Origin of the sequence: Streptantibioticus ferralitis (assembly GCF_029223525.1) — a bacterium.
Taxonomy (GTDB): domain Bacteria; phylum Actinomycetota; class Actinomycetes; order Streptomycetales; family Streptomycetaceae; genus Streptantibioticus_A; species Streptantibioticus_A ferralitis.
The window spans coordinates 225179-282849 of record NZ_JARHTQ010000006.1 but is presented as its reverse complement, the minus strand read 5'-3'; the positions used below and the strand labels follow the sequence as shown (position 1 = coordinate 282849).

Below are 57671 nucleotides of genomic sequence, written 5' to 3'. Positions count from 1 at the left end.
GTGGACTTGGTGTCGGCGGTGCTGGCTTTCGGCGTGGTGTACTTCCTGGCGGGCGCCCGTGTTGTCCAGCAGTTCGAGCGCGGGGTGCTGTTCCGGCTCGGACATGCGCAGGAGAAGTTGCGCGGTCCTGGATTCACCATGATCGTGCCGATCATCGACCGGCTGCGCAAGGTCAATCTGCAGATCGTGACGATGCCCATCCCGGCCCAGGAGGGCATCACCCGGGACAACGTGACGGTGCGGGTCGACGCGGTGGTGTACTTCAAGGTCGTCCATCCCGCCGACGCCATCATCCAGGTCGAGGACTACCGCTTCGCGGTGCTTCAGGTGGCGCAGACCTCGCTGCGGTCGATCATCGGCAAGAGCGATCTGGACGATCTGCTCTCCAACCGGGAGAAGCTCAACGAGGGCCTGGCGCTGATGATCGACAGCCCGGCGCTCGGCTGGGGCATCCAGATCGACCGGGTGGAGATCAAGGACGTCTCGCTGCCCGAGACGATGAAGCGGTCGATGGCCCGGCAGGCCGAGGCGGCCCGGGACCGGCGGGCCCGCGTGATCAACGCGGACGCGGAACTGCAGGCGTCGAAGAAGCTCGCGCAGGCGGCCGCGGTGATGGGCGCCCAACCGGCCGCGCTCCAACTGCGGCTGCTGCAGACGGTGACGGCGGTCGCCGCCGAGAAGAACTCCACGCTGGTGCTGCCCTTCCCGGTGGAGTTGCTGCGCTTCCTTGAGCGGTCAGCGCAGAACCCGCAGCTCGATGCCGCTCCCGCGGAGACTGCCGCGGCGTCCGCCCCGGCATCGGCCGGGCCGCCCGTGATGACGCCCGAGCGGTCCGCCGCGGATGAGATCACCGGTGAACCGCCCGGTGTGGAACCGTCTGCGGAGGCGCCCCACGTCGAGCTGTCAGATGGTGAACTGCCGGAGGACGAGCTGCCCGAGGTCCGGTTCAGCGATGGCGAACCCGGTGTCGGATCCGTCGCCGAGGACGGGAAGTCGGACCCGGTAGCCGATTAGTGACCGTTAACCGGACGCGATCGGCGGTAACAGGACAGCGCTTACTCTCACATGATTCTCACAGCTTCTTCATAGGTGGCCGGTTCGCGGTAGTCGGGGTGGGGCTTTCGCGCGCCTAAATCGGGCGCCAGGGGCGAACGGTGCATCCAAGGCGGGGGATTCCAGCCGCACGCAAGACCGGAATTGGGCCTTGCGTGCGGCTAAGTGCTATCGGAATACTCGTCGGCGCCGATTGGCATGCACACGTCTCACCCCTGCTTTCCCTCCGGGCCCGACCAACGGGCGGGCCCAACCCCCACTGGAGGTACCGAGTTGAGGCACCGGCGTATCCCCACCCGACGCATCGCCCTCGCAGGCGCGGGCGCCGCCGCACTCGCGGCCAGCGCCATCCTGCTGCCCAACGCCAACGCGGCCACCACCGCCAACGCCGCCCCGGCGAGCCTGAACCAGGCCACCGCCGTCAAGCTCGCATCCACCCTCGCCTCGCACCTGGGCGACCGTGCGGCCGGCTCGTACTACGACGCACAGGCCAAGCGGCTCGTCGTCAACGTCATCGACCCGTCGGACGCGAGCAGTGTGCGCGGCGCCGGTGCCATGGCCAGGACCGTCAGGTACTCGACCGCCCAACTGCACGCCGCCACCGTCACCTTGGGCAAGCAGGCCCGCATACCCGGCACCGCGTGGTCGGTGGACCCGCGCAGCGACAAGGTGGTGGTCACCGCGGATCCCACCGTCACCGGAGCCAAACGGGACAGACTTAACAAGGCCGTCAAGTCGCTCGGCGACAAGGTGGTGTTCAAGCAGGCGAAGTCCCAGTTCAAGCCGTACATCCTGAGCGGCGACGCCATCTGGGGCAGCGGTGTGCGCTGCTCGCTCGGCTTCAACGTCACCAAGAACGGCGCCCCGTTCTTCCTGACCGCGGGCCACTGCGGCAACGCCTCCAACACCTGGTCGGACTCCCAGGGCGGCTCCGAGGTCGGCCAGACCGTCGACTCGCAGTTCCCCGGCACGGACTACGCGCTGGTCCAGTACGACGACCCGAACAGCGACCACACCAGCGCGGTCGACACCTACGACGGCAACCAGCAGGCGATCACCCATGCCGCCGACGCGACGGTCGGCGAGCAGGTACAGCGCAGCGGCAGCACCTCCGGGCTGCACGGCGGATCGGTCACCGGCCTCGACGCCACCGTCAACTACTCGGAAGGCACGGTCTCCGGCCTGATCGACACCAACGTCTGCGCCGAGCCGGGCGACAGCGGCGGTGCCCTGTTCGACGCTGACGCGGCCCTCGGTCTGACCTCCGGCGGCAGCGGTGACTGCACCTCCGGTGGCGAGACGTTCTTCCAGCCGGTGCCGGCGGCGCTGAACGCCGAGGGGGCGTCGATCCCGTAGCCCACCGGTAGGCCCGTACCACCCTTTCGTACCTTCGTGATCCCCCCACGCGTCGAAGGCCGTCCGTACGCACCCTGTGCGGGCGGTCTTCGACGTTTCGCGGACAGCGTGGACGACGGGAACCGCACGATCGCCCAGGGGAACCTTACGAATCCCTGACGACTTCCCGGCGACGGCCGTTCCCGCTGGTCACCGTGCGGGTACTGGTGGTCGAATCGGAGTATGAGGAAGGACGGCACCGGCGCCCCCGTCGGTCGGCGGGTGGTGCTCGGCATGCTCGGGCTCGGTGCGGCGGGGGTGGCCGCGGGGGGATACCTGCAGAACGGGCTCGACGGCTTCCTGGCCTCCGTCACGGCCAAGGACCCGACCGGTCTGTCCGGGCTGCTGCCCGGCGGCCAGGGCTTCCGCTTCTACTCGGTGGCTGCCTCGGTGCCGCACCGCTCGGACACCGACTACCGGCTGACGGTGGACGGCCTGGTGGACCGCCCGACCACCTACACTCTGGCGCAGCTGAAGGCCATGCGGCCCACCCGGCTGGTACGGGATGTGCAGTGCGTGACCGGCTGGCGGGTGCCGCACTACGCGTTCACCGGAGTCCGGCTCGCCGATCTGCTGGCGGTGGTCGGTGTCCGGCCAGAGGCGAAGGCGCTCAGCTTCACCTGCTTCGACGGCGTGTACAGCGAGAGCCTGACCCTGGACCAGGCCCGACGCCCGGACATGCTGATCGCCTACGAGATGGACGACAAACCGGTGACCGCCGCCCACGGCGGCCCGGTACGGCTGTACGCCGCGCCCATGTACTTCTACAAGTCCGCCAAGTGGCTCTCCGGGATCACCGTCACCGACCATGTGCAGCCCGGCTACTGGGAGCACTACGGGTACGACGTGGACGCATGGGTGGGCAGGTCGAACGGACGCGACGATGCCCCTACGTCTTGAACCGCCCGCCACCGAGACGGCGCTGCGCCGCTTCACCACCGCCGAGCGCTGGATCCACCGCACCACGGCCGTACTGATGGGCATCGCGCTGCTCACCGCCGCCTTCCTGTACCTGCCCGCGCTCGCCGAACTGGTCGGCCGCCGCAGGCTGTTGGTGACCGTGCACGAGTGGTCCGGGCTGCTGCTTCCGCTGCCGCTGCTGGCCGGTCTGGTCTCCCGGGCCTTCCGCGCCGACCTGCGCCGCCTGAACCGTTTCGGCACACACGACCGGCGCTGGCTGAGCGCCGCACTGCGCTACCGGACGGTGCCCCGCCCGGCCCCGGCGGGCAAGTTCAACGCCGGACAGAAGCTGTACGCGGCCTTCGTCGCGGGCGCGGTGCTGGTGATGCTCGGGACCGGCCTGATCATGTGGTTCACCCATCTCACCCCGCTGCTGTGGCGTACCGGGGCCACCTTCGTCCACGACTGGCTGGCGCTGGTGATCGGCGTGCTGGTCGCGGGCCATCTGTGGATGGCGTCGCGCGACCCGGAGGCGCGCCGGGGTCTGCGCACCGGCTGGGTGGCGCGCGCCTGGGCGCGCCGCGAGCATCCGCTGTGGGAGAAGGAGGAGAGCCGGGAGTCAGCCGCCGATGCCGCGGACGGCGAGCCGCATCCGTAGATAGTCCGCGCCGCCCGGGCCGGGCGTGTGATGCCCGTCCGGCCGCCAGCCGTGGCGGGCGTAGAACCCCCGGGCGCGGTCGTTGCGCTCCCAGACGCTGAGCCTGCCGTACGGCACGGACGCGTCCCGCAGCGCCGTGACATACGCCGCGTGCAACCGGCCGCCGATGCCCAACCCCCAACTGCCGGGCCGGACATGGATCTGGTACAGCTCGCCGACGGAACCGGGTTCAGCGTCCTGCTCATGCGGCGGCCCCATTGACAGCACGCCCACCACCGCGCCGTCGCGCACCGCGCACAACGTGACGAGGCCCTCGCCGCTGATCGCCCGCCGCCATCCGGCAAACCGTTCCGCCCGCTCGACCGGGTCGGTCAGTTCCGCCTCCGCTAACCCGCCCGCCCGGTAGTAGGCGGTGCGTGCCTGGGTGTGCACATCGACCATCGCGTCGAGATCGGCGGTCGTCGCGGGTCTGATGTCCGTCATCGCGTTCATGGTCATCGGGACGTGGACGGGCCGGTGGCGGTTCCGCGCGACGGTTCAGTCGGCCAACGGGAAGGCGGTCGGCTGGGCCTGCCGTGGCCACTGGTCGCCGCCCTCACCGCGGCCCAGGGAACGCGGTCACCCGGCGGTGAGTTCCAGACGCCAGTCGTTGCACCGCATGGGGCTGCCCGGCGGATACTCGAAGTCGCACTCGCCCAGCAACGAGAATCCGAGCTTGCGGCACAGCGCGTTCGACGCCGGATTGTCGATGGACGGGAACGCGTGCAGGTGCCGATGCGCCCGCTCCGCCTGAGCACTGGTCACGGCCGCCGCCACCGCGGCCGCGGCGATGCCCCTGCGCTGGAAGGGCGGCAGGACTCCCCAGCCCGTCTCGTACACGGTCTCCTCCCGCCACGCCCGTTCCCAGTACCCCACGCTCCCGACCACCTCGCCCTGCGGCAGCAGCACGATCCGGAACATCCGCCCGGTCCCCGTCCCGGCGATGTCCACGTACCGCGCGTGCCGCGCGAGCACCTGCTCCTCGGTCTCCGGTCCGCCCAGATGCTCCGTCATCTCCGGCGCGTTGAGGCGCCGCAACAGTTCGAGATCGCCATCCGCCCAGGGCTCGATCCGCACCCGTACACCGCTCGTTCGCTCCGTCACCGCAACGCGCTCCCGCCACTTCCGCCCGAACGTCTTCGCCTCGACAGATCACATCACGCGGCTGTGACATCGACGGCTGCCGTCCGGGCGTGTCACACCACCGGCGGCCGCCCCAGCCTGGTCATCCACCACACCGTGCGCCAGCGCATGGGGCGGCGCCGGCCGCAGGGGGTGCGGACGCCCTCGATGAATCCGCCGGTCCATGCCCGCAAGCCCGCCAGGGACCGGCTGCGCAGCAGCGTGAGGAGCGCACGTCCTGTTGGGCCACCGACTCCAGGAGGGCGTTCAACCCCTTCGGGCGGCTTCCCATCGTCAGGATGGCAACGCCCAGTCGAGGCTGAGGCACAGCCGAGCACTCCGCGGTCGGGGACGGGACGGTGGCGGAGATGCTAGCCGTCGGATCACCGGGGACGGCGTTTTCGCCGCGGTCATCGGCTGATGTGAATCGGACATACTGCCCCGTTTCGCGCCCCAAGAACACCGTTACATCATGTTCGAACGAATATTCGAAACCTGGTTTAAGGTGGAGCTGAGGAGGTCCGAGAGACGGATCGAAGGGGAGGGGACGCGTGGGAAGCGGGAGGTGTGTATGTCGGGCTTTACACACCTGCATGCCCTCTCCGGCTTCTCGATGCGGTACGGGGCCAGCCATCCGGAGCGGCTGGCCGAGTGTGCCGCCGAGCGGGGGATGGACGCGCTCGCGCTGACCGACCGGGACACCGTTGCCGGAGCGGTGCGTTTCGCCGGTGCGTGCCGGAAAGCGGGGGTGCGGCCGGTCTTCGGGGCGGGGCTCGCCGTACCGGAGCGGGCGTCCAGGGACGCCGCGCCGCGGCGGCCCTCGCCGGTCCGGGGCGGTGCCTTCATCGACGAGTCGGCGCCGCGCGCGATCTTCCTCGCCCGTGACAGGGCGGCCGGTTGGGCCGCGCTGTGCCGACTGGTCTCGGCAGCGCACCGCGCCACCGGTCTCCCCCGGCTGACCTGGGAGGACCTGACCGGTGTAGGGGCCGAAGGAGTCACCGTACTGCTGGGCGCCGACTCCGAGGTCGGCCGGGAACTGGCCGCCGGGCGACCCGACCGGGCCGCGCGGCTGCTCGCGCCCTGGCGCGAGATGTACGGGGACGCGCTGCGCCTGGAGGCCGCGTACTACGGGCGGCACGGCACCGGCCCCGGCTCGCTGCGGCTGGCCGCCCGCGTCCTCGGCTTCGCCGCCGAGCAGGGGGTGCGGCCGGTGCTGAGCAACGCCGTGCGGTACGCCGACCCCGGCCAGGGCGAGGTCGCGGACGTGCTGGACGCGGCGCGCCTGCTGGTACCCATCGACGCGCGCAAGCAGGAGTCGCTGGACACCGGAGAGCGCTGGCTCAAGGACACCGGCTCCATGGTCAGGATCGCCGAGCGGGTGGCCGAGGCCGCCGGATTCCGGCGCGCGGTCGCGTACCGGCTGCTGGACGAGACGGCGCGTACCGCCGCGGAATGTGTCGTCGATCCGGCCGACGACCTCGGCATGGGCCGGGTGCACCTCCCCGAACCGGGGCTGGTCGGGGCCCGTACCCGCAGCGCCGACCGGGTGCTGCGGTCCCGGTGCGCCGCCGCCATGGTGGTCAGGGGGTACGACCGCAGCCGCGAGCGCTGGAACCGGCTGGAACACGAGCTGGGCATCATCGAACGACTGGGCTACGCCGGGTACTTCCTCACCGTCGCCCGGGTCGTCGACGACACCCGGGCCCTCGGCATCCGGGTCGCGGCGCGCGGCTCGGGCGCGTCCTGCCTGGTCAACCATCTGCTGGGGATCGCGGGCGCCGACCCCGTCGAGCACGATCTGCTGATGGAGCGCTTCCTGTCGGACCGCCGGACCACGCTCCCCGACATCGACATCGACGTGGAGTCCGCCCGGCGGCTTGAGGTCTACCGGACGATCTTCGACCGCTTCGGCGCCGAACGCGTCGCGACCGTCGCCATGCCCGAGACCTACCGGGTCCGGCACGCCGTACGGGATGTGGGCGCCGCCCTCGGTGTGGACCCGGTGGAGACCGACCGGCTGGCGAAGTCCTTCCCGCACATCCGGGCACGTGACGCCCGCGCCGCGCTCGCCGAGCTGCCCGAGCTGCGGGGGATCGACGCGGACCGGTACGGACGGATGTGGGAGCTGGTCGAGGCGCTGGACGGACTGCCGCGCGGGGTCGCCATGCACCCGTGCGGGGTGCTGCTCTCCGACGCCGGACTGCTGGACCGCACCCCGGTCATGCCGACCAGCGGCGAGGGCTTCCCGATGTCGCAGTTCGACAAGGACGACGTGGAGGAACTCGGACTGCTCAAGCTCGATGTGCTGGGAGTGCGGATGCAGTCCGCGATGGCGCACGCGCTGAAGGAGGTGGAGCGCGCCTCGGGAGAGCGGATCGATCTGGACGCCGTGCCGCCGGGTGACCGTGCGACCTTTGAGCTGATCAGGTCCAGCGAGACGCTCGGCTGCTTCCAGATCGAGTCGCCGGGCCAGCGCGACCTGATCGGCCGTCTGCAACCCAGCACCTTCCACGACCTCGTGGTCGACATCTCGCTCTTCCGGCCGGGCCCGGTGGCCGCTGACATGGTGCGCCCGTTCATCGAGGCCAGGCACGGCCGCAAGCAGCCCCGCTATCCGCACCCCGACCTGGTGGAAGTGCTGAGCGAGACATACGGAGTTGTCGTCTTCCACGAGCAAGTGATCGAGATCATCCGGATCATGACCGGCTGCGCCCGGGACGAAGCCGACGAGAAGCGGCGCGCGTTGTCCGTCCCCGATCTGCAGGGGCGGGTACGGGCGTGGTTCGCGGCGCGGGCGCGCGGACGTGACTACCCGCCGGAGGTCATCAGGCACACCTGGGAGATCCTCGAAGCCTTCGGCTCCTACGGCTTCTGCAAGGCGCACGCGGTCGCCTTCGCCGTGCCGACCTATCAGTCGGCCTGGCTCAAGGCCCACCATCCGGCGGCCTTCTACGCCGGAGTGCTCACCCATGATCCCGGTATGTACCCCAAGCGGTTGCTGCTCGCCGACGCACGGCGGCACGGGGTGCCGGTGCTGCCGTTGGACGTCAACCGGTCCGGTACGGATTATCGAATCGAACTGGTGTCTGGCGAGTGGGGTTTGCGGTTGGCCCTCTCCGAGGTGCACGGCATCAGCGGGGAGGAGGCCGCCCGGCTGGTCGCCGGACAGCCGTACGCCTCGCTCTCGGACCTCTGGCAGCGGGGGCGCCCCAGCCGCCCGATCGCCGAACGGCTGGTCAGGGTCGGCGCGTTGGACGCCTTCGGCGCGAACCGGCGGGATCTGCTGCTGCAGACCGCCGAACTGCACCGTGGCCGCAAGGCGTCCGCGCACGACGGCCAACTCCCACTGCCCGTCGGGGAGTCCACGGGGGGCGGGGTCTCGGCCGGGCTGCCCGACATGGACGACGACGAGCGGCTGGGTGCCGAACTCGGTGTGCTCGGCATGGACGCCTCCCGGCACCTGATGGACGACCACCGCGCGTTCCTGGGGGAGTTGGGCGTGGTCCCGGCGAACCGGCTGAGCGGGGTACGGCACGGCGAGACCGTCCTGGTGGCCGGGGCGAAGGCGGCCACCCAGACCCCGCCGATCCGCTCCGGCCGCCGGGTCATCTTCACCACCCTCGACGACGGCACCGGCCTGGTCGACCTCGCCTTCTTCGACGACAGCCACGCCGCCTGCGCGCACACCGTCTTCCACTCCTGGCTGCTGCTGGTGCGAGGAGTGGTGCAGCGGCGCGGTCCGCGCAGCCTCAGTGTGGTCGGCGCCGCCGCGTGGAACCTCGGGGAACTGGCCGAACTGCGCCGGGAAGGCGGGCTGGACGCGGTCGCGGCGCGACTGGCGGCGCCGGACGGACCGCCGGACGACACGGACGGTTCCGGCGGCCGCCGTCTCCACCTGCCCACCGGCTACCAGCTCCACCCGTGGGCCGACCTGCAGCCGCCCGGCGAAGGCGCCGCCACCGGCCGCAAGCTGTGGCACTCCAGCCCGGGGAGCGCGGGATGACACGACGTCAGGTGAGCGATGCCGTCACCCGCTACGCCGAACCGTTCGGGGCGCCCGGCGGCGGGCGGCAGCTCACGCTCGTACCCGCACCGGAAGCGGCCCCCGCACCGCATGTGCTGTACGCGCACTTCCACTCCGACACCCTCGGGGAGGAGGCGTACGGGTGGCTGCTCGCCCTGCTCGGTGAGATCACTCCGGTGGTGGAGGCGCTGCCGCCCGATGCCGCGCTCGCCGATGTCCGGGGCAGCCTGCGGTACTTCGGGCGTACGGCCGAGGAGTTGGCCGCGCTGATCAGGGTGCGGGCGCTGGCCCGCTACGGTGTCGACTGCACCGTCGGCGTCGCCGCCAACCCGGTGCTGGCCCGGATGGTCGCGCACGACGGTCCGCCGGGCGCGGTCCGTACGCTGCCCGCCGCGCCGGACGCGATCGCCGCCTTCCTCGCCCGTAAGCCCGCCGCCGCCCTGCACGGCGTCGGCCCCGCCACCGCGCGGCTGCTCGGCGACTACGGCCTGGACACCGTCGGCCGGATAGCCGCCGTGCCGCTCGGCACCCTGCAGCGGATCCTCGGCGCGAGCGCCGGGCGGCGGATGTACGAGCGGGCCCGCGGTATCGATCCGACGCCGGTCACGCCGAACGCACCGGCCCGTTCCATCGGAGGCGAACGGCGCTTCGACCGCGATGAGTTGGACCCGGTACGGCACCGCCGCGCGCTGCTGTCGCTCACCGACGAGCTGGGCGCGCGGCTACGCGGTGCGGGCCAGGTCGCCCGCTCCCTCGCCCTCACCGTCCGTTACGCCGACCGGTCGGCCACCACCCGTACCCGTGCCCTGCCGGAGCCGACCGGGCACACCGCGGCGCTCACCGACACCGCGTACCGGATGTACGCGTCGCTCGGGCTGCAGCGTGCGCGGGTACGGGCGGTCGCGCTGCGCGCCGAAGGCCTCGCGGACGCCGAACTCGCCGCCCACCAGCTCACCTTGGACCCGGGCGACGACCGGGCCCGCCGGATCGAGGAGGTCACCGACCGAGCCCGGGCCCGCTTCGGCGCGGGCGTGGTCGGTCCGGCGGCGGTGCTCGGGGTGGCGTAAGTGGCCTATGTGGTGGTGTCACTTCCGCTAAGCCCTGGCCAATTCTTTACCTGCGTGAAACTAGCGAGTGTTGTTACTTGCCCGTAACTTGAGATTCACACAGCATCTTGTGGTCCGGATCACAAGGCAGCAACTCGGAGAGCCGCTCCCCTCAGCCCTGCCTGAATTGTGAGGAGACCACGTTGAAGCTGCCCCTGAAGCGACGGAGCCGGACTGTCGGCCTCATCTCCGCACTGGCGCTCGCCGCGGCCACGGCCGTCGCGACACCCGCGGTGGCGGACACCGCCCCGAGCAGCGGATGGAACAACTACAACTGCCAACCGTCGGCAGCCCACCCGCGGCCTGTCGTCCTCGTACACGGCACTCTCGGCAACGGAACCGACAACTGGCTCGCCCTCGCCCCCTACCTGGTGAACCGCGGGTACTGCGTCTTCTCCTTCGACTACGGACAACTACCCGGCGTGCCGATCTTCGACGGCCTGGGCCCGATCGCCGACTCGGCCCAGCAACTGTCCGGCGAGGTCGACAAGGTGCTGGCGGCCACCGGTGCGGACAAGGTGGACCTGGTCGGCCACTCCCAGGGCGGCATGATGCCGCGTTACTACCTGAAGTTCCTCGGCGGCGCCGACAAGGTGAACACCCTGGTCGGCATCGCTCCCTCCAACCACGGGACCACCCTCGACGGGCTGACCAAGCTACTGCCGTACTTCCCCGGCGCGGCCGAGGCGTTGCAGCATGCGGCACCCGGGCTGTCCGACCAGGTGGCCGGGTCGCCGTTCATCGAGAAGCTCAACGAGGGCGGGGACACCGTCCCCGGGGTCCACTACACCGTGATCGCGACCAGGTACGACGAGGTCGTCACTCCGTACACCTCGCAGTTCCTCAACGGGCCCGACGTGCACAACGTCGTGGTACAGGACCTGTGCCCGCTCGACATCTCCGAGCATGTGACCATCGGCCTGGTGGACCGGGTGGCGTACCACGAGACGGCCAACGCCCTCGACCCCGAGCACGCCACCCACACGACCTGTCTGTCATGAACCACGTGTGAACCACAGGTGCGTCAGACATCCCCGTCGCAGGCCGGCACCGCCATCAGCGGCGCCGGCCTCCGGCGCTGGCCCTGCGGCGAGCGCTGGTCATCAGGATCGCGGAGCCGACCGCGATGACGGCGGCGCCGCCGATGGCCAGCGGCACCGTACTGCCGGAACCGCCCGTCTCGGCAAGGGACTTGGCGTTCAACGGCGCCGCGGAGCCGTCCGGACCGGGCTGGTTGACGGCGGCCGGGCGCATGCCCGGCATGTCCTTCATCGAGGACCTGGCGGCGCCCGCGGCCAGCTGGCTGTCGCTGGGCGCGGAAGCCGTTGGCGCCGGGGAACCCGTCCCACCGCCCTGCCGGCCGCCGCCGAAGACCACGTCCGAGCAGGTGTAGAAGGCTTCCGGACTGTCAGAGCGCTGCCAGATGCTGTAGATGAGATGGTGCCCGGTCCGCTGCGGCACCTTGCCGGAGAAGGTGTAACTGCCGTTGGCCGGCGGCGGGTTGGTGGCCGTGGCGAACGGCTGCGACTCCAGGTCCGACCACTTCAGCGGCTTGCCGGGGTCGTATCCGTCCTTGGTGATGTACAAGGCGAAGGTGCCCTTGTGCGCGGCCGTCGCCCGGTAGGAGAACGTGAACGAGCCGCTGTTCATGGGAGTCGCGGGCCAGTCGGCGCGCGCCAGGTCCAGCCCCTTGAACTCGTCGGCGCCAGCGCTGCACAGCTTCCCGTCCGGGATGATCTGCTTGCTGCGGCCGCCCGCGTCACCGATCCGCACCCCGTTCCAGTCGTAGAGCGCCTGGGTACCGCCGACCTGCACCGCCGCCTGGCAGGCCGCTGACATCGGGTGCTCCGGGCCCTCCTGGTAGCAGGCGAGCACCCGGCTCACCGGGTTCCGCAGGGAACCGTGCGCGTTGGCCGGGGTCGCGGTCAACGCCGTGAACACCAGCGGCGACCCGACAACGATGGCGAAGGCGACCTTACGGCGTATGGGCATCGTGGCTTCTCCTGTTGGTGGGGGAGGCTGCCCTCGGGGCGGCAGCACAGGGGGAGAGATCAGCACGCTAATGCCGCCCCGACCGCCGGTTCGGCGACTTACGGGCCCGTTAAGGCGGCGCTAAGCGAGGGCACAGGATGTCCCCGGGCGCGGGCTAGGTACCGCCGCGGTTGCCCATGTGGCCGGTGAGCTGGCCCACAGCGGGCAGCCGCTCGGCGGCGGTGGAGAACGCGGTCATGGCAGGGTGATGCCATGAGCGCACTGCAGCTGTTCGAGACCGTCGTCGACCCGGGGACCTGGCACAGCTGGGACCAGCCGGTGGCGGTTCCGCTGTCGGCGGATCCCGACTACCGGGCCGACCTTGAACGGGCCCGGCAGCGCACCGGCCTCGATGAGTCGGTGGTGACCGGCGAGGGGCGGATCAAGGGCCGCAGGGTCGCCCTGGTGGCGTGTGAGTTCGGCTTTCTGGGCGGGTCGATCGGGGTCGCGGCGGGGGAGCTGCTGGTACGGGCGGTGGAACGCGCCACCCGGGAGGGGCTGCCGCTGCTCGCCTCCCCGGCCTCCGGCGGAACGCGCATGCAGGAGGGGACCATCGCTTTCCTCCAGATGGTCAAGGTGGCCGCGGCCGTCGCCGACCACAAGGCCGCGGGCCTGCCCTACCTCGTCTACCTTCGGCATCCGACGACCGGGGGAGTGCTGGCCTCCTGGGGATCGCTGGGACACGTCACCGCGGCGGAACCCGGCGCGCTCATCGGCTTCCTCGGCCCCCGGGTCCATCAGGCGCTCTACGGTGAGGAGTTCCCGAAGGGCGTCCAGGTCGCCGAGAACCTGCTCGCCCACGGCCTGCTGGACGCGGTGCTCCCACCCGATCAGCTCGCGGGAGCCGCGGCCCGCGCGCTGCACGTACTGTGCGGCGGGCAGGGTGACGCCGGGGGTGTCGGCGCTGGTCTGGGCGGTGGCGGGGGTGTTGGCGCCGGTCTCGGTGAAGCCGGGGGTGCTGGGCTGAGTGACGCCAGGGGCGTTGAGGCTGGCCTGGGTGATGGCGCTGACTCGGGTGACGCCACGGGCGCTGACGCCGGGGGTGTCGGCTTGGGTGACGCCGGAGAGGCTGGCGCCGGCCTGGTTGCCGCTGGAGGCGTTGACCCCGGCGCGGAGCGATCCGCCTTGTCAGAGTCGCGGCCTACGGTGGAATCGGGGGCGGCACCGCTCACACCACCCGAAGCGCCGCCCACCGCCGAATCGATCCGCCGCTCACGTCGGCCCGAACGCCCGGGCCTGCGCGCACTGCTGCGCACCGCCGGACGCGCGGTCACCCCGCTCAGCGGTACGGGCGCGGGGGAGCGCGACCCCGGGCTGCTGCTGGCGCTGGCCCGGTTCGGCTCGTCACCCTGTGTGGTGCTCGGCCATGACCGACAGGGCGCGGACGGGCCGCAGTTGGGGCCCGCGGGTCTGCGCGAGGCGCGGCGCGGTATGCGGATCGCCGCCGAACTCGGCCTGCCGCTGCTCACCGTCATAGACACCGCGGGCGCCGCGCTTTCCCAGGAGGCGGAGGAAGGCGGCCTCGCCGGTGAGATCGCCCGCTGCCTCGCCGACCTGGTGACGCTTCCGGCGCCCACGTTGTGCCTGCTACTGGGCCAGGGCGCGGGCGGTGGCGCGCTCGCCCTGCTACCCGCTGACCGGGTGTTGGCGGCCCGGCACGCCTGGCTCTCCCCGCTCCCGCCGGAGGGCGCCTCGGCGATCCTGTACCGGACGACGGAGCGCGCGTACGAGGTCGCCGACCGGCAGGGCGTCCGCTCCGCCGACCTGCGGTCGCACCGCATCGTCGACCGGATCGTCGAGGAGGGCCCGGACGCGGCCGATGCCCCGGAATCCTTCCTGACCAGGCTCGGCGGCATTCTCGGCGCCGAACTGGGCGCCCTGCGCGTGATGGACGAAAGCGCGCGGCTGGCTGCCCGACGGGCTCGCTACCGCGGCCTGGGGCTGGGGTGAACTCCCTGGTCAGGGCCGGTTGTCAGTGGGGGATGCGAAGATCCCGGCATGACTACGGAGCGTACTGGCAACGATGCGGCGCAGGGCGGGAACGCCGCCGAGGCCGTTGACAGCGAACCGCTGGCCTGCCCTCCCCAGGGCGAACAGCCGGCCCGCCATGCCCAGGGCGAACAGCTCGGGCGGGACGCCCAGTTGGACGGCGCACGGGTACGGGACGAGCAGCACGCCGCCGCGATCCACCCCGGGAAGCCGCGACGGCACGCCGAGATCGTGGATGTGCACCTGATACTGCGCCAGGACCGCCGAGTGCTGCTCGCCCGCCGGGCGAACACCGGCTACGCGGACGGACTGTGGAACGCGCCCAGCGGACACGTCGAGGATGGTGAGGACGTGCGCACGGCGGTGATCCGGGAGGCGTTCGAGGAAGTCGGCGTGGTCATCGCCCCGGCGGACCTGCGGGCCGCACTGGTGATGCAGCATCGGGCGCCGGATGGGAACGCGCGCATCGGATGGTTCTTCGAAGCACGCCGCTGGAGCGGAGAAGCGGTCAACCGCGAGCCCGCCAAGTGCTCGGACATCGCCTGGTTCGAACTCGACGCGCTGCCGGACGACACGGTCGCCTACTGCAGAGCGGGCGTTGACGCCTATCGGGCCGGGGATCGCTTTGTGCTGCACTGGCACCACGCGGGCGACTCGATCGGATACCACCCGCGAAGCCCGAGCCGCGCGGTGGCGTTGCCGCACAATGAACCCGACATACGACAGTCGCAGCCAGCTGGAGACCGTACGTGAGCCTCAAGATCACTGTCGATCCTGAATCGGCCGTCGCGCCATTCGAGCAGGTACGGGAACAGGTCGCCGCCCAAGCGCGCGGCGGCACGCTCCCGGTGGGTTACCGCATGCCCACCGTACGAGGTCTCGCGGAGGACCTCGGGCTGGCCGCCAACACGGTGGCGAAGGCATACCGCGTGCTGGAGGCGGACGGGGTGATCGAAACCCGCGGTCGGCACGGCACGTTCATCGCCGCCGCGGGCGACGCGGCGCAACGGCAGGCGGCGGCCTCGGCGGCGGAGTACGCACAGCGAGTCCACCGCCTCGGCCTGGACCGCTCCGCCGCGCTGGCCGCCATCGAGGACGCGTTGCGTGTCGTCTACGGGTAGCCGGTCCGGCCCGCCGCGCGAGCCGGTACGGCCCTAGGCCCAGACCGGCTGGTCCGTGCCCCAACGGCTCGGTGCGGACGACCAGTTGGCCGGACCGCCGGCGAAGGACACCGGGGGGAGGGCATGGACAAGACGGCCGAACGACGCGTCGGTCCGCGCGAGATGGCGCGCTGGATCGTAGGCGTCGTATACGTCCTCGTCCGTCCACTCCTCGGCGGTGATGCCGTTCGTCAGCCAGTTGGCTGTCGCGGCGAGGCTGAGCCGCAGCACCGCACCGCCGCCCGTGTCGTGCTGCTCGGTGAGCGCACGCAGTACGGCGGCCGCCAGCAGATGTCCCGTGCCGTGGTCGATCGCCTGGGCGGGCAGCGCACCGGGTCGGCCGTCGGACCCGGCCTCCGCCATGGCGATGCCGCACGCCGCCTGTACCAGGCTGTCGAACCCGCGGCGCTCGGCCCACGGCCCCTGGTCGCCCCACGCGCTCAACTGGGCGATGACCAGCCCCGGTCGGCGCTCCAGCAGCGCCGGTGCCGACAATCCGAGCCGGTCCAGTGCGCCCGGCCGATAGCCGGTGACCACGACATCCGCCATGCCGAGCAGTTCGTCGAAGACCGCGCGGTCCGTCCCGCGCGTCAGATCGAGACGGGCCGACCGCTTGCCGAAACCGGTATCCGCGTGGGCATCAGCCAGCTCCGGCAGCCGCGGCGAGTCGATCCGCAGCACATCCGCGCCGAGCAGCGCCAGTGTCCGTCCGGCGACCGGGCCCGCGATCACCCGGGTCAGATCAAGCACCCGGACACCCGCGGCGGGCAGCAGCACTCCGGCGGGCAGCGGCCGCACCGGCCGCCGAGGCGCGCCGGGCAACCGCTCCACGTGCACCAGCGGCTGGGCCGCCGCCGCGCGGCCCGCGGGGTGCTCGGCCCACTGGTGTACGGTGCGCACGGCGACCGCCAGGCCGCCCGCCGCGTACACCCGCTCCTGTACGTCCTCCGCCGCCAACTCGCCGAGCACGGGGGCGAGTTCATCGGCGAGTGCCGTGTCCTCGCCCTCGTCGCGGATGTCGAGGGAGGCGAGCAACCGGGCGCGGTGGTGCGGATAGTTGGCGTGGGTGCGCACCCAGCCGTCGGCGGTTCGCCAGAACCCGGACAGTGGAGCGAAGGCGATGGGCGCTCGGCCGTCGATGCGCAGATGCCGTTCGCTGGTGAAGGCGGTGGCGACGGCGTCGTCGTCCACCCGTACCGCGGGCGCCGGGCGTCCGGTGCGCCGAGCCGCCAACTCCGCGGCGGCCAGCGAGCAGGCGGCGACGGTTGCCCGGGCCAGCGCCCGCACCGGCAGCCGCGCGGGCAATCCGGTGCCGGGCCCGCCGTACGACACCCGCTTCAGCAGCTCCGGCGCCCCGCCGAGGACCGCCCAGACCTGCCCGGCGGCCTCCTCAGATTCATGTGTCATGCACCCATAATGCTACGGCCGGCGACAGCCTCGGCCCTAGAGGTACAGGCCGTCCGTGGCCTCGGCCTGGGTGGGCAGCAGGGGCGCCGTGCCCCGGCGCAGCGCGTACAGCTCCGCGAGCGTCGAGCCGTCGCGCCCGACGCCCTCCGCCGTACCGAGCCAGGCGACCGCCTCCTCGCGGGTCAGCGGCCCCACCTCGATCCGGCTCAGGCAGCGGCCCGGCCGTACCACCGCGGGGTGCAGCCGCTCCAACTCCTCGTTGGTGGTGATGCCGACCAGGACGTTGCGGCCCTGCCCCAGCAGGCCGTCGGTCAGATTGAGCAGCCGGGACAGCGCCTGGCCCGCGGTGTGCTTGGCCTGGCCGCGGATCAGCTCGTCGCAGTCCTCAAGCAGCAGCAGCCGCCAACGGGGCGCGGGCTCGCCGCCGAACTCGCTGTCCTCCTCGCCGATGGCGAGGTCCATCAGATAGCCGGGATCGTTGAACAGCCGCTCGGGGTCCAGTACGCAGTCCACCTGGCACCAGTCCCGCCAGGAGCGCGCCAGGGTACGCAGGCACGAGGTCTTTCCGGTGCCCGGCGGCCCGTGCAGGAGCAGCAGCCGACCGGTGATGCCCTCGGGCGTCAGCTTCATCAGGGTGTCCATCGCGTCGGCGACCGGCGCGGTGTAGTTGCCCCGCACCTCCTCCCAGGTCGACGCGGTGATGGCGCGCGCGTTGCGGACCGGGCCCCGGCGGTGCGAGAAGTGCCAGAAGCCCATCTGCACCAACTCCGGCTGCGGTTCCGGCTCGTCCTCCGCACCGTCCAGCACCTGGTCGAGGATCCGCCGCGCCAGCTCGTCCTCGACCGCGGTGACGGTGACATCCGCCCCGCGCTTCCACCGGGACACCAGGATCGTCCAGCCGTCACCCTCGGCGAGCACCGCGCGGCGGTCCTTCTCGGCCGCCGACCGCAACACCCGAGCGCCGCCCGGCAGCAGTGTGACCCCCGATCTGACGCGCTGCACCGAGTGGCCGCGCGCGTACGGCTGGGCGCCGGAGGCGAACCGGCCGAGCAGCATGGCGTCCACGATGTCGGACGGTGAGTCGTTGCCCGCGGTGTTCAGCCGGATCGGCAGCGCTGCGTCGGGCAGGTGGTCATCGGGCGGGCTCATCGCGGGCATGACGCCATGATCCGGCAGAACTGCCGGGGTCGCGCGGCTTTTTCCGGGTTGATCGACAAGGAAAACCCTCACAGGGTTTACCAAAACGGTCGTTACGCGTGCTTCTCCGCCTTACAGTGCCAAGGTGAGCGCTCGTCATGCGGCCGGGAGATTCGGCCTCTTACGCGCCGGTCGGCAACGCGTCGTCGTGCTGATCGCCGTCGCGACGGTGGGGCTTGGCCTCCTGCTGACCATGTTCGACACCACAGGGCACGGTGTCGCCGAACGGTCCACCGGCACCGCGGCGCCCGGCGTCTACGGAACCCCCGGCTCCGGCCAGTCGCCCAGTGCCCGGCTCGGCTGGGGCTTCACCCACACCGAGTACAGCGCCGACCGCGGTACCGCGGCGGCCGAGGACAGTGCGGGCAGACTGCTGGCCGCCCAGCCGCTGCCGCAGAACCAGGCCATCATGGGCTGGGGCGCCGACAACCCCGAGCCCTCGCCCGGCCAGTACGACTTCAACGGCCTGGACAGCCGTATCGCCCTGATCCGCAAGACCGGCGGCACACCCGTGATCACCCTGTGCTGTGCGCCCGACTGGATGAAGGGCGGCGCCCGGGGCGCCACCGACTGGTCGCGCATCGAGGCCGCGCCCACCCCGGACCACTACGCCGACTTCGCCCAACTGGCCGCCAAGGTCGCCCAACGCTACCCGGACGTCCACGACTTCATCGTGTGGAACGAGTTCAAGGGCTTCTGGAACGACAGTGCGCAGCGCTGGGACTACGAGGACTACACCCGCCTGTACAACCTCGCCTACCGGGCGGTCAAGGGCGTCAACCCGCGGAACATGGTGGGCGGTCCTTACCTGAACATGGACAGCATGCCACCCGGCTCCAAGGACAACTCCTCCTCCGTCAGCGGCCCCTGGGGCAGCCTCGACCAGCGGGTCGTCGATGCCCTCGACTACTGGAAGCGCAACAAGGCGGGCGCCGACTTCCTGGTCGTCGACGGATCGAGTACCACCCACGACGGCGCCCTGGTCCCCGATGACTTCACCGCCACCGAGAAGTTCAACGACCTGAGCCGCTGGCTGCGCCAGGACACCGGACTGCCCCTGTGGTGGGCCGAGTGGTACGTCAAGCCGGACCACACCGTCTGGCCGGAGAACCGGCTCATGGCGGTCCAGGCCACCGCCATGACGCAGCTCGCCGAGGGCGGCACGGACACCGCCTTCTACTGGAATCCGGAGTCCGAGAGCGGCGACTGCTCGGGCTGCCTGTGGACCGGCACCGGGGCCGACCAACAAGGCGGCACACCGCTGCCCATGATGAACCTGCTACGGCGCTTCGCCGCCGCCTTTCCGCCGGGCACGGCCTTCCGGTCGGTGACGGTCGACAACACGAAGGTGCGGGTACTCGCGAGCGACCGGACGCTCCTCGCCGTGAACACCACCGACCAGCAGATCACCGCCCACATCGACGGCAAGGCCGTCAACCTGGGCCCGTACGCGGTCAGTTGGACCAACCGCTGAGCTCAGCTCAACGTCGTGAAGCGGTCCACCAGGGAGGCGAGGAACACCGCGAGCAGTGGCAGCGCCAGGTAGAACGACACCTTCATACCGCGCCGCCGCCTGCCCTCCGGAACCAGGACACGTACCACCTCGCGGGCGCCGAGCAGCACCATCAGCAACGCCGCCGCGATCGAACCCACCACCGTCCACGGCGTCCACGTCACCACCGGGCCGACCTTGCCGACGACCGGACGCGGTACGGTCCCCGCGGGCGGGTCCGCCAGCTGGTAGACGGCGGCATCCGGGTTGGACATCACCTTCCGCAGGTCCTTGCGGGCGTCGAGTCCGGCCACCACGCGGATACGCCAGTCGGCCGGGTAGCCCGCGTCCAGCTGCAGATAGGTGGCGGTACCGGAGGTGATCAACAGATACGACTGCGGGCCCGCCGCCTTCAGGTCCGCGACCATCGCGCCGACCTGTGACGGATCGCGCGGCGCCGGCACCCCGCGGTAGTTGACCCGCTCCATGTCCCGGGCCATCCACGGCAGGTTGGGCGTCGGATCGTTGGCCGGGTCCTTGCTCGGCCACAGCAGCCGGGCGGACGGCGCGTCATGGTCGTACACGTAGTCCATGGCCGCGACCTCTCCGGTGCGGACCCGCTCGAACGTCTCGTTGCCCCAACGGGCCATCAGGAAGCCTCCCATGAGCACAAGGCCCGCCAGCAGCGCGGCGACCAGCCCCGGCCAGGAGCGGTCCGACCCGGCGCGCGGGAAGAGTGCCAGCGCCGCCAGCACGCTCGCGCCCGGCAGCGCGAAGAGGAAGACCCGCAGCGCCATCTCGCCGCCGTACGACTGCATGCCGAACCCCAGAAACGGGATCAGCAGCAGGATCAGCAGCGCCCGATCGCTGATCCCCGCCCGCCGTCTGCGCAGCCAGCCGAAGGCGGCGAGCGTCATCACGCTCGCCGCCAGCAGCACCCGCGAGTACAGCACCAGTTTGTGGACGGGGGAGCCGCCCTGGATGCGACCGGAGACGCTGGAGGAGAGATTGCCGCCCAGCGAACCCATACCGCCGAACAGTTCGTTGAAGTGCCCGGACCAGTACGGCTCGGCCAGGAAGCCCACCCAGGCGATCACCATGACCCCGCACAGCAGCGGCAGCCCGTACAGCGTGGAGCGCTTCCAGATCACCAGCGCCGCCGCCACCCCGAGCATGACGAACGGGGTGAGCTGATGGCTGACCACGGACGCCGCGAAGAGCGCCACCAGGACACCGAGCAGAATCGCCCGGTCGGCCCGGCCTGCCGGGCGCGCCTCCGCCTCGCCCGGCAGCCGCTTGCCGCCCTCGCTCCGTGTTGAGCGGAACCAGACCAGCAGCACGGCCACGAACATGATGTAGAAGAAGTAGTTGATCGACTGCGGTGAGAAGTAGTCCTGGCCGACCCAACCGCACAGCACGAACAGCCAGGCCGCACACCACTTGGCACGCCAGCTCGCCCGTATCGCGTGCAGCAGCAGCATCAGCGGTGCCAGATAGAGCAGTTCGACCGCCAGCGGCCACCAGCGCAGCACCTCTGTGAGGTCGGTGATCCCGCAGGCCCTGGTGACCAGTGCGACGCCCGCGAAGAAGCCCGGCCAGGAGAAGCGCGCGTCAAGGTAGGGGACCGCGTTGCCGGTTCTGGTGATGTACTCGATGAACCCCGCGTGCTGCCAGGCGGTCGGGAAGCGCGGCTGTGACTCCAGCACGGCGGGAACCGCGTGCAGCGACACCACGGTCGTCAGCAGAACGGCGAGCAGCAGCCAGGGCCGGCAGCCGCGCAGCGCCAGCGCCCAGCAGAACGCCACCACCAGCAACGCCGTACCCACCAGAGTGAGATGCGGCAGTACCGAGATCAGCCCGAGACCGTTCATCCCGTCCAGCGAGGCGTCGTTCATCCCGCGCAGCGGCAGCCAGTACAGCGCCAGCGCCACGGCCAGCGTCAGCCAGCCGCCAAGCGCCGCCCAGGACCAGCGCGCCACCCGCTCGCGCACCGGAATCCGCGGCTCCGGAGCTGTCTGTGCGGGCGGTGGCGCCGAGACCGGATGCGGTGTGACCCCTTCGGACCGCGACTCCTGGTTGGTCTGCGGATGCGGGGGGACATACGGCCGCCGCTCCAGATGGTCGAAGTCCAGCCGGACCCCGAGCGGAAGGGTGTCCTGGTCGACCGCGGCGCGCAGCGCCCAACGGGTGCCGAAGACCAGCGTGTCGGTGTCGAGTGGGACCGGCGCGGGCGGTTCCACGACCGGTGCCGGGGCGGGCGCCGGGGCCCGCAGTATCCGCGCCAGACCGAAGCAGGCGATCACCGCGATCACCGTCTGACTGGCCAGCTCCGCCACGCCCGCGCCCACGATGCCCAGCGACGGCAGCAGTAGCAGCGTCGACCCCAGCACCAGCGCGCACAGCAGGCCCTGGAGCACGGCGATCCGAGAGGTGCGGCTCTGGGCGCGCAGCACCCCGAAGTACGCCTCGAACAGCACCCGGGTGAGCGAGGCGATCGCCATGAACCGCAGCAACGGGCCGCCCTCGGCCGCGTACCCCGCGCCGAAGACATGGAGTATCTGCGGGGCGAAGACCACCAGGAACATGCAGATCGGAACCATGATCCGGGCCATCCGGCGCAGCGCGGCCCGGCAGTTCTCGGCGATCCGCGACGGGTCGTGCGCACCTTCGACGGTCAGCGAGGAGCCCATGTTGATCGCCAGCAGATCGACCGTGCCGCCGATCGTCGAGGTGATGTAGAAGTACGCGTTGTCCTCCGCGCTGATCCGCGCCGCGACGATGACCGGCACCAGATAGACCACCGCGAGTGCGAACAGCGACCCCGTGTAGTCCCCGGCGAGGAACCGCCCGATCTCCCGGCCTGTCGGCGGATCGGTCTTGCCCTCCGTCGCCCTGACATGACGGGGGATCAGCCGTCGGAAGACCAGCCAGCCGAGCGGCAGCACAGACAGCGCGATGGCCGCGACCCATGAGACGAAGACCCCGGTCGCCGGGATCACGGTGGCCAGCACCACCAGCAGGGCGAGTTTGGCGGCGGAGAACACCGTGTTGCCGAACGGCACCCACACCGCGCTGCGCAACCCGGTCAACACCCCGTCCTGCAGGGTGAGCACCGACCAGGCGACCACCGCGCCGACGAAGGCCAGCCCCGGCACCACACCGCTCAGGAAGTGGTACGAGGGCCCCCACAACCCCAGCGTGAGCAGGAAGACCCCGGCGGCAGCCGCCACTATCAGCGAACTCAGCACATAGGTGGCGGAGACGAGCCTGCCGGTGCGCTTGCCCGCCACCGGGATGAACCTGGCCAGCGCACCGGTGAGGGTGACCGCCGTGATCCCGGCGAGGAACTTCATCGCCGCGATCGCGGCCGAGCCCCTGCCCACCGCGTTGTCGCTGTAGTAGCGGGCGGCGACCAGCCAGTAGCCGAGCCCGAGCACCGCGGAGACCCCGGTGTTGAGCATCAACGCATAGGCGTTGCGGAACAGCGGATCGCCCCCGCCGCGTCGTCCGGGCAGCCGCAGCCGACCGGGTCTGGGCGGACGTTCGGTGGCGACGTCGGAGCCCGCCGTTCCGTGACCGGGTGCCCGCTGGCCGGATGTGCTCGTACCGGATGTCTGCTGGGTGGTCGTCTCAGACACGGGCTCCGCGTACCTTCCCCAGTGCTCGGCGGGTTCTGCGCACCATGGCATAACTCTTTGTCAACGCCCGGTCCTTGGCGAAGCTCCGGGCAACGGCGCGGCCCTCGACGAGTCGTTCGAACTCCGCTATCGAGGTGGACCGGCGCACCGTGACCCGCCGCAGTGCGTACGGCCCCTGGGCGCGGGCGGCCAGCCGGTTGCCCACCGCCAGCGAGATGCCGAACCCCGCGGTGCGCACGGTGCGCCGCACCCGCTGGCTGGAGTAGCCGTACGGGTACGCGAAGGAGATCGGTGGCGAGTCGAGCTCCTCGGCGAGGATCTCCTTGCAGCGCAGCACCTCGAACCACAGTCGCTCGTCGGAGAGTTGGTCCAGTTGCGGATGGCTGTGGCTGTGCCCGCCGATCTCCACGCCCGACGCCGCCAGCTCACGCACCTGGTCCCAGTCGAGCGTGGTGTCCGGCGCGCCGGGCGCATGGTCCTCCGCGCCGCGCCCGCGCATCCAGCCCGTCGAGGTGAACAGCGTGGCCGGGAAGCCGTGCCGCAGCAGTTCCGGCAGGGCGTGCCGGTGCACGCCCTCGTATCCGTCGTCGAACGTGATGAGCACCGGCCGGGCGGGCAGCGCACGCCGCCCGTCCCGCCAGACCGCGGCCAACTGCCGGGTGGTCAGCGGTGTGAAGCCGCGATCCGCCAGCAGTTCCATCTGCTCGGCGAACGCCGCCGGTGCCACCGAGAGCCCACGCGCCGCCTTCGCCGGAGCGGCAGCGACCGCGTGGTACATCAATATCGGCACCCCAGCAGTGGTCATACCGCTGCTCCTCTCGTCCGTCCGTCCGGCCCGGCGGGCTCTGCGGCGGCGATCACGAAACGGCCGCCGCCGCGATGGGAACGCACGGTTCCGACGGCGTAGCCGGCCGCGGCCGTCGCCACGCCGGCCACGATCGCGCCGGCCCGGGCCAGGCCGTCAGGCCGGCCCCGCAACGCGTCCCGCACGCCGCGCAGTACGCCCGACGGCAACACCCTTGTGGTGTAACGGCGTTCGGTCTCAAGCCCCGCCTCGGCGCCGACGCTGCGGGTCACCAGCGCCTTGGACAGCCCCTCGGCGTAGCAGCGGGTACGGAAGTACCCGAACCGCTCCCGTGCGGGCGGCACCCGGTGGTGGATGACCGCACGGTCGTCGATCAGCAGCAGCGCGTCCGGGCGGGCACGCTGCAGCCGGATGCACAGCTCGGTCTCCTCGCAGCCGAGCGGGCGCTTGTCGCCGTCCCGGCCGATCCCGGTCGCGAAACCGCCCGCGGCCTCGAACGCGGCGCGCCGGAACGAGGCGTTGCCGCCCAGCACATTGCGCACCCGGACCCGGCCGGGCGGCAGGCCCCGATAGGTGCAGCCCACCACCCACTCGAACTCGGGCGGAAACCAGGCGGGGCGGCGGCCGGAGGCCCAGGCGGGCATGGTCCTGCCGCCCACCGCCATCACCCGGTGGTCCTGGTAGGCCGCCACGAAGTGCCGCAGCCAGTCCGGCTCGGCGACCGCGTCGTCGTCGAGGAACGCGATGACCGAGCCGGTGGACCGGTCGATCCCGGTGTTGCGGCCCGCGGACAGGCCGCGGGGCCCGGCGTTGGGCAGGACGGTGACGGTGCCGTCGGCCTCGTACCGTTCGCGCAGCCGGGCGAGCAGCGTGGGGTTGTGGTCCACCACGAGCAGTGTTTCGTGTGCCGGGAAGCTCTGCGCCTGCACCGAGGCCACCGCGGCGAGGATGTCGCCCCAGCGGTCCTCGGTGTACACGCAGATCACCACGGAGACGGTCTCCGTGCTCAAGAACCCTCCCCCAGACTGGCGCTGGCCGGCAGCACCGCGGGACGCGAGCGCAGCCGACGTGATCTGCGCTCGCGCACGATGACCTTGAGGACGCGCAAGCCGTCCCGGACCGCCCGCAGGTTGCTCGCGCCGTGGATGCGCAGATGCTCGTGGCTGGGAATCTCCTGGACCTTCAGGCCGGCCTTGACCACTCGGATGTTCATCAGGGTCTCCACCTCGAAACCGGCGCAGTCCAGCCCGATGTGGTCCAGGCAGTGTCTCCAGAAGGCGTTGTAGCCGTAGCACAGGTCGGTGTAGCGGGCGCCGAACTTGGCGTTGACCAGTGCGCACAGCGCCCAGTTGCCGAGCTTGCGGATGGGTGTCATGTCGTCGGTGCCGCCGCCGTTGGCGAAGCGCGAGCCCTTGGCGAAGTCGGCCCCGGAGACCAGGGCTGACACATAACTGACGATCTCGTTGCCGTCGGCCGAGCCGTCGGCGTCCACCATCACGATGATCTCGCCGGTGCACGCCGCGAATCCGCTGATCAGCGCGTCCCCCTTGCCGCGACCGCGCTGTTCGACGACGGTGACCGACGGCCACAGCTCACGCGCGACTTTCACGGTGTCATCGGTGGAGTGGCCATCTACCAGGATTACTTCATGGATCCAGGGCGGAAGTGTGGCGAACACATGCGGAAGATTCTCCGCCTCGTTCATCGCCGGGATCACGACGCTGACCGGCGGTGCGATCGCCAAGTGCGAGGAAACCGGCCGGAAGTGCACCGGAGTGCTGGTGGGATTCGTGGGTGGATTCGAACTTATGGTTGATCCGGGCATGGCTGGTTGAACAAACGAGCTCATGAGTCCGTTTCCCTCTCGTCCGGTCGACCGCCCGCACCGGGCGGCCCGTGTCGTGGGTCCGGTTCGAAAGGGGGGTCACACCCGGCCTACGCCGTCTTCGCCCAAGGCGGGATTGCCCATGGCTGAATCCGGCTCCTTGCAGGCCCGGTGAGTTGGCGTACGTGACCGGCCGCGCGGCGCGCGGCTCGGCACATGCGCAGTGTCCGAGCACGGCACCCCCCTACCGCGCCCCGTATCGGTTCCATCGCGGCCTATCGAGCCCCCTCCCCTGGGGTCCCCTAGGGCCGCCCTTCCCTGATGGCCGATCCGGGTGGATGTCCGACGGTATTGATGATTAGGACTGTAAGGCAAGACCCGGCGCGGTGATTCACAATTGAAAGAATTGCTGTCCAGAAGTTTCTTTGATCTTGCCGAGCTGATCGATCTTGAGAGGAAGCGAGCTATTCCTTTCGAGTCGCAGGACAAATGCGCTGCGTGCGGGGTTGTGCGGCTGGCCTACCCGATACGGCGCGAAGAAGCGCGGGGTGCGCACGATGGGCCGGGAGCGCGTCAGTCGCCCGCGCGCAGCCGCCCCAGCTGCTTGAGCAACTGGTCGGCGCGGCCCCGGAGTTGGGGGCGCGCCAGCACCGCGTTGCGGGCCCCCCGCACTGGCGCACGCCGGGCCAGATGACCGATCGCGACCGGGTGGCGCCGTGTCACCCAACCTTCCGTCACGGAAAGTTCACGAGTTTTGAGCGACTCTTTGTATTCCTTTTCGCCCCGGCCGAGATCAAGATAGCCGATCCCGTCAGCCGCAGCCGCCTCGGCCATTCTCAGATGCAACGCGAGACCCGGTGAGTATTTACCGAACGCGGTGTCGTACGCCGGGAACCAACAGGCGATCACCCGGTCGGAACGCAACCCGAAGTGCGCTGCCACCGGGCGCCCACCCGCGTAGAGCACGGAGAGCAGCCCGGCGAAGGCCTCACCGCGGGTGTGGAAGAGGTGCTCCACGAGCTGCACGATCCACGGCCGGGCGAACCGGTCGCTGCGACCGGTCCTGCGGTACTGCGCCGACTTCCAGCCCATCAGTGTGCGCAGCACCGCGGGATCGCGCTCATCGTGTACGTACCGGACCTCGCCCGCCTCCCGCGCCAGCTTGCGCTCCTTGGCGAGCGTGGTGCGGACGAACTTCGCGGCGTGGCCGCGCAGATAGCCCAGATACGCCTCGTATCCCTGCTCGACGTCGATCACCGGAGAGGGGTACGAGCCGGTGGCGCCCATCTCGAAGGGCTTCTGGCCCTCGACGAGATGGTCGAACTCCCATATCGCCAATCGGCAGGCACGCAGCAGCTCGCGCGCGTCCCACTGGAAGCCCGGCCGGTGCACCAGCCCCTGGCAGTCGGACAGACCGAGGCCGACCGCCCTGCCGACGCCCAAGGCGGACCGCTGGAAGGGGAAGAAGGCGGCGGGCTCACCGTCCTCGTGGACCACCGCTACCCGCACCCCGCGCCGGAAGCGGCCCACCGCCGTGGTGAACTCCGGTGACAGGAAGGGATTGGCGAGCGAAGGACTGCCGGACACCCAGGCCCGCGACTGGAGGCCGGTCCAGGCCGCACGGTCGGCATCGGTCAGCTCGGCCGGGCGCAGGACACGGATCTCCGGTCTCAAGGATCGCGCCTTCTCGCCGTGACTCCGTAGCCACGCCGGGCCAGCGGCAGCAGGAACATCGCGGCGCTCAGCGCGGCGATCACCACCACACCACCACGTATCGACCACTGATGCAGCATCAGCATCACCTGGCCGACCAGCAGGTCCAGCACGATCGAGCCGACCGCGGCGACCACCACCCGGCTGAGCGGGTCAAGGCTGCGCAGCGTGCTGGCCAGCGCGGCTCCGGGCGCGACGATCAGGAAGAAGAAGGTGAACGGCGCGCGCAGCGGCGAACTGATGTTGGCCAGTACAAGCGCGGCACCGGCCACTCCCGTGCCGACAGCAGCACCAGCGAGAAGTGGCAGAGATTCCTTGGCAATTGGATGCATTGGCGACTTGCCCCCCGGGCTTCAATGTCGCGCAGTCCCGGCAGCCCGTCAAGGATTCCGGGAATCTCGCCGCAGACCGTCACCGATCGGGGGAATCCTTGGCCTGGACGCCGCCCAGCCGCCCTGGTCACTGCTACGACAGAGCCGGAGAACACCACTCAAGGGGGCTTCCATGAGATTCACCCGGCTTGTCGCCGCCGCTTGCGCGCTGCCGCTCGCCGCCGCTGCCACCCTGCTCGGCACGAGTGCGGCGGACGCGACGGGTTCGGCCTACGCGGCGCTCGGCGACTCGTACTCCGCCGGCGTCGGAGCGGGCGACTACGCGGGGTCCAGCGGCGGTTGCAGGCGCAGCACCAAGGCCTACCCGCAGTTGTGGGCCGCCGCCCACGCCCCGTCGTCCTTCGCCTTCACCGCGTGCGACGGCGCCACGACAACGGACGTCATCAACAACCAGTTGGGGCCGCTCAGTCAGTCGACCAGCCTGGTCAGCATCACCGCCGGCGCTGACGACGCGGGCTTCGCCAGTGTGATGACCACCTGCGTGCTGTCGTCCGACACCGTTTGTCTGAACCGGATCGCACAAGCCGAGGACTACTTTCGCGGCACGCTGCAGAGCCGCCTCGACCATGTCTACTCGGTGATCCGCGCCAAGGCTCCGGCGGCGCGCGTCGTGGTGCTGGGCTATCCGCGCTTCTACCAGTTGAACGGCTCATGCCGCGCCGGGATGAGCGAGGCCAAGCGCTCGGCCGTCAACCGGGCGGCCGACGAGGTCGACTCCGTCATCGCCCGGCGCGCGGCCGATCACGGTTTCACCTTTCGCGACGTGCGACGCGCCTTCGCGCCCCATGAAATCTGCGGCGGCCACCCATGGCTGCACAGCGTCACCGTTCCACTCGGTGATTCGTACCACCCGACGGCGGAGGGGCAGTCAAGCGGGTACCTTCCGGAGTTCACCGCGGCTGCCAGGTGATATTCGATGGGGCATCCGGTCAACTACCGTGCGAGCGCGCGGCGTCGGGCGTCAACACGCCTGTTCGGCAGGTGAATCCGAGCCTGTGGATGCGCGGGTGACGCGGCGGGGCGATAGGGTTACGCTGCCCGGGCCGGGTGCCTCGTACGGGTGGGGAGTAGTAATGGAGCAAATAGTGCGCAGCAGGCCACGTGTGCCTGCGATCAACTGCGGGAGCAGCGCGTCCAGTGCGCGTCTTGACCGCCATCTGGCGGTGCTCGGGGGCCCTGCGGTGCCGCAGCGCGAGACCGCGGACGCGACGCTGCTGATGCGCGAGCTGACGGCGCGGGACACCTGCCAGACCAGAGAGAACCGCGGCGCGCGCGTCTCGCTGTTCGCGCCGCTGCGACGGCTGCGCCGTTCGTTGTTCGGCAGCCGCGGCTGACCTGCCGCCGACCGGACCGACGGGACTCCCGTGCCCCTCGGTCCGACCGGCGCACCCCTCCCTGGGGCATCCGGCGCCCCACCCCGGCATGGGGAGCCGGATGCCCGCGGCGTCAGCCGCCCATATCACGGTCCCGGCCAGGCCGAGCATCACCGGCGTGATCCTCGTTTGTGCCCGTCAGTGACCGCCGCGCGTACCGCCGAACCGTCAGCGGTGCGAACACCACCACCAGCAGCACCAGCGACCAGATCAGCGCGCCCGCCACCGGGTGCGCCACCGGCCGGGCCGCGCCGGGCCGCGCCAGCACGTTGCCCGTCAGGTCCCGGCAGGCGGCCACCACCGCGCTGATCGGGTTCCACTCGGCGACCGCCCGCAGCCAGCCGGGCATGCTGCCGGTCGGCACATAGGTGTTGGAGATCAGCGTCACCGCGAAGACCACGCTGCTGAGTTGGCCCGCGGCCTCCTCGGAGCCGACCAGCAGCCCCAGGTACTGCCCGATCCACCCCGCGACCAGTCGGAAGAGCAGTAGCAGCCCCAGTGCGCCCAGCGCACTCGCGGCGCCGCCCCTGATTCGCCAGCCCACCGCCAAGCCCACCAGTACCAGCGGCACCAGCGCGATCGCGGCGATGAACGCCTACGACAACGCCTGCCCCAGAGGTACCGCGCTCCGGCTCATCGGCAGGCCACGGAACCGGAGTGTCAGCACGATCAGGCTGGGCGCGTTGCGCAGCCGTTGCAGATGGCGGAGCACCATCGCCCAGCCGTCGTACACCCATTGGCCGGGGCCCATCGGAGTGGGCGGGCTGCGAAGTGCTCCGCACCGCTCCTTCCGCCACGGACCCCGACTCCACCTTCGAGCGCGTGATCAACCGGCTGATGGCCGGTTACGAAGCCGAGGCCCGCCGGTCCTAGAGCAGCGCGAACTGGCCGCCCGGACCCTCCTCGGGATGGTCGAGCACGGAAGCGGGCCGCCGCGCCGCCTCCGGCACCGGGAGCACTCCCGCGGCGCGCAGCTCATCGGTGCCGGTGCACGGGCCGGACTCCAGTGCGGCGGTCAACGTCCGTCGCAGCGGCCGCAGTTCGGCGAGCAGTGCCAGCACCGTGATCAGCTCCAGCAGCTCAGAGGTCCACTCCTGCGGCCATGCGGCGGGCCCGATCGCCGCCAGCGTGCCCGGCTCGGCCACCCTGGTCCGGCTGTCGAACCAGGCGTCGAGGACCCGTACGCCGCCCGCCTGGAACTCCCATGCGCCGCGCGGAACCGGCGAGATGCGTCCGTCGCCGACGAACAGCGCTTCCTCCTGCGGGTCGTACCGCAGCGCGTCGGGGCGCGCGGGCAGCGGAGCGCGAACGTACGGTCGGCGGCCACCGGGCAGCCGCGGCCGCCCGCCGGAGCGGGCGCCGCGGGTCTGGACGTCCAGCGCGGTCCGGCCCAACTCGACGCCCGCGTCCCACAGTTCGCCGCCGGCAGGAAGCGGTACCACGCAGCCCGCCGGAGAGTGCCGGGCGAACAGCGTGATCCAGGCCAGCAGATCCTCCGCGGTCACCGAGCGATCGCATCGCTTGCCGAGGTGGTCCAGCAGCCCGGGTGCGTAGTTGGGCTCGGCGCCGCCGGGACGGCGGTACAGCGGACGGATGCGGCCCGGCCGCCCCGCGGGAGAGCGGCCGTCGGGCAGCAGCGCGGTGCACACCACCGCGGGGCCGGGAGCCTGCGGCAGGTAGCCCTGCTCAACGGCGAACAACTGCCGGTCGTCCGCGACCCGCCACAACTCGGCGCGGGCGGCGTCGAGCAACCGGTGGTCGGGGATCAGCCACTGCTGGTCGTACGGCCCGTGCAGCATGCGCACCGGCTCGGGGCACGGCCCGCTCTCGTCGGCCAGCCTGGTCGTCGGTGCGCGGTGACCCGGAAGTTGCGCCACCGTACTGTGCACGGTACGCGACCTGGTCGGGCAGAACAGTGCCTCGCGCTCCGCCGTAGTGCCCCGCAACAGGGCGTCCCAGCGGGCACGTAGCGACTTGGCGTCCGGGGCCAGCACCCAGCTTCGGCCGAGCCTCAGCGGCGCGGCGGACCAGGGCATCAGGTCGTCGAGCAGGGGCGCGTCGTCGCTCACCGCACGCATGGTACTGGGACCGGGCTGCGCCTTCCCGGGGCATGACCCCCGGACCCCCCGCCGGCACCCCTCGCCCGGGCCGACGCCGCAAGGCGCATCAGTACCGCGCCTCCATGGTGACCGAGAACGAGAACCGGTCGCCGCGGTAGTGGATGCGCACCACGTCGACCGCCCGGCCGCTCTCGTCGTAGGTGACCCCCGTGTAGTGCAGGATCGGGCTGCACAGCGGCACCTCCAGCAGCCGTGCGGTCTCCGGATCGGCCAGCCTGGCCTCCACCGTGTCGGTGATCCGGTTGATCCGCACGCCAAGGCGGTCCCGCAGCACCTTGGTCATCGGCCAGTGTTCGAGATCGGCGAGGTCGATGCGGGCGGCCAGTTCCGGAAGGACGTGGTTCTCCGCCCAGTTGGTCGGCTCTCCGCTCTCGTCGCGCCGCAGTCTGCGGTAGGAGACGACCTCCTCCGCCGTGGGGAAGTGCTCGCTGAGGTCGGCGGGGACCGGTACCGCGCCGTGTCCGAGGATCGTGGCCCGCATTCCGGACTGCTGGGCCACGATCGCGTCGACCGAACCCAGCAGCCGCACCGGAGCGGTGCGCCGCGCCCCCGGTTCGATGAAGGTGCCCCGCCGCCGGTGCCGGCTGATCAGCCCCTCTTCCTCAAGGGACTTCAGCGCCTGCCGCATGGTGAGCACGCTGACGCCGTAGTGCGCGGCGAGGTCGTCCTCGGTCGGCAGCCGGAGCGGCGCGTCCGCACCGCGGCCGAGTATCGAGGCGCGCAGCGACTGCGACACCTGGTACCACAACGGGAGCTTGCGGTTCAGGGTGATCGAATCGGGGGCGAAAAAGGTCAAGTTCGCTCCGGCGTGCGTGTGATCGAGGACGGCTAGGCCCTGAAGTGTCGCTCCAGACCCTGCCATACGGCGTCGTAGCCCTGCTGTCGGTGGTCCGCGTGCAGCGCCTGCGTGGTCGGCACCACCGGCCAGCGGGTCTCGAACATGAACGCCAGGCCGTCGTCGACCTTCTGCGGCTTGAGTTCGGCGGCGCTGGCCTTGTCGAACGTCTCCCGATCAGGGCCGTGCGCGGACATCATGTTGTGCAGCGACGAGCCGCCGGGCACGAAACCCTCCGCCTTCGCGTCGTAGGCGCCCTCCACCAGGCCCATGAACTCGCTCATCACGTTGCGGTGGAAGTACGGCGGCCGGAAGGTGTCCTCGCCCACCAGCCAGCGCGGTGCGAACACCACGAAGTCCACGCCCGCCAGGCCCGGGGTGTCGGTCGGCGAGGTGAGCACCGTGAAGATGGACGGATCCGGGTGGTCGTAGGAGATCGAGCCGATCACGTTGAACCGGTGCAGATCGTAGACATAGGGCACATAGTTGCCATGCCAGGCGACGACGTCCAGCGGTGAGTGGTCGTAGGTGGCGGTCCACAGGCCGCCGCCGAACTTGCTCACCACCTCGACCGGCTCCTGGCGGTCCTCGTACGCGGCCACCGGCGCCAGGAAGTCCCGTGCGTTCGCCAGGCCGTTGGCGCCGATCGGGCCGAGGTCGGGAAGGCGGAACGGCTGGCCGTAGTTCTCGCACACATAGCCGCGCGCCTCGGCGTCCAGCAACTCGACACGGAACCGCACCCCGCGCGGGATCAGCGCGATGTGCCCAGGTTCGGCGCGCAGCAGCCCCAACTCGGTGCGCAGCAGCAGCCCGCCGCGCTCCGGGACGATCAGCAGCTCGCCGTCGGCGTCGGAGAAGACCCGGTCGGTCATGGAGCGGTTGGCCGCGTACCAGTGGATGCCGACGCCGGTGCGCTGCAGCACATCCCCGTTGCCGCCGACGGTCACCAGGCCGTCCAGGAAGTCGGTCGGTTCCTGCGGTACGGGCAGCGGGTTCCAGCGCAACCGGTTGGGGTCCGGCACGGCCTCGGTGAAGGGTGCGCTGCGCAGGTGCTTGTTGTCGATCCGGTAGAACGGCGGATGCGCCGCCGACGGCCGGATCCGGTAGAGCCAGCTGCGCCGGTTGTGGTGGCGCGGCTCGGTGAACGCGGTGCCGGACAGCTGCTCCGCGTACAGCCCGAGCGGTGCGCGTTGCGGCGAGTTGCGGCCGACCGGCAGCGCGCCCGGCACGGCCTCGCTGACGTGCTCGTTTCCGAAGCCGGAGGAGTATGTGAGCGCCTCGGCGGCCTTGCGGGCCGCCTCGACGCCGTTGCCTACCCCGTCCTGTGTGCTGCCCATGGCGTGCTCCCGCGCTGCGAGTCCTGAATCCTATAGATGACCGTAGGATTCCAACGGCGTGCCGTCAATCACCCCGGGCCTGCTGGTGCCCCGGCAACTAGCGCCGCTAGTTTGAGTGGTCGGGGCATCCGCCCACCCGTCGCCCGACCACCGCCCCCCAAGGACGGCCTGTCGGCCGACGGCGTTCAATCCGTCGCCCGACCACCGCCCCTCAAGGACGGCCCGTCGGCCGGCGGCGTTGAACCCGTCGCCCGGCCACCGCCCCCCAGGACGGCCTGTCGGCCGACGGCGTTGAATCCGGGAGGACAACGACGTGCAGACTCACTACGGGATGTACATCGACGGCGAGTGGCGGCAGGCCGCGGGCCCGGACCGGGTCGAGGTGGTGAACCCGGTGGACGAGCGGGTGATCGCCTCGGTACCGGCCGGAACGGCCGAGGACGTGGACCGCGCGGTACGCGCCGCGCGTGCCGCCTTCCGCGACTGGGCCGAGACGCCGCCCGCCGAGCGCGCCGCCCGGATCGCCGCGCTCAGTGAACAGCTCAGCGGCCGTCGCGAGGAGATCGCGCGGACCGTGACCGCCGAACTCGGCGCTCCGCTCGCCTTCAGCGGCAAGGTCCACACCGACATGCCCACCGCGGTCGCCGCCTCCTACGCCAAGCTGCTGGAGACGTACGAGTTCACCGAGAAGGTCGGGAACTCCGTCGTCCACCACGAACCCATGGGCGTCGTCGGGGCGATCACACCCTGGAACTACCCGCTGCACCAGATCGTCGCCAAGGTGGTGCCCGCGCTGGCCGCGGGGTGCACGGTCGTCCTCAAGCCCGCCGAGGACACCCCGATGGTCGCGCGGATCTTCGCCGAGGCGGTGCACGATGCGGGCTTCCCCGCGGGCGTGTTCAACCTGGTCACCGGCCTTGGACCGGTGGCCGGGCAGGCTCTCGCCGAGCACGACGGCGTGGACCTGGTCTCGTTCACCGGATCGACGGCCGTCGGCAAGCTGATCGCGGCCACCGCCGCGCGCTCGGTGAAGAGGGTGGCGCTGGAACTCGGCGGCAAGTCCGCCAACGTCATCCTGCCGAGCGCCGATCTGGGCCGTGCGGTCAACATCGGCATCGCGAACGTCATGGCCAACTCCGGCCAGACCTGCAGCGCCTGGACCCGGATGCTGGTGGACGCCGATCGCTACGAGGAGGCGGTCGAGCTCGCCAGGGCCACGGCGGCCAAGTACGTCCCCGGCGACCCCACCGACCCGGACACCCGCCTCGGCCCACTGGTCAACGCCAAGCAGCGGGACCGGGTGCGCGGCTACATCGCCACGGGCGTCCAGCAGGGCGCCCGGTTGGTCGCGGGCGGTCCCGAGGCGCCGGAGGGCCGCGAGCGCGGATACTTCGTCCGCCCGACGGTCTTCGCCGATGTGACACCGCACATGACCATCGCCCAGGAGGAGATCTTCGGGCCGGTGGTGTCGATCATGCGGTACGAGAACGAGGAGCAGGCCCTGGAGATCGCCAACGGCACGGTCTACGGACTGGCCGGGGCCGTCTGGGCCGCCGACGAGGCGGAGGCGGTCGAGTTCGCCCGCCGCATGGAGACCGGTCAGGTGGACATCAACGGCGGCCGGTTCAACCCGCTTGCCCCCTTCGGCGGATACAAGCAGTCCGGCATCGGGCGCGAGCTCGGCTCGCACGGCCTGGCCGAGTTCCTGCAGACCAAGTCCCTGCAGTTCTGATCACCCGTCGTTTGCCCCCTTCGTCGAGGAGAGACCATGGTCCGCGCCGCCGTACTGCCCGCTGTGGGTGCCCCGTTGGAGCTCGCCGAGATCAATCTGCCGGACCCAGGTCCGGGCCAGGTGCGGGTCCGGCTCGCCGCGGCCGGGGTGTGCCACTCCGATCTGTCGCTGGCCAACGGCACGCTGCGGCAACCCGTCCCCGCGGTGCTCGGGCATGAGGGCGCGGGCACGGTCGTCGCGGTGGGCGAGGACGTCACCGCCGTCGCGCCCGGGGACCGGGTGGTCCTCAACTGGGCACCGTCCTGCCGTGGTTGCCACTTCTGCGGACTGGGCGAGCCATGGCTGTGCGCCAACGCCGCGGCGGGGGCGGCGGACCCGTACGCCAAGCGTCCGTCGGACGGCGCCGAGCTGTACCCGGGGCTGGGCACCGCCGTGTTCGCCGAGGAGACCGTGGTGGCCGCGGGCGCGGTGCTGCCGTTGCCGGACGGGGTGCCGCTGACCGAGGCCGCGCTGCTGGGGTGCGCGGTGCTCACCGGGTACGGCGCGGTGCACCACGCCACCCGGTTGCGCCAGGATGAGTCGGTCGCCGTCTTCGGTGTCGGCGGTGTCGGACTCTCGGTGATCCAGTCGGCTCGGATCGCGGGAGCGGCAGCCGTCATCGCCGTCGATGTCTCCCCGGAGAAGGAGGAGTTGGCGCGCGCCGCCGGAGCCACCGACTTCGTGCTGGCCTCCGATGAGACCGCCAAGCGGATCCGCAAGCTCACCGGCGGCCATGGGGCGGATGCCGCGATCGAGTGCGTCGGCCGCGCCGACACCATCCGCACTGCCTGGTCCTCGACCCGGCGCGGCGGCCGTACCACGGTCGTGGGCATCGGCGGCAAGGAGCAGCAGGTCACCTTCAGCGCGTTGGAGCTCTTCCACTTCGCCCGCACCCTGACCGGCTGTGTGTACGGCAACAGCGACCCGGCGAAGGACCTGCCGGTGCTCGCCGGGCATGTGCGCGCCGGACGGCTGGACCTCGGCGCGATGGTGACCGAGCGGATCGGACTCGACGGGATCCCGGCCGCGTTCGACGCGATGCTCGCGGGACGCGGCGGCCGCGCGCTGGTGGTCTTCTAGACCCTTGCGCCGCAGGGGTGTCGGGGGTTGAGCCTGGTTTCCTGACCGCCGGTCCAGCTCGTCGTGTGACGGTGAGCAACCCCCACGGCTGGGACCGGCGGTGTCGAGCCGACCGCGACCCAACGAAGACCGGCCCGAGCTGGCCAGCGCTAGCGCAACTGCTCGAACTGGACGGCCAGGCCGTCGACAAGCGCGCGCAGCCCCGTCTCGAACGCGCCCTCGTCCACCCGCTGCTGGTGCTCGGCGAGCAAATGGGCCTGGCCGAGATGCGGATAGTCGGCCGGGTCGTAGGCGCTCGGGTCGCCCACGAAGCCTCGGGCGAAGGAGCCGAGCGCCGACCCGGCGACGAAGTACCGCATCATCGCGCCGATCCGGGTGGCGTACGCGGGCGGCCAGCCCGCGTCCACCATGCCGCCGAAGACGGCGTCCGCGAGCCGCAGCCCCGCCGGACGGCGGCCTGGCCCCTGGGCCAGGAAGGGCACGATGTTCGGATGGGCGGCCAGCGCGGCGCGATAGGAACGGGCCCAGCCCACGAGCGCCTCCGGCCAGTGCGTGCCGTCCTCGAACATCGACAGGTCGACCTGGGCGACGACGGTGTCCGCGACCGCGTCCAGGATCTCGTCCTTCGTACGGAAGTGGTTGTACAACGACGGCCCGCTGACGCCCAGTTCGGCGGCGAGGCGGCGGGTCGAGACCGCCTGCAGGCCCTCCGCGTCCACCACCGCCAGGGCTGCCGCGACGATGCGGTCCCGGCTGAGCAGGGGCTTGCGGGGGCGTGCCATGCGGCACATAGTAGGGGCTGCCCATCGAAAACTAGCACTGCTAATTTACAGGGGATGCGCCGTGGACCTGGAGCTGACCGAGGAACAGGCCGCCGTCCGGCAACTCGCCAGGGACTTCGTGGACCGCGAGGTCACCCCACACGCGGCGGCTTGGGACCGTGCGGAGAGCGTCGATCGCGGCATCGTGAAGAAACTGGGAGATCTGGGTTTCCTGGGCTTGACGATCCCCGAGGAGTACGGCGGCTGTGGCGGCGACCACCTCGCGTACTGCCTGGTCACCGAGGAGTTGGGGCGCGGGGACTCGTCGGTGCGCGGGATCGTCTCGGTTTCGCTGGGCCTGGTGGCCAAGTCCATCGCGGCGTGGGGCAGCGAGGCGCAGAAGCGGGAGTGGCTGCCCCGGCTCTGCTCCGGCGAGGCAGTCGGCTGCTTCGGCCTCACGGAACCGGGCACCGGATCCGATGCGGCCAACCTCACCACCCGGGCGGTGCGGGACGGTGATGACTACGTCATCACCGGCTCCAAGATGTTCATCACCAACGGGACCTGGGCGGATGTCGTCCTGCTCTTCGCCCGTACCGGCGCCGAGCCCGGTCACAAGGGCATCAGCGCGTTCCTGGTCCCCACCGACACCCCGGGTCTGGAGCGCCGCGAGATCCACGGAAAGCTGGGGCTGCGCGGCCAGGCAACCGCCGAGATCGTGCTCGACGGGGCCCGGGTGCCCGCCACCGCGATGATCGCCCCCGAAGGCAAGGGCTTCTCGGTCGCCATGTCCGCGCTCGCCAAGGGCCGGATGTCGGTGGCGGCGGGGTGCGTGGGGATCGCGCAGGCATGCCTGGACGCGGCGGTGGACTACGCGGGGGAGCGTGAGCAGTTCGGTACGCCGATCGCGCAGCATCAACTCGTACAGGAGCTGATCGCCGACATCGCCGTGGACGTGGCCGCGGCCCGCCTGCTGACCTGGCAGGTGGCGGACCACATCGACCGCGGCCTGCCGTTCGCCACCGAGTCCTCCACGGCCAAGCTGTACGCCAGCGAGGCGGCGGTACGCTGCGCGAACAACGCCCTCCAGGTCTTCGGCGGTTACGGCTACATCGACGAGTACCCGGTAGGCAAGCTGCTCCGCGACGCCCGGGTGATGACCCTCTACGAGGGCACCACCCAGATCCACAAACTCCTGATAGGCCGCGCCTTGACCGGAACCTCCGCCTTCTGAACGCGGACCCCGGCGATGCCTCCGGCACACGGGGGGCCGGGGGAATCCCGCGGACAAACAGCCGCGCCCGCGGCAGGCCCCGGGGGAACCGACGGCAGAGCAGTCCCCGTCCGCTGCGGGAACGCGCGGAAATCCTGCGGAGGAGCAGCCCGTCCCCGGCGGAGGGGTCCGGGCCGAATCCTGCGGCAGAGCGACCCGTCCCCCACGAAGGGGGCTGGGGCAACTCCCGGCAGGGCAGTCCGTCCCCCGCGAAGGGTGTCCGGGGCGAGTCCTGCGCAGCAGCAGCGCGTCCCCCTAACGAAGGGGGCTGGGGCAAGTCCACGGCAGCCCGTCGCCGACAGAGGGGCTGGGCGGTCCTTCGCAGGAGCGGCCCGTCCCGACGGAGGGGGCCGGGGGAATCCCCCGGCAGAACGGCCCACCCCGCGACGGGGGCCCGGGGGTACCCTCCGGAATGCCATCCATCCCCCGCGGAAGGCGGCTAAGCGCTTGCTCACCCCCGTTGTAAGGTGTCCGCCATGGATGTGGAGGCGACGGAACCGAACACCGAGGCGTGGAGCGACATCACTCCGGACGCGGCCAGGCGGTTGGTGATCGCTGCCGTCGAGGCCTTCGCCGAGCGTGGCTATCACGCGACGACAACCCGCGACATCGCGGGGCGCGCAGGTATGAGCCCGGCCGCGCTCTACATCCACTACAAAACCAAGGAACAACTGCTCTACCAGATCAGCAGCGTGGGCCACCAGCGCTCCCTCGCCCTGCTGCGGCAGGCCGCCGAGAGCGGCGGCACCCCGGCCGACCGGCTGGGCACCGCGGTCCGCTCCTTCGTCCGCTGGCACGCCGAGTACCACACCACCGGCCGGGTGGTCCAGTACGAGTTGGGCGCGCTCGGCCCCGAGCACCACACGGAGATCGTCGAGCTGCGGCGGCGCAGCGAGGCGGTGATGCGGTCGATCATCGAGGACGGCGTGCGCTCCGGTGACTTCGACGTCCTCGATGTCTCCGGCACGACGCTGGCCGTACTCTCCCTGTGCATCGACGTGGCGCGCTGGTTCAACCCGGCCGGCCGCCGTACCCCCGACGAGATCGGCGAGCTCTACGCCGACCTGGTGCTGCGGATGGTGCGGCCGGTCTAGCGCGGTCCGTTCCCAGTAACGCACCGCCAGTTCCCGGCAGCGCACCGCCCGTTCCCGGCAGCGGAGTTCAAGGAGGCACAGCGCCCGGAGCCACCCGGCTCACAGGTAGAAGCGGGCGACCGTCTCCGCCACGCACACCGGCTTGTCCCCGCCCGCCCGCTCGATGGTGATCCGGGTGACCAGCTGCACGCCCTCCGGCATCTCGCTCACCTCGGCGATCTGCGCGGACGCCCGCAGCTGTGAGCCGACCGGCACCGGGGCCGGGAAGCGCACCTTGTTCACCCCGTAGTTGACGCCCATCCGCACGCCCTCGACCCGCATCAGCTCCGGCATCAGCGAGGGGATGAGGGAGAGCGTCAGATACCCGTGCGCGATGGTGGTGCCGAACGGGCCCTGCGCGGCCTTCTCCGGGTCGACGTGGATCCACTGGTGGTCGCCGGTCGCCTCGGCGAACAGGTCGATCCGCTTCTGGTCGATCTCCACCCACGGCGTGGGGCCCAACTCCTCCCCGACGGCAGCGCGTAGCTCGTCCACCGAAGCGAAGACCCTGGCCTGCGACATCTGATGCCTCCCACATGCGTAACGTCGAGCGAGCGATCGCGTACTGTCTAAGCGCTTGCTCAGCATGGTTCGCCGGGGACCGCGTGTCAACGTCGTCGTTCGCCGTCGCGGCGGGGTTCGACCGCCGCAACGGCGAGTACCTCTACGGCGGCGGCCGTCGGTGCCGAACCGGCCGCCGCCCCCGGAAGGTCCGCGGGACGGGCCGAGAGGCCCTACCGCACCGCGTACCGGCTCTCCCACGCGGCCGTCCGGGCCGCTTCCAGGGCTTCGGGGGACAGCACCGGCACCGGAACCACGATGCCGCACTCCGTGCAGACCGGCCCCGACGCCGGATCATGGCGCAGGCCCTCCCGCCATGCGATGCGGGTCGCGCCGCACACCGGGCAGGAGTCGCCGGGCTCCGAGTCCAGGGCGGTGATCAGCCGGCGCAGTACGTCGGCGAGCCGTCCCGTCGGATGCACGGCAGGGTCGTCGCACCAGGCGACGCCGTACCCTCCCCAGGTGCGCCGGTGCCAGTCGTCGAGGCCGGTCGGACGGCGGATGCCGTCATGCTTCTCACGCTTGCGGCGGGCGGCGAACTCCGCCTCGTAGCCGAGCCATACCGCTCTCGCCTCCTCCAACTCCTCCAGTGCCGCCATCAGTTGCACCTGGCGTGGATGTCGGTCATCGGGCGCGAATCCGGCGCGTACGCAAAGGTGGTGCCAGGTCGCCCGGTGGCCGTACGGGGCGAAGCGCTCAAGGCATCGGCGTAGTGAGGTGCGTTGCTCGGCGTCTATCAGCCGCGGATCGCGTACCCGTCTCGCGAGACTCCGGAACCCGGCCATCTCGTCCCACCTCCGTCACAGTGGAGCACAGTGGACTACATCACTCGTGGCGCTATGGAATGGACGTACCGGGCCCGCAATTGGCTCCCCTCGTGAAGGAGTTGTGGAGAGGAGTGCTGTACATCCAGCCGAGATCGGAAACGTGACGTGTGTTCACCTTCCCGCATGGCCCTACCGCCGGTAACGTCCGTCGCATTCCCCTCAGGGAGGAGCAGGAATGCGACGACGCACCCCCACTCTCAGATCTGCGGCGGCAACCACGCTGCTCGCGCTCGGCGTCACCCTGATCGCGCCGGTACCCCACGCGGCCGTCGCCGCCGACCCCGGCAAGGACTACTGCCAGGGCCAGTGCGACGACGTCCTGCCGCCCGGCGAGAACGGAAACGCCACCCTCGCCGACATCCTCGGCAACAAGTTGTTCGGCACCCACCCGGCGCACAGCACCGACCAACTCGGCACCTACGGCGCCCTACCCGGCGGCTACGGCTCACTGACCGACGCCACCATCGGCGACTTCTACAACAGCTCCTCGTTCGGCGTCCCGCCGGACCAGGTGGAATCCGTGCAGAGCCCGCGCTCCGACGTCACCATCACCCGCGACAAGGCCACCGGCATCCCGCACATCAAGGGCACCACCCGCACCGGCACCGAGTTCGGCGCCGGATACGCCGCGGCGCAGGACCGGCTCTGGCTGATGGATCTCTTCCGGCATGTCGGCCGCGGTGAGTTGACCTCCTTCGCGGGCGGCGCCGCCGCCAACCAGGGCCTTGAGCAGCAGTTCTACAGCGCCGCCCCCTACACCGAGGCCGACCTGCAGGCCCAGGCGGACCGGCTTGTCAAGTCCAACGGGGCACGCGGGAGACAGGCGCTCGCCGACGCGCAGTCCTATGTGGCCGGTATCAACACCTACATCAGCCAGGCCAAACCCGGCCGGTACTTCCCCGGCGAGTACGACCTCACCGGCCATATCGACCCCATCACCAACGTCGGAGAGATCGAACCGTTCAAGCTGACCGACCTGATCGCGCTGGGCTCGGTGGTCGGCGCGCTCTTCGGCTCGGGCGGCGGTGGCCAGGTGCAGTCCGCACTCGCCCTGCAGGCCGCACAGCACAAGTACGGGCTCGCCGAGGGCACCAAGGTCTGGGAGTCCTTCCGCGAGCGCAACGACCCCGAAGCGGTCCTGACCTTGCACGACGGGCAGAGCTTCCCCTACGCGGACCAGCCCGCCCACGCCCAGGGCGAGGCCCTGCCCGACCCGGGCTCGGTCACCCCGGAGCCCCTCGTCTACGACCGCACCGGCTCCGCCGCCGCCAGGAACGGGGCGCCCGCCCGGACCCCGGTACGCGCCCCGGCGAAACTGCGGCCGCTGCAGGGCATGTTCGACAACGGCGTACTTCCCGGCAACCTGTTCTCCTCGCCCAAGAAGGGCATGTCCAACGCGCTGCTGGTCTCCGGCAGGTACACCGCGAGCGGCCACCCCGTCGCCGTGTTCGGCCCGCAGACCGGCTACTTCGCACCCCAACTGCTGATACGTGAGGAACTGCAGGGCCCGGGCATCAGCGCCCGAGGTGCGGCCTTCGCCGGACTGAGCATGTACGTCGAACTCGGCCGCGGCCAGGACTACGCGTGGAGCGCCACCTCCGCGGGCCAGGACATCACCGACACCTACGCCGTCGAACTGTGCGACCCGAGCGGTAACAAGCCCACCACCCAGTCCAACTCCTACCTGTGGCACGGAAGCTGCGTGCCGTTCGAGAAGCTGGAGCGCACCGACGCCTGGTCGCCGACGCTCGCCGACTCCACGGCCGCGGGCTCGTACCGGATGCAGGTCTACCGCACCAGGTACGGTCTGGTGACCGCCCGTGCCACGGTCGGCGGCAACCCCGTCGCGTACACCTCGCTGCGCAGCTCGTACCAGCACGAGGCCGACTCGATCATCGGCTTCCAGATGCTCAACGACCCCGGCTGCGTGCATGACGCCCGGAGCTTCCAGAAGGCGGCGCAGCACATCAACTACACCTTCAACTGGTTCTACGCGGACTCCCGGGACATCGCCTACTACAACTCGGGCACCAACCCGGCACGGGCCGCGGGCGTCGACCCGGCGCTGCCGGTGCTCGCGGAGCAGCGCTACGAGTGGCGGGGCTTCAACCCGGCCGACAACACCTCCGCGGCCACCCCGCCGTCCCAGCATCCGCAGTCCATCGACCAGAACTACTACGTCTCCTGGAACAACAAGCAGGCCAGGGACTACAGCACATCCGGGTTCGGCGACGGGTCCCTGCACCGCGCCAACCTGCTCGACGACCGGGTCAAGCGGCTCGTCAAGCAGGGCGGCGTCACCCGTGCAGCGCTCACCCAGGCGATGGCCGACGCCGCCGTCACCGACCTGCGCGGTGAGGACGTGCTTCCCGAGCTGCTCGCCGTGCTGCGCAGCAAGCCCATCACCGATCCGCAGCTCGCCAACACCGTGCAGGAGCTGGCGAACTGGAGCAGCGACGACGCCAAGCGCCAGGAGACCTCGCCCGGCTCGCACACCTACGCCGACTCCGACGCGGTCCGCGTCATGGACGCCTGGTGGCCGCTGCTCGTCAAGGGCGAGTTCGAGCCCGGTCTGGGCAGCGATCTGTACAACGCGCTGACCGCCAACCTGGGGGTCGACGAATCGCCCTCGGCCGGGCACGGACCGACCGGCTCGCACGCCGGAAGCTCGTTCCAGTTCGGCTGGTGGTCCTACGTGGACAAGGACCTGCGGGCGCTGCTCGGCAAGCCGGTCAAGGGCGGCTTCGCCCAGAAGTACTGTGGCAACGGCGATGTCGCAGCCTGCCAGTCGATGCTGCTGACCACCCTCAAGCAGGCCGTGGCCACCCCGGCGAACCAGGTCTACCCGGGCGACGGCGGCGGCTGCGCGGCGGGCGACCAGTGGTGCGCGGACAGCATCGTCCAGCGTCCGCTCGGCGGCGTCGGCGACGACCGGATCTCCTGGCAGAACCGTCCGACATACCAGCAGGTCGTCGAATTCCCCGCACACCGCTAGGAGTTCACCACCACGCGTGCGTTCCCGGCCTTCCGGGAGCGCACGTGCGGTATTCGTCGTGAAGGGAACCACCACGAGATGCGGACCGGCGGCCGGACGACACCTGCGAACCCTCACGGAACTCGGCGGACCGGCTAATGCGGAATCCGCCCCGCCAGCAGCACCACCCGCGCCAGGTCCGCATGGCAGATGTCCATATGCGCACCCATCGGCGGATAGCCGCGCCGGACCACGCTGGAGGCGTCCACGCTCACCAGGCCGGACTCCGGAAAGCGCCGCCCGGCCCTCGGCGAGGTGTCGGCCAGTGTGAGGCGGACCGCGTCGTCCGCCGAAGGGATCCCTTCGTAGCCCACGGCGGCCGGGCCTCCGGTGCTGCCGGACGCTCGCCAGGCCAGCGGATACAGCGTGCCGAGGCCGTCGTCGTACCGCGAATGGCACACCACCAGCGGCCCGTTGACCCGCCGCGGCGCGCCGCGCAGCGTGCCCGGCGGAAAGGTGCCCTGCAGCAGGGTCACCGAGGCGGCGGACGAGGTGGCGGCACGCAGCCCGGCCAGCACCAGCCGTGCGCCCAAGCCGTGGCCGAGCAGATGGATCCGTACGTCCGAGGCCACGTCGGCGAGTTGGTCAAGCAGCGCGGCAAGCCCCGACTCGCCCATGACGTCCGCCTGCTGGCACATCCGGTAGTAGGCGAGCTGGCGCAGCACTTCGCGGGCGCCGCTCCACCGGCGGAACGAGGGGGCGTCCGCTGATCCCTCGCGCGCCAACGGGACCGTTTCCGCGCCGGTGCTCTCCAGCGCCGCGGCGAACTCCTCGCAGATCCGCTCGGCGTCACCGGTCAGCATCGCCAGCCGGGCTTCGGGCGCGAACCGCCGCGCCAGCTCAAAGAAATCCGCCAGGCGGTCCGGGGACGCCGGTCGCTCGCGCAGCAGCGCCGCCATGCGCCGTACCTCCTGGGCCCGCGCGGGAAAGAGCTTGACGAGACCGTCCAGAGTGTCCTTGTCGACTCCGCGTTGGATCGCCAGGTTCGCGGCCTGTTCGGCGAGCACCGAGGGCCGGTAGTCCACCAGCGGCTCCTCGAGGAACCGCAGCGAGGGCCAGAACACGCCCGCGTATCCCACCGTGGCGGCCGGACGGCGGCGTTCCAGCAGGGCGGGGAACGGGGTGAAGAAGCGGCGGTAGACGCGGACGGCGGTGGTCAGGTCGTTGTTCCAGCCGTGCGCGAAGACGATCAGGTCGGTGATCCCGGCCCCTGCCGCGCCCAGTATCAGCCGGTCGCGCTGTTCGGCGTCGGCGCTGCCCTCCGTGTCGAAGGTCACCGTCCAGTACGGATCGACACCCATGGCCCCCATTGGCCTGCCGCCCCCTGCCGTTCCTACCCGCGCCGAGCTGGCCCCTGACCAGTGTGAGCTGCACTCATCGCCACCGGAAGACGCTGTTCCGGCCAGCTGCCTGTGAAGTTGACCCTTCCCGATGCCATACCGACTGGTTAGTATGCGTGCTGTCGCAGACGGGGGCGATCCGACGAACCGAAGGGACTCCGGCGTGGGCGCGCACCAGGACACACGGATTGTCGTCACCGGGGCAGGACGCGGCATCGGTGCCGCCCTGGCCCGTAGATTCGCTGCCGAAGGGGCCCGCGTCGTGGTCAACGACCTGGACGCCGACGCCGCGAAGTCCGTCGCCGAGGAGATCGGCGGGGCCGCCGTCCCCGGTGACGCCGCCGGCGAGCGCGGCGTCGCCGAACTGATCCGGCAGGCCCGCACCGCGCTCGACGGGCCGATCGACATCTACTGCGCCAACGCGGGCGTGCCGACCGGCGGCGGCCCCGAGGCGTCGGAGGAGGACTGGGCACAGGCCTGGGACGTCAATGTGATGTCCCATGTGCGCGCCGCGCGGGCACTGCTGCCCGAGTGGCTGGACCGGGGCAAGGGCCGGTTCGTCGCCACGGTCTCCGCCGCCGGGTTGCTGACCATGATCGGCGCGGCCCCGTACTCGGTGACCAAGCACGGTGCGCTCGCCTTCGCCGAGTGGCTGTCGCTGACCTACCGGCACCGCGGCGTCGGCGTGCATGCGGTCTGCCCGCAGGGAGTCCGCACGAACATGCTGGACAGCACCGGCGCCGAAGGGGAGTTGGTGCTGACTCCCACGGCGATCGAGCCCGAGCAGGTCGCCGACGCGGTGCTCGCCGGAATCGCCGACGAGCGCTTCCTGATCCTGCCGCACCCCGAGGTCGCCGAGTACTACGCGAACCGCGCCACCAACCCGGACCGCTGGCTGGGGGGAATGAACAAGCTGCAGCGCCGGCTTGACGGCGGCCAGGCATGAAGTACGCGGACAAGCCGTGGCTCCAGCACCTCAGCGCCGAGCAGCTCGCCCCGCCCGATCCGCCGCCCAGCATGCTGCACGCGTTCCGTGCATCGGCGCGGCGGGTGCCGGACCGCACCGCGCTCGCCTACTTCGACGGACGTCTGACGTACGCCCAGGCCGACGAACTGTCCGACGGCATCGCCAACCACCTGCTGTCCCACGGGTTCCGGCGCGGCGACCGCGCCGCGATCGTCCTGCAGAACATCCCGCAGTTCGTTCTCGCGCTGCTCGGCGCCTGGAAGGCGGGTGGCGTCGCGGTGCCGGTCAGCCCGATGTACAAGAACCGGGAGCTCGGCCACGTGCTGCGGGACGCGCAGGTGACCGCGCTGGTCTGCCATGAGCGCGCATGGCGGTCGTACATCCGTGAGACCGCCGCCGACTCGCCGGTCGGGATCGCCCTGACCACCAGCGAGTTGGATCTGCAGAGCCGCAACGACCACCGGGTGCTGCCCACCGACGAGCGGATCCGCCCCGACGACACCCCCGACCTGCTGGCCGCCGCCCGCGACGCGGCGGGAGCACCGCCGCCGGATCCCGCCCTCGCGTCCGACGACGCCGCGCTGCTCACCTACACCTCGGGCACCACCGGCACCCCCAAGGGCGCCATGAACACCCACGGCAACATGGCGTACAACGCCCAACGCCAGTGCCGCGTCCTCGCACTGCCCGACGGCGCCACGATCTTCGCGCTCGCGCCGCTGTTCCACATCAGCGGGATGGTCTCCCAACTCGCGGCCGCCCTCGCGGGCGCGTCGACGCTCGCACTGGCCTACCGGTTCGAGACGGGCGTCGTACTGGACGCCATCCGCGAGCACCGGCCCGCCTACATGGTCGGCCCGTCCACCGCCTACATCGCGCTGATGTCCAGGCCCGACACCACCGCCGACGACTTCGCCTCCTTCCGGTCGGTCAGCTCCGGCGGCGCCCCGCTGCCGCCGGCGATCGTCGAGGAGTTCCGGCAGCGCTACGGCCACTACGTGCGCAACGGCTACGGGCTCACCGAGTGCACCGGTGCCTGCGCCAACGTTCCGCCCGGCAAAAAGGCCCCGGTGGACCCGGTCACCGGCACGCTGGCGGTGGGCGTCCCCGGTCCCGACACGGTGATCCGGATCATCGGCGAGACGGGACACGACGTGCCGTTCGGCGAGCACGGCGAGATCGCGGTGCGCGGCCCCATGGTGGTACCCGGCTACTGGCAGCGACCCGAGGAGTCGGCCGCCGCGCTGCCGGACGGTGAACTGCGCACCGGCGACATCGGGTTCATGGACGAGACGGGTTGGCTGTACGTGGTCGACCGCAAGAAGGACATGATCAGTGCCTCCGGTTTCAAGGTCTGGCCGCGCGAGGTAGAGGACGTCCTCTACACCCACCCGGCCGTCCGCGAAGCGGCGGTCGTCGGCGTTCCCGATCCGTACCGGGGCGAGACCGTCAAGGCGTACGTGAGCCTCAAACCGGGTACTTCCGCCGATCCCGACGAACTGGTCGCGCACTGCAAGGACCGGCTGGCGGCCTACAAGTACCCGCGCGAGGTGGAACTGCTCACCGAACTGCCGAAGAACGCCAGCGGCAAGATCCTGCGCCGTGAGCTGCGCGGGGTACCGGGTCAACGGCAGGGCTAGATGCGTACCGGTCGGTACGCTGGCAGTCGATCCGGCACCGCGGGGTACGCGGCTGTACGTAGAGGAAGGGAACGGCCATGGCACACGGGGGCAACACCAAGGCGGCCGCGGTACCGCAACGGCTGCTGGCCGAGGCCACCCGCCTCTTCGCCGACCGGGGCTTCGACCGCACCTCCGTCCAGGAGATCGTCGAGGCCGCCGGGGTGACCAAGGGCGCGCTGTACCACTACTTCGGCAGCAAGGACGACCTGCTGCACGAGGTGTACGCCCGGGTGCTGCGACTGCAGACCGAACGGCTGGAGGAGATCGCCTCGGGAACCGGGACGGTGGCGGAACGGCTGCACCGCGCCGCCGCCGACGTCGTGGTGACCAGCATCGAGAACCTCGACGACACCAAGATTTTCTTCCGGTCGATGCACCAGCTCAGCCCGGAGAAGCAGAAGGCGGTACGAGCCGAACGCCGCCGCTACCACGAGCGGTTCCGCGCGCTGGTCGAGGAGGGCCGGCGGCAGGGGACCTTCCGCGCCGAGCTGCGCCCCGATCTCGTCGTGGACTTCTTCTTCGGCTCGGTTCACCACCTGGGCACCTGGTACCGCGAGGGCGGGCCGCTGTCCGCCGCCCAGGTGGCCGAGGAGTTCGCAGATCTGCTGCTGTACTCGGTACGGCAGCCCTGAGGTTACGGAGACCCCTGTGAAGGCATGGCGCGTACACGAGACCGGTGAGCCGCGGGAGGCGATGCGCCTCGAAGAGGTCCCCGATCCGGTACCGGGACCTGGCGAAGTGCTGGTGCGGGTGCGCGCCGCCAACGTGAACTTCCCCGACGCGCTGCTGTGCCGCGGCCAGTACCAGATCCGCCCCGAGCCACCGTTCACCCCCGGCGTCGAACTGTGCGGGGAGATAAGGGCGTTGGGCGCAGGCGTCACCGGACTTGAGCCGGGCGCCCGGGTGATCGCCCCGGCCGCGCTGCCGGGCGGTGCGTTCGCCGAGCTGGCGGTCGTCAAGGCGTCCACCGTGCTGCCCGCGCCCGACGCCCTGGACGACGCCGAGGCCGCCGCGCTGCACATCGGCTACCAGACCGGATGGTTCGGGCTGCACCGCAGGGCCGCGCTGCGCGGCGGTGAGACGCTGCTGGTGCACGCGGCGGCGGGCGGCGTCGGGAGTGCCGCCGTACAGCTGGGCAAGGCCGCGGGTGCCACGGTGATCGCAGTGGTGGGCGGCGCGGAAAAGGCCGCCGCGGCGGCCAAGTTGGGCTGTGACATCGTGGTGGACCGGCGTACGGAGGACTTCGTCGCCGTCGTCAAGGAGGCGACCGGCGGACGCGGCGCCGATGTGGTCTATGACCCGGTGGGCGGCGAGGCCTACACCCGGTCCACCAAGTGCGTCGCCTTCGAGGGCCGGATCGTGGTGGTCGGCTTCACCAGCGGCACCATTCCCACCCCCGGCCTCAACCACGCCCTGGTCAAGAACTACTCGATCCTGGGCCTGCACTGGGGCCTGTACAACGCCCACGACCCGGCGGCGATCCGCCACTGCCACGACGAACTGACCCGCCTCGCGGCGGAGGGCACGGTGAAGCCCCTGGTGAGCGAGCGGCTTCCGCTGGCCGCCGCGGCGGACGCCGTACAACGGGTCGCCGACGGCACAACCACCGGCCGCCTGGTGGTCGTCCCCGACTGACGGAAGCCTGAATCGCCGGACGGGCCTTTTCTTTTGAGCCCGCCCGGCGATCTGCTTTTGAGCCCGCCCGGGATTTGCTTTTGAGCCCGTCCGGCGATTTGCCTTTGAGCCCGTCCGGCGATTGACGACAAATGGGCGGGCGGGACGGAACTACACGTACCGCCGCAACTCCCGCCGCGCCAGTGACCTCTTGTGCACCTCATCCGGCCCATCAGCAAGCCGCAGCGTCCGCGCCGCCGCCCAAAGCTCCGCGAGCGGGAAGTCCTGGCTGACCCCACCCGCACCGTGCACCTGGATCGCCCGGTCGATGATCCCCTGCACCGCCGCCGGTGTGGCGATCTTGATGGCCTGGATCTCGGTGTGCGCACCGCGGTTGCCGACGGTGTCCATCAGCCACGCGGTCTTCAGCACCAGCAGCCGCAACTGCTCGATCTCCACCCGCGCTTCGGCGATCCACTCCTGGACCACGCCCTGCGCGGCGATCGGCTTGCCGAAGGCGGTCCGGGAAGCGGCGCGACGGCACATCAACTCGACCGCACGCTCGGCCATGCCGATCAGCCGCATGCAGTGGTGGATCCGGCCGGGACCGAGCCGGGCCTGGGCGATGGCGAAGCCGCCGCCCTCCTCACCGATGAGGTTCGCCGCGGGGACCCGCACATCGTGGAAGAGCACCTCGGCATGGCCGCCGTGGTCTCCGTCGTCGTAGCCGAACACCCGCATGCCGCGCCGCACTTCGAGGCCGGGGGTGTCCCGTGGCACCAGGACCATGCTCTGCTGGTGGTGACGGTCCGCTGACGGGTCCGTCTTGCCCATGACGATGAAGATCCGGCAGTTGGGGTTCATCGCCCCGGAGATGTACCACTTGCGGCCGTTGATGACGTACTCGTCGCCAACACGCTCGATACGGGTTTCGATGTTCGTCGCATCAGAAGAGGCGACATCCGGCTCGGTCATCGCGAAGGCCGAACGGATCTCGCCCGCGAGCAGCGGCTCCAGCCAAGCCTTGCGCTGCTCCTCGGTGCCGAACTCGTTGAGCACCTCCATGTTCCCGGTGTCGGGAGCGGCGCAGTTGAGGGCCGGGGGCGCCAAGTTCGGACTGCGGCCGGTGATCTCGGCGAGCGGCGCGTACTGGAGATTGGTCAGACCGGCGCCGTTCTCGCCCGGCAGGAACAGGTTCCACAGCCCGCGCTTGCGGGCCTCGGCCTTCAACTCCGCCACGACCGGCGGCGGAGACCAGGGATCGTCGGCTTCCGCGCGCTGCTGGGCGAAGACCGGTTCGGCCGGGTGGACGAACTCGTCCATGAAGGCGAGCAGCCGCTCGCGCAGCTCCTCGGTGCGTGCGTCGTATCCGAAGTCCATGCCGTTCAGTCCTCTTCTCTTCTGGTCGGTCTTCCTGCTCGCTTACTCCGCGGACAACCTCGCTGCGCTCGGTCGGCCACTTCGCGCACTCGGGCGTCAGCCCTCCTTGAGGATGGTCAGTCCGCGGTCGATGAAGACCGGGACCAGCGTGCCGATACGGTCGAATCCCGCGCCCACGGTCTGGCCCAGGGTGAAGCGGTAGTGGATGCCCTCCAAGATCACCGCGAGCTTGAAGTAGGCGAACGCCGTGTACCAGGCGACCGCGGAGGTGTCCCGCCCGGAGCGCTGCGCGTAGCGGGAGATCAGCTCCGCGGGGTCGGGATGGCCGGGCGCCCCGCTGCTGGTGGGGACCGGTGAGTTCTCCACCGGCAGCCGCTCGCTGTACATCACCAGCAGGCCGAGGTCGGTGAGCGGGTCGCCCAGTGTGGACATCTCCCAGTCGAGTACCGCGCGGATGCGGTCGTCCGGACCGACCAGCACGTTGTCGAGCCGGTAGTCGCCGTGCACTACGGTGGGCGCGCCGGAGGCGGGCAGTCGTGCGCCGAGCCGGGTGCTCAGCTCGTCGATACCGGGCAGTTCACGGTTGCGGGAGGCGGCGAGTTGCTTGTTCCAGCGGCGCAACTGCCGTTCCAGGAAACCCTCCGGGCGCCCGAAGTCGGCGAGCCCGGCCGCGGCCGGATCCACCGCGTGCAGGTCCACCAGTGTGTCGACCAGGCTGAGCACCACACCGCGGGTGCGCTCCGGGCCCAGCGCGGCAAGCTGTTCCACGGTGCGGTACGGCGTGCCGTCCACGTGCTCCATCAGGTAGAACGGCGCACCGATCACCGTGTCGTCCTGGCCGAGCAGCAGCGGTTCCGGTACCGGTACCGGCGTGGGGTGCAGCCCGGCCAGCACGGTGAACTCGCGACCCATGTCATGCGCGGTGGCCAGCACGTGCCCGAGCGGCGGCCTGCGCACCACCCAACGGGAGGCGCCGTCGGTCACGGCGTACGTGAGGTTCGAGCGGCCGCCTTCTATCAGCCGTCCGGTCAGCGGCCCGGCGGTGAGTCCGGGCCGCTCGCGGTCCACGTGTGCGCGCAACCGCTCCAGATCCAGGCCGGGGGGATTGTCAGTCGTGGTCATCCGGCCATCATGCCGACCAGTCGGTATGGCGTCCAGAGGGGATCGCCGCAGGAGCGATTACGGGAACGTGTTCTAAGTCTCGGTGGTATCCGCTACCTTCGTGCCGCGATCAAGATCGAGCCAATCAGGGTGCGCCGGATACCGGCCACGGGGAGGGAACGCGGTGAATCGTTTCGAGGGGCGGAAAGTGCTGGTCACCGGTGCCGGGTCGGGCATCGGGCAGGCGGCCGCGCTGCGGCTGCTGGCCGAGGGCGCGGCGCTGGTGGCCGCCGACATCAGCGAGGACGGCCTGGAGCGGACGGCCTCCCTTGCTGACGCCGGGGGCCTGGCGGCGCGGCTGACCACCACCGCCTTGGACATCGCCGACGAGGCGGCCGTCGAGCGGGTGGTCGGCGACGTTGTGTCCAGCCTCGGCGGCCTCGACGTGCTGGTCAACGCGGCCGGAATCCTGTGCAGTTCGCACACCCACCAGATGTCGCTGGAGTTCTGGAACCGGATCATCGGGGTCAACCTCACCGGCACCTTCCTGGTGGCCCGCGCCGCACTGCCCGCCCTGCTGGAGACCGGTCGGGGTGTGGTGATCAACTTCAGCTCCACCTCGGCCTCGTTCGCGCACCCGTACATGGCCGCCTATGCGGCCAGCAAGGGCGGCATACAGTCCTTCACCCATGCCCTCGCGCTGGAGTACAGCAAGCAGGGCCTGCGTGCGGTGTGTGTCGCGCCCGGCAGCATCCAGTCCGGGATGACCACCGACCCCGGGCTGCCCGAGGACACCGACTGGAGCCTGCTGTCGAAGCTGCTCCCCGCCATCGGTGAGGGCTTCGCGCCGCCGGAGACGGTGGCCTCGGTCATCGCGATGCTGGCGTCCGATGACGGCGCGTTCATCACGGGCACCGAGATCAGGGTGGACGGCGGAACCCATATGTAAGGGGCCGTATCCGCATGTGAGGGACCGTATCTGCGGGGGCGTTGACGCTTGCTGCGGCATGCGCCTAGCCTCTGGTTCTATGGGTGAACGGCATTCACATACGAAAACAGCGGCTGCTGCTGGTGCCTCGGCGCTGACCATCGCCGAGGTACGGCTGACCCCGGTCCTGATCTCCGATCCGCCACTGCTGAACACCCAGGGCGTCCACCAGCCGTACACCCCACGCCTGATCGTCGAGGTGGTCACGGCGGACGGCGGCAGCGGAGTCGGCGAGACGTACGGCGACACCCGGTACCTCGATCTGGCCCGTCCGCTGGCCGCCGCACTGCCCGGAACCTCGGTCATGGATCTGAACGGGCTGTTCGCGCTGGCCGAGACGGTGTGCGGCGAGCCGGACGGGGTGTCCGACTCCGTCGACGTCGGCGGACTGCGTGGTGTGCAGACCGCCGACAAGTTGCGGCTGTCCGTCGTGTCCGGCTTCGAGGCCGCCTGCCTCGACGCGCTCGGCAAGGCGCTGGGCGTGCCCGTCCACACACTGCTCGGCGGGAAGGTGCGGGACCGCGTCGAGTACAGCGCGTACCTGTTCTACCGGTGGGCCGAACATCCGGCGGGCGAGACGCCCAAGGACGACTGGGGCGCGGCGCTCGACCCGGAGGGGATCGTGGCCCAGGCCCGGCGCTTCGCACGGGACTTCGGCTTCACCTCCTTCAAGCTCAAGGGCGGAGTGTTCCCGCCCGACGAGGAGATCGCCGCCGTCCGCGCACTGGCCGAGGCGTTTCCCGGACGGCCGCTGCGCCTCGATCCCAACGGCGCCTGGTCGGTGGAGACCTCGCGGTCCGTCGCCGCCCAACTCACGGGAGTGCTGGAGTACCTGGAGGATCCGGCGAGCGGTACCGCTCGTATGGCACGGGTGGCGGCGGACGGCGGGATGCCGTTGGCCACCAACATGTGCGTGACGACCTTCGCGGAGATCCCCGAGGCGTTCCGCACCGGCGCGGTCCAGGTGGTGCTCTGCGACCACCACTACTGGGGCGGACTGCGCAGAACCCGCGAACTGGCCGCCGTCTGCCGTACGTTCGGGGTCAGCCTGTCCATGCACTCCAACACGCATCTGGGCATCAGCCTCGCCGCGATGACCCAGGTGGCGGCCACCGTCCCCGATCTCGCCTACGCGTGCGACTCGCACTATCCATGGCAGACGGAGGACGTCATCACGTCGCGGCACGCTTTCCAGGACGGTCATCTCACCGTCTCCGACGCGCCCGGCCTCGGCGTGGAACTCGACCGCACCGCCCTCCAGTCGCTCCACCAGCGGTGGCTGGACGACGACGGCGCCATGCGCGACCGCGACGACACCGCCGCGATGCGCGTGGCCGACCCGAACTGGGCCACCCCGACCGTCCCCCGCTGGTAGCCGCGGCCAACGCGAGGGGCCACCCCCTGCGCTCAGGGGGCGGCCCGTCGTACCGGTCCCGTGCGGGGCGCTGCCGCGCTACAACACCACGGACAGCGCCAGCACGAAGCCGAGGGCGACCACGGAGATAACCGTCTCCATCGTGGACCAGGACTTCAGGGTCTGCGGGACGTCCATCCCGAAGTACTCCTTGACCAGCCAGAACCCGGCGTCGTTGACGTGTGAGAAGAACAGCGAACCGGCGCCCACGGCAAGGACCAGCAGCGCCGTGTGGGTGCCGGACATGCCCGCGGCCAGCGGTGCGACCAGTCCGGCCGCCGAAATGGTGGCGACCGTCGCCGAGCCCGTGGCGACCCGGATCAGGACCGCGATCAGCCAGGCCAGCAGCAGCGGTGAAATATGCCACCCGTGCGACCAGTTGAGGATCATCTGGCCGATGCCGGAATCGACCAGCACCTGCTTGAAACCGCCGCCCGCGCCGACGATCAGGATGATGCCCGCGATCGGGCCGAGCGACCGCTCCACCGTCGCCGAGATCCGCTCCTTGCTGAACCCGGCCGGGCGCGCCAGCGTGAACATCCCCAGCATCACCGCGGCCAGCAGCGCGACCAAGGGCGTGCCGATCACGTCGAAGACCCGGTAGACCAGGCTGCTCTGGTTCTTCACCAGGACGTCGACGAGCGCCTTGGCGAGCATCAGCACCACCGGCAGCAGCATGGTGCACACGGTCGGCACGAAGCCCGGCCGCCGCTCCAGGTCGTCGGAGGCCCGGGCGGGCGTGAGGTTCTCCGGCGGAACGGCCTTCACCCAGCGGTCCGCGACCCGCCCGAAGAGCGGACCGGCGATGATCACCGTCGGCACGGCCACCAGAACGCCGAGCGCCAGCGTCGTGCCGAGGTTCGCGTGGATCGCGGCGACGGCGGCCAGCGGCCCGGGGTGCGGTGGCACCAGACCGTGCATGACCGACAGACCGGCCAGCGCCGGAATGCCCACCCGCATCAGCGACTGGTTGCCCCGTCGGGCGACCAGCAGCACCACGGGGATCAGCAGCACGATCCCGACCTCGAAGAACAACGGCAGTCCGATGAGCGCCGCGATCAGGGTCATCGCCCATGGCAGGCGCCGCTCGCTGGTCCTGGCCAGGATCGTGTCGACGATCTGGTCGGCGCCGCCGGAGTCGGCCAGCAGCTTGCCCAGTATCGCGCCCAGCGCGATCAGTACACCGGTGCTCGCGACCGTCGCACCGAGACCGGTGGTGAAGCTGGTGATCACCTTCGCCAGCGGCGCTCCCGCGACCGCGCCGAGCACGCCTGAACCAATGGTCAGGGCGAGGAAGGCATGCATCTTCCAGCGGGTGATCAGCAGCACGATGGCCGCGATGCCGACCAGCGCGGCGATACCGAGCTGGGTGTCACCGGCGCTGGTGATCGGCGGTGGGGCCGGGGTCGCGGCCAGCAGCTCGACGCTGAGTGCGGGCATGAGAACTCCGTAGAACGGGGGGACGGGGGAGGGGCGGTGCTAATCGGGCAGGGCTGCGAACGCCCGGTCGGTGATCTGGGCCGGGCCGCCTTCGATCGGGATCACGGCACCGGCCTCGTCCGGCTCCAGCGGTTCGAGTGCATCGAGCTGTGAGCGCAGCAGCCCGGCGGGCATGAAGTGCTCCATGCGCGCCGCGAGACGCGAGGCGATCAACTCGGGCGGGCCATCGAGATGGAGGAAGAAGAGGTCGGGAGCGGCGTCCCGGAGCCGGTCGCGGTAGCGCCGCCTGAGCGCCGAGCAACTGACGACGCCACCCTGTCCGGCCCGCTCCTCGATCCAGGCGGCGATGGCGTCCAGCCAGGGCTCCCGGTCGGCATCGTCCAACGGTTGCCCGGCCGACATCTTGGCGATGTTGGCGGGCGGGTGGAAGTCATCCGCCTCGGCGTAGGGGACACCGAGCCGTTCGGCGAGCAGTCCGCCCACTGTGGACTTGCCCGAACCGGACACGCCCATGACGACGACCATGTGTGACATCCGCGTGAGACCTCTTCCTCTGAATGACGCCGTTCAATAAACGCCATAGGTACTACTTATTCAAGAGCCTGTGACATAAAAGTCATACGAGAGTGATGACGGCATAGGCTGTCCCTCATGCCTCAGCAGGAAGCCCGCCAGGGCGAGGGCGGTCTGCACGCCCGTGTACTGGCCGAACTCGGCCCGGCCATCGCCTCGGGTGAGCACCCGCCCGGCACCGTGCTGCGCATCGACGAGTTGGAGCAGCACTACGGCGTCTCACGGACCGTCATCCGTGAGGCCGTCCGGGTCCTGGAGGCGATGCACCTGGTCGAGACCCGGCGCCGGGTCGGCATCACCGTGCGCCGCACCGAGGAGTGGAACGTCTTCGACCCGGCCGTCATCCGCTGGCGGCTGGCGGGCCCCGACCGCCCCCGCCAACTGCGCTCGCTGACCATGCTCCGTACCGCCGTCGAGCCGGTCGCCGCCGGGCTGGCCGCAGCGGCCGCCACCCCCGGCCAGTGCGGAAGCCTCACCGCCCTGGCCGCCGAGATGGCGGCCGCCGGCCGGGCCGGGGACCTGCAGGAGTATCTGGTCCATGACGTGGCGTTCCACCGGGTGGTGCTGGAAGCTTCGGGCAACGAGATGTTCGCCCGCCTCGGTGATGTGGTGGCCGAGGTGCTCGCCGGCCGTACCGAGCACCATGTGATGTTCAACGCCCCTGATCCGGCGGCGGTCACGCTGCACGTCCGGGTCGCCGAGGCGGTAAGGGCCCGGGACGCCGAGGGCGCGGAGCGGTTGATGCGGGAGATCTGCGTCGGCGCACTGCGTGAACTGGAGATCCTCGCGCCCTGACAGTGCTCCGGCGCGCCCCCGTGCCGCCTGTGACTTGTTATTGCGGGTAATGTGCAGCAGCGATTCAATGTCCACGGCGTCCTGATGGCAGCTGAGCTGCGCAGGAACCGCGCTCGCACACCGTCCGCACCGACGTCCAGGGGGACCCGACCATGGCGACAACCGGCCTTCAGCCTGCCCCGGCCCTGAGCCGAATACGTCAGTCCCTGACGCGCGCCGAGTGGGCGCGGCTCGGCGGCATGGCGGGGTTCATCCTGCTGCTGCACATCGTCGGCTTCGGCATCCTCGCCCTCGTGGTCCCCGAGCACTACAAGCTCGGCACCGGC

General features: G+C 70.8%; 50 protein-coding genes and 1 pseudogene (2 of these 51 running past the window's edge). 26 read left to right on the top strand and 25 right to left on the bottom strand.

What is annotated here, in order from left to right:
- The 4 genes from P2L57_RS12270 to P2L57_RS12255 all read left to right on the top strand — a co-directional run.
- Window positions 1–1014: the 3' portion of a slipin family protein gene (locus tag P2L57_RS12270; RefSeq protein ID WP_275812680.1), read on the top strand. 6 nt of this gene lie to the left of the window's left edge; 1014 of the gene's 1020 nt are visible here — the last part of the coding sequence; the start codon falls outside the window, past its left edge; it ends in the stop codon at window positions 1012–1014.
- A gap of 312 nt (window positions 1015–1326) precedes the next feature.
- On the top strand, window positions 1327–2409 hold the full coding sequence (locus tag P2L57_RS12265; protein ID WP_275812677.1) for a S1 family peptidase: 1083 nt from the start codon (window positions 1327–1329) through the stop codon (window positions 2407–2409).
- Between the two features lie 222 nt (window positions 2410–2631).
- A complete protein-coding gene (locus P2L57_RS12260) occupies window positions 2632–3348 on the top strand; it encodes a molybdopterin-dependent oxidoreductase (RefSeq protein ID WP_275812674.1) in 717 nt (238 codons plus the stop codon).
- Window positions 3332–4006, top strand: a complete 675-nt coding sequence (locus P2L57_RS12255) for a cytochrome b/b6 domain-containing protein (RefSeq protein WP_275812671.1) — start codon at window positions 3332–3334, stop codon at window positions 4004–4006. The genes P2L57_RS12260 and P2L57_RS12255 overlap by 17 nt, the downstream gene beginning before the upstream one ends.
- Here the strand turns inward: P2L57_RS12255 and P2L57_RS12250 are convergent.
- The 3 genes and pseudogenes from P2L57_RS12250 to P2L57_RS12240 all read right to left on the bottom strand — a co-directional run.
- Entirely contained in the window at window positions 3968–4489 is a 522-nt protein-coding gene (locus P2L57_RS12250) for a GNAT family N-acetyltransferase (RefSeq protein WP_275812668.1), read from the bottom strand. The two genes, P2L57_RS12255 and P2L57_RS12250, sit on opposite strands and share 39 nt — an antisense overlap.
- 135 nt (window positions 4490–4624) lie before the next feature.
- On the bottom strand, window positions 4625–5149 hold the full coding sequence (locus tag P2L57_RS12245) for a GNAT family N-acetyltransferase (RefSeq protein WP_275812666.1): 525 nt from the start codon (window positions 5147–5149) through the stop codon (window positions 4625–4627).
- 92 nt (window positions 5150–5241) lie between these two features.
- A pseudogene (locus P2L57_RS12240) lies at window positions 5242–5397 on the bottom strand (glycosyltransferase family 2 protein); the annotation flags it as partial.
- A 341-nt stretch (window positions 5398–5738) separates the two neighbouring features.
- Between P2L57_RS12240 and P2L57_RS12235 the strand changes: the two are divergent.
- The 3 genes from P2L57_RS12235 (at window position 5739) to P2L57_RS12225 (ending at window position 11298) form a co-directional block, all read left to right on the top strand.
- Window positions 5739–9170 carry a DNA polymerase III subunit alpha gene (locus P2L57_RS12235; RefSeq protein ID WP_275812663.1) on the top strand — a complete coding sequence of 1144 codons (3432 nt, stop codon included), beginning with the start codon at window positions 5739–5741 and terminating at the stop codon, window positions 9168–9170.
- Window positions 9167–10258: a DNA polymerase Y family protein gene (locus P2L57_RS12230; protein WP_275812660.1), complete on the top strand. Its 1092-nt coding sequence runs from the start codon at window positions 9167–9169 to the stop codon at window positions 10256–10258. Before P2L57_RS12235 ends, P2L57_RS12230 begins: the two co-directional genes overlap by 4 nt.
- A gap of 182 nt (window positions 10259–10440) precedes the next feature.
- Entirely contained in the window at window positions 10441–11298 is an 858-nt protein-coding gene (locus P2L57_RS12225; protein WP_275812657.1) for an esterase/lipase family protein, read from the top strand.
- Window positions 11299–11353: 55 nt separating this feature from the next.
- On the opposite strand, the gene P2L57_RS12220 is transcribed toward P2L57_RS12225, so the two are convergent.
- Entirely contained in the window at window positions 11354–12289 is a 936-nt protein-coding gene (locus P2L57_RS12220) for a lytic polysaccharide monooxygenase auxiliary activity family 9 protein (RefSeq protein WP_275812654.1), read from the bottom strand.
- Between the two features lie 252 nt (window positions 12290–12541).
- Between P2L57_RS12220 and P2L57_RS12215 the strand changes: the two genes are divergently transcribed.
- From P2L57_RS12215 to P2L57_RS12205, 3 genes are read left to right on the top strand one after another with little or no spacing between them, the layout of a single operon-like run.
- Entirely contained in the window at window positions 12542–14278 is a 1737-nt protein-coding gene (locus tag P2L57_RS12215; protein WP_275812651.1) for a carboxyl transferase domain-containing protein, read from the top strand.
- A 48-nt stretch (window positions 14279–14326) separates the two neighbouring features.
- The gene (locus tag P2L57_RS12210) at window positions 14327–15070 is read left to right on the top strand and encodes an NUDIX hydrolase (protein WP_372515686.1); all 744 of its coding nucleotides are present in this window, start codon (window positions 14327–14329) and stop codon (window positions 15068–15070) included.
- A complete protein-coding gene (locus tag P2L57_RS12205; RefSeq protein ID WP_275812647.1) occupies window positions 15067–15438 on the top strand; it encodes a GntR family transcriptional regulator in 372 nt (123 codons plus the stop codon). The genes P2L57_RS12210 and P2L57_RS12205 overlap by 4 nt, the downstream gene beginning before the upstream one ends.
- A gap of 33 nt (window positions 15439–15471) precedes the next feature.
- Here P2L57_RS12205 and P2L57_RS12200 read toward each other — a convergent pair whose 3' ends face one another.
- Entirely contained in the window at window positions 15472–16884 is a 1413-nt protein-coding gene (locus tag P2L57_RS12200; RefSeq protein ID WP_275812644.1) for a CoA transferase, read from the bottom strand.
- Between the two features lie 36 nt (window positions 16885–16920).
- Window positions 16921–18033, bottom strand: a complete 1113-nt coding sequence (locus tag P2L57_RS12195) for a DUF5925 domain-containing protein (RefSeq protein WP_308292461.1) — start codon at window positions 18031–18033, stop codon at window positions 16921–16923.
- A 133-nt stretch (window positions 18034–18166) separates the two neighbouring features.
- Between P2L57_RS12195 and P2L57_RS12190 the strand changes: the two genes are divergently transcribed.
- A complete protein-coding gene (locus P2L57_RS12190; protein WP_275812638.1) occupies window positions 18167–19555 on the top strand; it encodes a xylan 1,4-beta-xylosidase in 1389 nt (462 codons plus the stop codon).
- Window positions 19556–19557: 2 nt separating this feature from the next.
- Here P2L57_RS12190 and P2L57_RS12185 read toward each other — a convergent pair whose 3' ends face one another.
- From P2L57_RS12185 to P2L57_RS12160, 6 genes are all read right to left on the bottom strand, one after another.
- Window positions 19558–23211 carry a lipopolysaccharide biosynthesis protein gene (locus P2L57_RS12185; RefSeq protein ID WP_275812635.1) on the bottom strand — a complete coding sequence of 1218 codons (3654 nt, stop codon included), beginning with the start codon at window positions 23209–23211 and terminating at the stop codon, window positions 19558–19560.
- On the bottom strand, window positions 23204–24016 hold the full coding sequence (locus P2L57_RS12180) for a polysaccharide deacetylase family protein (protein WP_275812632.1): 813 nt from the start codon (window positions 24014–24016) through the stop codon (window positions 23204–23206). The genes P2L57_RS12185 and P2L57_RS12180 overlap by 8 nt, the downstream gene beginning before the upstream one ends.
- A complete protein-coding gene (locus P2L57_RS12175) occupies window positions 24013–25026 on the bottom strand; it encodes a glycosyltransferase family 2 protein (RefSeq protein WP_275812629.1) in 1014 nt (337 codons plus the stop codon). The genes P2L57_RS12180 and P2L57_RS12175 overlap by 4 nt, the downstream gene beginning before the upstream one ends.
- A complete protein-coding gene (locus tag P2L57_RS12170; RefSeq protein ID WP_372515685.1) occupies window positions 25023–25865 on the bottom strand; it encodes a glycosyltransferase family 2 protein in 843 nt (280 codons plus the stop codon). The genes P2L57_RS12175 and P2L57_RS12170 overlap by 4 nt, the downstream gene beginning before the upstream one ends.
- A gap of 549 nt (window positions 25866–26414) precedes the next feature.
- Window positions 26415–27515: a GNAT family N-acetyltransferase gene (locus P2L57_RS12165; protein ID WP_275812627.1), complete on the bottom strand. Its 1101-nt coding sequence runs from the start codon at window positions 27513–27515 to the stop codon at window positions 26415–26417.
- Window positions 27512–27826 (bottom strand): hypothetical protein, encoded by a 315-nt coding sequence (locus tag P2L57_RS12160; protein WP_275812624.1) that lies wholly within the window; start codon window positions 27824–27826, stop codon window positions 27512–27514. Before P2L57_RS12160 ends, P2L57_RS12165 begins: the two co-directional genes overlap by 4 nt.
- 232 nt (window positions 27827–28058) lie before the next feature.
- On the opposite strand from P2L57_RS12160, the gene P2L57_RS12155 reads away from it, so the two are divergent.
- Together P2L57_RS12155 and P2L57_RS12150 are read left to right on the top strand one after the other, a co-directional pair.
- Window positions 28059–28856: an SGNH/GDSL hydrolase family protein gene (locus P2L57_RS12155; protein WP_275812621.1), complete on the top strand. Its 798-nt coding sequence runs from the start codon at window positions 28059–28061 to the stop codon at window positions 28854–28856.
- Between the two features lie 163 nt (window positions 28857–29019).
- Complete coding sequence (locus P2L57_RS12150) at window positions 29020–29280, top strand: hypothetical protein (protein ID WP_275812618.1); 261 nt, start codon at window positions 29020–29022, stop codon at window positions 29278–29280.
- Between the two features lie 112 nt (window positions 29281–29392).
- On the opposite strand, the gene P2L57_RS12145 is transcribed toward P2L57_RS12150, so the two are convergent.
- The 5 genes from P2L57_RS12145 to hmgA form a co-directional block, all read right to left on the bottom strand.
- Window positions 29393–29890 carry an ABC transporter permease gene (locus P2L57_RS12145; protein WP_308292455.1) on the bottom strand — a complete coding sequence of 166 codons (498 nt, stop codon included), beginning with the start codon at window positions 29888–29890 and terminating at the stop codon, window positions 29393–29395.
- A gap of 24 nt (window positions 29891–29914) precedes the next feature.
- Window positions 29915–30070, bottom strand: coding sequence for a hypothetical protein (locus tag P2L57_RS40170; protein ID WP_308292454.1), 156 nt, complete (start codon window positions 30068–30070; stop codon window positions 29915–29917).
- Window positions 30071–30188: 118 nt separating this feature from the next.
- Window positions 30189–31397 (bottom strand): type ISP restriction/modification enzyme, encoded by a 1209-nt coding sequence (locus tag P2L57_RS12140; protein WP_275812615.1) that lies wholly within the window; start codon window positions 31395–31397, stop codon window positions 30189–30191.
- A gap of 88 nt (window positions 31398–31485) precedes the next feature.
- Entirely contained in the window at window positions 31486–32235 is a 750-nt protein-coding gene (locus P2L57_RS12135; RefSeq protein WP_275812610.1) for a GntR family transcriptional regulator, read from the bottom strand.
- Between the two features lie 32 nt (window positions 32236–32267).
- Complete coding sequence (gene hmgA / locus P2L57_RS12130) at window positions 32268–33611, bottom strand: homogentisate 1,2-dioxygenase (protein ID WP_275812607.1); 1344 nt, start codon at window positions 33609–33611, stop codon at window positions 32268–32270.
- Between the two features lie 313 nt (window positions 33612–33924).
- Here hmgA and P2L57_RS12125 point away from each other — a divergent pair, with 313 nt between their 5' ends.
- Both P2L57_RS12125 and P2L57_RS12120 read left to right on the top strand, forming a co-directional pair.
- A complete protein-coding gene (locus tag P2L57_RS12125) occupies window positions 33925–35343 on the top strand; it encodes an aldehyde dehydrogenase family protein (protein ID WP_275812604.1) in 1419 nt (472 codons plus the stop codon).
- A gap of 36 nt (window positions 35344–35379) precedes the next feature.
- Window positions 35380–36462 (top strand): zinc-binding dehydrogenase, encoded by a 1083-nt coding sequence (locus tag P2L57_RS12120; protein WP_275812601.1) that lies wholly within the window; start codon window positions 35380–35382, stop codon window positions 36460–36462.
- Window positions 36463–36611: 149 nt separating this feature from the next.
- Here the strand turns inward: P2L57_RS12120 and P2L57_RS12115 are convergent, their stop codons facing one another.
- Entirely contained in the window at window positions 36612–37244 is a 633-nt protein-coding gene (locus P2L57_RS12115) for a TetR/AcrR family transcriptional regulator (RefSeq protein ID WP_275812598.1), read from the bottom strand.
- A gap of 61 nt (window positions 37245–37305) precedes the next feature.
- Between P2L57_RS12115 and P2L57_RS12110 the strand changes: the two genes are divergently transcribed.
- Together P2L57_RS12110 and P2L57_RS12105 are read left to right on the top strand one after the other, a co-directional pair.
- Window positions 37306–38457, top strand: coding sequence for an acyl-CoA dehydrogenase family protein (locus P2L57_RS12110; protein WP_275812595.1), 1152 nt, complete (start codon window positions 37306–37308; stop codon window positions 38455–38457).
- Window positions 38458–38972: 515 nt separating this feature from the next.
- On the top strand, window positions 38973–39590 hold the full coding sequence (locus P2L57_RS12105; RefSeq protein WP_275812592.1) for a TetR/AcrR family transcriptional regulator: 618 nt from the start codon (window positions 38973–38975) through the stop codon (window positions 39588–39590).
- Between the two features lie 99 nt (window positions 39591–39689).
- On the opposite strand, the gene P2L57_RS12100 is transcribed toward P2L57_RS12105, so the two are convergent.
- Together P2L57_RS12100 and P2L57_RS12095 are read right to left on the bottom strand one after the other, a co-directional pair.
- The gene (locus tag P2L57_RS12100) at window positions 39690–40151 is read right to left on the bottom strand and encodes a MaoC family dehydratase (RefSeq protein WP_275812588.1); all 462 of its coding nucleotides are present in this window, start codon (window positions 40149–40151) and stop codon (window positions 39690–39692) included.
- Between the two features lie 212 nt (window positions 40152–40363).
- Window positions 40364–40975, bottom strand: a complete 612-nt coding sequence (locus P2L57_RS12095; RefSeq protein WP_275812585.1) for a hypothetical protein — start codon at window positions 40973–40975, stop codon at window positions 40364–40366.
- A gap of 217 nt (window positions 40976–41192) precedes the next feature.
- On the opposite strand from P2L57_RS12095, the gene P2L57_RS12090 reads away from it, so the two are divergent.
- Window positions 41193–44012, top strand: a complete 2820-nt coding sequence (locus P2L57_RS12090; RefSeq protein ID WP_275812582.1) for a penicillin acylase family protein — start codon at window positions 41193–41195, stop codon at window positions 44010–44012.
- 134 nt (window positions 44013–44146) lie between these two features.
- Here the strand turns inward: P2L57_RS12090 and P2L57_RS12085 are convergent, their stop codons facing one another.
- Window positions 44147–45352: a hypothetical protein gene (locus tag P2L57_RS12085; protein WP_275812580.1), complete on the bottom strand. Its 1206-nt coding sequence runs from the start codon at window positions 45350–45352 to the stop codon at window positions 44147–44149.
- Between the two features lie 202 nt (window positions 45353–45554).
- On the opposite strand from P2L57_RS12085, the gene P2L57_RS12080 reads away from it, so the two are divergent.
- From P2L57_RS12080 to P2L57_RS12065, 4 genes are all read left to right on the top strand, one after another.
- Window positions 45555–46337, top strand: a complete 783-nt coding sequence (locus tag P2L57_RS12080) for an SDR family oxidoreductase (RefSeq protein ID WP_275812577.1) — start codon at window positions 45555–45557, stop codon at window positions 46335–46337.
- On the top strand, window positions 46334–47998 hold the full coding sequence (locus tag P2L57_RS12075; protein ID WP_275812573.1) for an AMP-binding protein: 1665 nt from the start codon (window positions 46334–46336) through the stop codon (window positions 47996–47998). The genes P2L57_RS12080 and P2L57_RS12075 overlap by 4 nt, the downstream gene beginning before the upstream one ends.
- 77 nt (window positions 47999–48075) lie before the next feature.
- Window positions 48076–48672 carry a TetR/AcrR family transcriptional regulator gene (locus P2L57_RS12070; protein ID WP_275812570.1) on the top strand — a complete coding sequence of 199 codons (597 nt, stop codon included), beginning with the start codon at window positions 48076–48078 and terminating at the stop codon, window positions 48670–48672.
- A gap of 16 nt (window positions 48673–48688) precedes the next feature.
- On the top strand, window positions 48689–49675 hold the full coding sequence (locus P2L57_RS12065) for an NADPH:quinone oxidoreductase family protein (RefSeq protein WP_275812567.1): 987 nt from the start codon (window positions 48689–48691) through the stop codon (window positions 49673–49675).
- Between the two features lie 150 nt (window positions 49676–49825).
- Here the strand turns inward: P2L57_RS12065 and P2L57_RS12060 are convergent, their stop codons facing one another.
- Both P2L57_RS12060 and P2L57_RS12055 read right to left on the bottom strand, forming a co-directional pair.
- Complete coding sequence (locus P2L57_RS12060) at window positions 49826–51034, bottom strand: acyl-CoA dehydrogenase family protein (protein WP_275812564.1); 1209 nt, start codon at window positions 51032–51034, stop codon at window positions 49826–49828.
- Between the two features lie 96 nt (window positions 51035–51130).
- The gene (locus P2L57_RS12055) at window positions 51131–52156 is read right to left on the bottom strand and encodes a phosphotransferase family protein (protein WP_275812562.1); all 1026 of its coding nucleotides are present in this window, start codon (window positions 52154–52156) and stop codon (window positions 51131–51133) included.
- 163 nt (window positions 52157–52319) lie between these two features.
- Between P2L57_RS12055 and P2L57_RS12050 the strand changes: the two genes are divergently transcribed.
- Together P2L57_RS12050 and P2L57_RS12045 are read left to right on the top strand one after the other, a co-directional pair.
- Window positions 52320–53084, top strand: coding sequence for an SDR family NAD(P)-dependent oxidoreductase (locus P2L57_RS12050; RefSeq protein WP_275812560.1), 765 nt, complete (start codon window positions 52320–52322; stop codon window positions 53082–53084).
- 79 nt (window positions 53085–53163) lie between these two features.
- On the top strand, window positions 53164–54498 hold the full coding sequence (locus P2L57_RS12045) for a glucarate dehydratase family protein (RefSeq protein ID WP_275812557.1): 1335 nt from the start codon (window positions 53164–53166) through the stop codon (window positions 54496–54498).
- Between the two features lie 78 nt (window positions 54499–54576).
- Here the strand turns inward: P2L57_RS12045 and P2L57_RS12040 are convergent, their stop codons facing one another.
- Complete coding sequence (locus tag P2L57_RS12040; protein ID WP_275812554.1) at window positions 54577–55977, bottom strand: GntT/GntP/DsdX family permease; 1401 nt, start codon at window positions 55975–55977, stop codon at window positions 54577–54579.
- A 39-nt stretch (window positions 55978–56016) separates the two neighbouring features.
- Entirely contained in the window at window positions 56017–56511 is a 495-nt protein-coding gene (locus tag P2L57_RS12035) for a gluconokinase (RefSeq protein WP_275812551.1), read from the bottom strand.
- Window positions 56512–56628: 117 nt separating this feature from the next.
- Here P2L57_RS12035 and P2L57_RS12030 point away from each other — a divergent pair, with 117 nt between their 5' ends.
- Both P2L57_RS12030 and nicT read left to right on the top strand, forming a co-directional pair.
- A complete protein-coding gene (locus P2L57_RS12030; protein WP_275812549.1) occupies window positions 56629–57345 on the top strand; it encodes a FadR/GntR family transcriptional regulator in 717 nt (238 codons plus the stop codon).
- Window positions 57346–57497: 152 nt separating this feature from the next.
- Window positions 57498–57671, top strand: the 5' end (the start) of a protein-coding gene (gene nicT, locus P2L57_RS12025) for a Nickel transporter NicT (protein WP_275812546.1). 951 nt of this gene lie beyond the right edge of the window; the window shows 174 of its 1125 coding nt (coding positions 1–174); the start codon lies at window positions 57498–57500; its stop codon lies beyond the right edge, outside the window.

Bases quoted from the DNA above. Each gene is read 5' to 3' on its own strand.
- P2L57_RS12180 (WP_275812632.1), bottom strand. From the start codon at position 24,016: ATGACCACTGCTGGGGTGCCGATATTGATGTACCACGCGGTCGCTGCC.
- P2L57_RS12070 (WP_275812570.1), top strand. From the start codon at position 48,076: ATGGCACACGGGGGCAACACCAAGGCGGCCGCGGTACCGCAACGGCTG.
- P2L57_RS12155 (WP_275812621.1), top strand. From the start codon at position 28,059: ATGAGATTCACCCGGCTTGTCGCCGCCGCTTGCGCGCTGCCGCTCGCC.
- P2L57_RS12055 (WP_275812562.1), bottom strand. From the start codon at position 52,156: ATGACCACGACTGACAATCCCCCCGGCCTGGATCTGGAGCGGTTGCGC.
- P2L57_RS12170 (WP_372515685.1), bottom strand. From the start codon at position 25,865: ATGAGCTCGTTTGTTCAACCAGCCATGCCCGGATCAACCATAAGTTCG.
- P2L57_RS12255 (WP_275812671.1), top strand. From the start codon at position 3,332: ATGCCCCTACGTCTTGAACCGCCCGCCACCGAGACGGCGCTGCGCCGC.
- P2L57_RS12220 (WP_275812654.1), bottom strand. From the start codon at position 12,289: ATGCCCATACGCCGTAAGGTCGCCTTCGCCATCGTTGTCGGGTCGCCG.
- P2L57_RS12230 (WP_275812660.1), top strand. From the start codon at position 9,167: ATGACACGACGTCAGGTGAGCGATGCCGTCACCCGCTACGCCGAACCG.
- P2L57_RS12040 (WP_275812554.1), bottom strand. From the start codon at position 55,977: ATGCCCGCACTCAGCGTCGAGCTGCTGGCCGCGACCCCGGCCCCACCG.
- P2L57_RS12260 (WP_275812674.1), top strand. From the start codon at position 2,632: ATGAGGAAGGACGGCACCGGCGCCCCCGTCGGTCGGCGGGTGGTGCTC.
- P2L57_RS40170 (WP_308292454.1), bottom strand. From the start codon at position 30,070: ATGGGCCCCGGCCAATGGGTGTACGACGGCTGGGCGATGGTGCTCCGC.
- P2L57_RS12140 (WP_275812615.1), bottom strand. From the start codon at position 31,397: ATGCGTGCGGTGAGCGACGACGCGCCCCTGCTCGACGACCTGATGCCC.
- P2L57_RS12095 (WP_275812585.1), bottom strand. From the start codon at position 40,975: ATGGCCGGGTTCCGGAGTCTCGCGAGACGGGTACGCGATCCGCGGCTG.
- P2L57_RS12085 (WP_275812580.1), bottom strand. From the start codon at position 45,352: ATGGGTGTCGATCCGTACTGGACGGTGACCTTCGACACGGAGGGCAGC.
- P2L57_RS12030 (WP_275812549.1), top strand. From the start codon at position 56,629: ATGCCTCAGCAGGAAGCCCGCCAGGGCGAGGGCGGTCTGCACGCCCGT.
- P2L57_RS12035 (WP_275812551.1), bottom strand. From the start codon at position 56,511: ATGTCACACATGGTCGTCGTCATGGGCGTGTCCGGTTCGGGCAAGTCC.
- P2L57_RS12215 (WP_275812651.1), top strand. From the start codon at position 12,542: ATGAGCGCACTGCAGCTGTTCGAGACCGTCGTCGACCCGGGGACCTGG.
- P2L57_RS12120 (WP_275812601.1), top strand. From the start codon at position 35,380: ATGGTCCGCGCCGCCGTACTGCCCGCTGTGGGTGCCCCGTTGGAGCTC.
- P2L57_RS12250 (WP_275812668.1), bottom strand. From the start codon at position 4,489: ATGACGGACATCAGACCCGCGACGACCGCCGATCTCGACGCGATGGTC.
- P2L57_RS12235 (WP_275812663.1), top strand. From the start codon at position 5,739: ATGTCGGGCTTTACACACCTGCATGCCCTCTCCGGCTTCTCGATGCGG.
- P2L57_RS12060 (WP_275812564.1), bottom strand. From the start codon at position 51,034: ATGGACTTCGGATACGACGCACGCACCGAGGAGCTGCGCGAGCGGCTG.
- P2L57_RS12200 (WP_275812644.1), bottom strand. From the start codon at position 16,884: ATGACACATGAATCTGAGGAGGCCGCCGGGCAGGTCTGGGCGGTCCTC.
- hmgA (WP_275812607.1), bottom strand. From the start codon at position 33,611: ATGGGCAGCACACAGGACGGGGTAGGCAACGGCGTCGAGGCGGCCCGC.
- P2L57_RS12210 (WP_372515686.1), top strand. From the start codon at position 14,327: ATGACTACGGAGCGTACTGGCAACGATGCGGCGCAGGGCGGGAACGCC.
- P2L57_RS12195 (WP_308292461.1), bottom strand. From the start codon at position 18,033: ATGAGCCCGCCCGATGACCACCTGCCCGACGCAGCGCTGCCGATCCGG.
- P2L57_RS12045 (WP_275812557.1), top strand. From the start codon at position 53,164: ATGGGTGAACGGCATTCACATACGAAAACAGCGGCTGCTGCTGGTGCC.
- P2L57_RS12115 (WP_275812598.1), bottom strand. From the start codon at position 37,244: ATGGCACGCCCCCGCAAGCCCCTGCTCAGCCGGGACCGCATCGTCGCG.
- P2L57_RS12105 (WP_275812592.1), top strand. From the start codon at position 38,973: ATGGATGTGGAGGCGACGGAACCGAACACCGAGGCGTGGAGCGACATC.
- P2L57_RS12090 (WP_275812582.1), top strand. From the start codon at position 41,193: ATGCGACGACGCACCCCCACTCTCAGATCTGCGGCGGCAACCACGCTG.
- P2L57_RS12075 (WP_275812573.1), top strand. From the start codon at position 46,334: ATGAAGTACGCGGACAAGCCGTGGCTCCAGCACCTCAGCGCCGAGCAG.
- P2L57_RS12100 (WP_275812588.1), bottom strand. From the start codon at position 40,151: ATGTCGCAGGCCAGGGTCTTCGCTTCGGTGGACGAGCTACGCGCTGCC.
- P2L57_RS12150 (WP_275812618.1), top strand. From the start codon at position 29,020: ATGGAGCAAATAGTGCGCAGCAGGCCACGTGTGCCTGCGATCAACTGC.